Source organism: Mucilaginibacter metallidurans (assembly GCF_003286435.2).
Taxonomy (GTDB): domain Bacteria; phylum Bacteroidota; class Bacteroidia; order Sphingobacteriales; family Sphingobacteriaceae; genus Mucilaginibacter; species Mucilaginibacter gossypii.
Genome location: NZ_CP043449.1, coordinates 1,785,595 through 1,843,265, shown reverse-complemented (window position 1 = coordinate 1,843,265; position 57,671 = coordinate 1,785,595). Strand labels below are relative to the sequence as shown.

Below are 57,671 nucleotides of genomic sequence, written 5' to 3'. Positions count from 1 at the left end.
TTTCCAGAATGGGTTTTGGGTTAACAGATTGTTTTGAGCGATGAGCTTACGCGAAACAGGCCAGTATATCCCCTGCGAATTGATGAGTTTCATGAATGCCGGGTTGTTTTGCTTGATTTTATTATAGCGTACAAGGTCATACCAGCGATGTCCCTCTCCCATCAATTCGCGATGGCGCTCCTTAAATATCAAATCAATAATGTCCTGGTCGCTGTCTATCGTAAGATCTCCCATCCCCCGGCGGGTCATGATATTAAAAACTTCATTTTCAGCCCCGTTCACATCCCCTAAAACGGCCAGAGCCTCGGCCCGGAGTAATACGATATCCTCTATCCTTGTAAAGATCAAAGCACTGGTGAAGTATCGGAAGTTAGGATCAGAAACGCCCCCCAGTATCACTTTTATTTTACTAAAAATAGGGTACTTGCCATTGATATTGGTGAAGTACCTTTCGGTACGGGGCTGACCAAGCGTATCTATACTAAAGCGCTCATCCTTGGGCATGTCAAATATTTTCAGGATAGTATCTTTAGGCATGTAGATATCCGGCACTTTTTTATTCACCACGGGTTCGGCCAGGGTTAACTCTTCCAGGTGGCCTGTTACCGATCCGTCAATATGGCCCCAGTCAGAGTTAAAACCAAACATCTGGCTGGTGTTTTTATTGAAAAAGAACCCGTTTGATTTGGTCAGATCTTCGGTGCTTTGAAAATTGATGCCGCTTTTACCATAATTATCTTCAACAAACTTGGTATAGGTAGCTACATCGGTATAGTTACCTTGCCAGGCAGCCAAATGAGCCAGGACCGCATAGGCTGAGTTCTTTGTAGCTAATGCCCCGCCCCAGCGGGTTGCATCTTCATTATAATAATTGCCGGGCTGCTGCACGTCATTATTACTGTATACAAATGGCAGATCGGCTGCGGCCTTAAGCATTTCCTGCTGCGCCCATACTAATATTTTGCTGCCGCTTTCGCGGGGCTGATTTTCAAACTTGCCATCGTGGGATGAGGTAATGAATGGTACATCTCCCCAAATCCTTACCATATAGAAATAGGTAAAGGCCCTTAAAAAACGTACCTGGGCAACATCAACTATCAAATAGTTTTCTGTATAGCGCTTATCGGCGGCTTTTACATCGCCAATACGTTCAAGGAAAATATTCGCAGCATTAATTATGGCGTAAAATCTCGTCCAGTCGCTCAAGGCGTCAACAGTTGGGTATGAGGCGTTGAGCTGATTACTTGCAATTGCTTTCAGGTCCTGCCGGTTCGGGCTAATAAATTCGCCTGTACGTACATCGCCATAAAGCCAGTGACCATCGTTGTCAGATAAGGCTGCACGGGTAAGTGCATACACTCCTAATAAGCCTGCACGTGCATCTTCAAGCTTATTCCACATGTTTTTTTCGCCCACAACCCTTGTTGAATCAATATCCAGGGTTTTATTACAGCTTGTTATTGCCGCAGTAAACAGGATCAGGACGATACATAATGTCTTTTTCATTTTTACAACATGATTTTTGTGATCGTTTTTCATATCATAATTCCATTTTTACACCCAGGGTATATGTTCGTGGTATAGGCAGGCCGTAACCGGTATCATAGCCATCATAATTCACCAATTCAGGGTCCTGACCGGTATAAGGGGTTATGGTGAACACATTATTTGCGGTGGCATATACATAAAACCTGGTTAGCTTAATTTTCTTTAAGCGCATTGCTTTGGTTAGGTCATACCCAATGGAAACGGTTCTTAATTTCAGGAATGAAGCATTTTCAAGAAAAAGGTCCTGATCAACGCGATATGGGATAACAGTACTCCATGGGTTATACAGTGGGTATTTGCTATAGTCTCCGCGTTTTTCCCAAAATGTGATCTCTTTAACAGAGTTTACATCGCTGTTACCTTCCCGGTTAATAAAATCAAACCGGTTGGCCATTTCCTGGTGTATCAGGTCGCGCCCCAGGTTGAAATAGAGATTGACATTTAAATTCCAGTTGCCATATCTGAAATTATTATCATATCCACCTGAAATTTTTGGTAAAGCATGTCCCTTTAATACTTTATCGTTATTATCGATTACGTTGTCGCCATTGATATCACGCCATCTGGGATCACCGGCATGCAGAGCGATGCCATTGTACTTAAGTGGCTGCCCATTTACAACGGGTACTTCACTTTCCGCTTTATAAATGCCATCATTTACCAGTAACCAATACTGATCAACCGGGCTCCCTACCTTTAAAAGCCTGTTATCAATAATGATCTGATTTAAGCCCCTTGGCAATGCTTTGAGCTTATTGATGTTATGATTTAGATTCAAAGAAGATGTCCATCCAAATTTTGTGTTCCGGATGATATTGGCAGATACAGATACATCTATACCGGTATTGTTTACAGCCATACCGCTCTCAATCGACTGCCTATACCCATACTCCGCGAAAGCGGGAATACCTATCAGCAAATTCTTTTCCTGTTTCAGGTACCAATCAACCGAAAGGTGCAAACGGTTATTAAGGAAACCGGCATCTGTGCCTATATTAAGCTGATTAGAATATGACCATGGTATGCCATAACCGATCCAACCGGTAGAGTAAGGCCTGGTAAGCACACCAAAAGCGTTATAGCCAGGCACGGTTAAGTTACCTGTATACCCTACCGATGCTGTATACTGAGGCCCCTGCGCATAGTTGTCAAAGGCATTAAGACGGCCGATCCTCCCTGCGCTTGCACGCAAAATAAGGTCGTTTATAATAGTGCTATTGTCTAATAACTCCTTCTTAATGTTCCAGGCTGCAGATAATACCGGCGAATAGAACCACCTGCTGGTAGGCTGAGCATTTGACGATCCATCAGCACGTACCGTTGCGGACAGGAAGTATTTTTCTTTGAATGAATAATCCGTTTTTGCATAAAACGAAACCAGGTTATGCTTGATCTTATCCAGAAAACGATAGGTCAATTCGCGGGGGAAGGCTGTTGAATTGAGATAGTCAGTGTTATCAGACCCGTCCGGGTTTTTCGGGTTCGAATCCAGGAGATTTATCTTAATATAGTCATTCACTCCTTTGTATGCATAGGCGTTGCTATACTTATAAATGTCCCATTGCGTTGATTGCCCCAGTTCAAAATGAAAATCGTTCACTTTATTTACCGTCAGATCATAGGTTGCCCTGTTATCAGCCATTATCCTTTGGCTAAAGCCAAAATAATTGGAAGCATAGCTGTTGCCCTGCAAAAGCGTGCGCGCATAAAACACATCGCGGTAGCCTTCATTATAATCTAAATTGAAGGTGGTTACGAATTTAAATTTTCCGAGATCGATACCTATTTTGGCATAGCCGTCAACAATATTTGTTTTGTTGTTATCGAAGCCTTTTTTGTACTGCGCCAGGTAGTCGGCATAAAATTCTTTGTTTGGTGGTAGCGGGGCGCTGAGATCTGGAAAATAGTTGATCTGGGCAAATCTGTCGCGTAGATATCTGTTTCGTTGCCGCTCAATCCGGTTGGCATTTACCATAGCCGAAAAAAGAAGCCATTTAATAGGTTTCATATTAATATTGAACATGGCGCTATATCGGTTTAGCACTGTTCCATCAGCAACACCATTATTCTTCAGATCCCCCAATGAGAAACGGAAGTTAGCACGATCCGTGCCCCCGGAAATTCCAAAATTAATACCATAAACTGCAGCATTACGATAGTAAAGATCGCTCCAGTCTGATTTCCCGCTATAAACATTGTTTAATGAATCGCTCAGGTAGATGGGATAGTTCTCATCATCAGAGTATCTGCCATTGGTTGTATAAAGGTCGTAAAAACGCTGTCTGAAAGCATTTTCATACTTACCGTTTATAGTGGTTACATGCGGCCGCTGTGCCAAACCTATATACGAATCAAAAGTGATGCTTTTGGCAGCGATAGGAGTTTTAGAGGTTAATACAATAACTCCATTAACAGCGCGGGGCCCATAAACCGCCGTGGCCGACAGATCTTTTAACACTTCAACCGAGGCTATATTATTCATATCAATACCAGCAAATGGGTTGGTGGCTGTTCCCATCCTGTTATAGTTATATAGCTGTATATCATATGCAAACGGGTGTTCTGTTACAAGCGGAATACCATCCAGTACAACCAGTGGCTGCGATTGGTAAACATCCCTTGGAGAAAGAAGCGGCATGGGCGCCCCTCTCATAAACATATTTTGAACGGTACCGGGTTCGCCCGAAGGTTCCTGTATATACAGCCCTGCAAATTGCCCTTTTAACAATTGCTGCAGGGAAACAGCCGGGAATTTGGATAGATCATAAGGCTTTTTGGTAACACTATCTGCCAGCTTATTATAAATGGTATGCTTTATAATAATATTCATGCTGTCTTTTAATAATGAATCTTTTGCCGTTGTATCCCGACGGACGTAAGGCTTACTATAAAAAGGACGTTTTACTTTGCTTTTTCTGCCCTCATTCCCCTTAGCTAAGCCTGTAAGTGCATTTGTGGCAATTGCTGCGAAAACCACAAAGCACAGCCATAAGTATCGCATAATGAATGGATCTTTTAGATTGTAAAATAATTTTTGATTTAACGGGCCATGTGCTTTTATGCCTGCAAACGAGTTATGCAGATGACATGCACCTTTAGATTAAGTAGAATGTAATTCTTTTTCCATAGCGCTGATTTACAAGCGAAAAGAACAGAAATCAAAAATAACCGGCAGGAATATTTTTGACAGCGGCGCATAGCTATACACCCCCGGTTTGCCATCAAAAATGACCATACCCAAGCGTTCTTTTCACTTTTAGTGATTAGGTTAATTAATAAAATTCTTGATACCTAAAATCTCAGCAAGAGATTTTTTCGAAGGATCAACCCTGTCAGATGATGGGCTTCTGAAAGATGTGGTACAGGTAAATAATGTTTTTCATGTCAGTGATATTGGTTAATTTAATGATTACATAAATCTCAAAACAAGCAGTTCAGGTAGCTTAAACGATTAAGTAATAAAGTATTTTTCACAATTGGTTTTAACAAATATAATTAAGAAAAACGTTTTACCAAGTAATATCAAAAAAATAATAAACTTTTATTATTTCAAATAGTAACAATCGATCCCTATTGAAAAAATGATAAAAAAAGTAACAAAAATTTTAAGTTTTTTTATAGAATATCAATAATGCAGCCGGTAAAATCCTGATAAAATGTTAAAAAATCATGTTTCAACCAATTAAAATCAGCCATAAAATGTAAGAATTACATTTTTAGTTAGGTACTGCTACCCACACTTCATATTCTTGCCCCGGCAATCGGTCTTTTCCTTTCTTTATTTCCATGTTGCTTGTTCACTTTCTGCGAGTTAAGTCCATCAGGATATAAGCTGCACACCGCTTCCCGGCGTCGCCATCATTCACCTTTGGAAATATTAAACGTAGGGAGATTAGGCCGGACAGACGGACATCCACCGGTAAACCAATCAAGATTTCTGCATAGCCAGCATGAGTGTGTTGGTTTTATTAAGACGTGCCTGATTTTGGGCTTCGCGGAAATTACTCATAACTTAATTATAATGTTTGTAAAGGCTAATGGCCTTATGATCTGAATTGACGATTCGTATCCGGATTGTCGTTATCAGGCTTGAAATCTTTGACATATACTTCTTCCCCTTTAATCACTACGGCTAAGCGGGTTAACGACCGGGCGGAGGGCCGGCAAGTGCTTCGCCGGTAAAAGTGTTGAACAAGCCATTATGACAAGGGCATTCAATTTTTCCACTGCAGGGTTTATAAAAAACCGCGCAGGATAATGGGTGCATTTTCGTAAGCCCTGACCTCATCATTCTCCATGCGAATAAGGATATAAGGAATAGTGCTGCCATTGATCACAAACGAGCGGGCCTCTCCTACCGGAAGTTCGTGTTTCTTACAAACAAAGTGTTTCACCCACGGTCGTACCATGGGTGTTGATTATGGGTGATTGTTTTTGCAGGAATGTTAAGAGAGTTCATCCGTTTTTTGTATTCAGAAAAGAGCCTTTAAATATTTCAAAAACTTAAGTATAAAGGCATTGCTTTATTCTAACCTCAAAAGCAACAGAAAGGGAGAACAATCAATAATAGTTAAAATCTGTTTTAGAAAAAGCGGCTAAGATTGTCCGGAGTTTTTTATTTAAAGGTCATTGTAATGTTTTGGCATAATTAACCGTATTAGTAATCAAATTGTATTTTTTTTATTAAACCCAAAAAAAGGTTTTGAAATTTCAAAAAAAAGCCGATAATTGCCACCGAAATATCAGAAAACTCGAGCTATTGATTAAAGATTCGCATCTGGATACGATGCACCGGTCAATATTAACAGAAAGATATTTTAATATTACCATTTGGTTAATTTATTAGTTTCCTAAACCTTTCTTTTTGATGAGCATCCGTATAACTATCCGATCCTTATATATTTTAATTTTACTATCCTTCACTGCTGCATTAAAAGGCTATAGTCAAACCATACCAGTTGGAAGCTATGCTGAGGAGCTATTACGCAGGGAGCAGGTTGCAGGAAATACAGGCAATACGTTATCGCTTGTTATCAGGCCTTTAGCTTCAACGGTTGCTGATCCTGCGCTTCAGCCATTGATTTCGAGCCGTGAGTATTTAAAATTCAATTTCATGGGCATGCCATCGGGTTTACGCATCCTTCCGTTTAACTGGTTAAATGAATACAACGTGAACCGTCCCTTTGGCTACAACAATTCCTCATTGTATCCCAATGCAGGCTATCAAAGCATGCTTAGTGGCGGCTTTTGGTTGAAAGCCGGAATTCTCAACGTACAGATAAAACCTGAGCTGGTTTACGCGCAAAATAAAAACTTTTCAACTTTTGCAGATGTACAGGCCCGAAACAATTCGCCGGCACTCATGGGTGCTTATTTTGGCCAAATCAATGGTATTGATGCGCCCGAACGATTTGGTACATCTTCTTTAAAACATCTTTATCCCGGGCAATCAAAAATCACTTTGACCTATAAAAGCATTGAAGCGGGCGTATCTACAGAAAACTTGTGGTGGGGACCAGGAATAAGAAATTCAATCATGATGAGCAATTCGGCCCCTGGCTTTTTCCATTGGACCTTCAATTCAACCAAACCGGTTAAAACACTGGTTGGCTCATTTGAGTGGCAGATCATAGGAGGCAACCTAAAACAATCGGGCTTTGCACCAGACGACGTAAGCAAACTTATATACGGCAGCAATTTATATAGCCCCAAACCTAAAGTTACAAGGTATATTTCGGCCTACAGTGTCAATTGGCAGCCTAAATGGCTAAAGGGCTTATACCTTGGCGCTTCTGCTTATGACTATCTTGACAAAGACTCTCTTTATCATAGTAAAAACATTATCCGTAAAGTAATTCCGGTTATTACCGGTTCTTCACTAAAGGCGAATGACATCAACAACGGACAAAACGGCGACCAACAGGATTTTGCGTACGCGCTCAACATCAGGCAGCTGCTACCTTTATACAAAGCTGAAATTTACTTTGAATGGGCTCGTAATGACCGCACCGGAAGCATTTCTGACTTTTTACAGGAACCCGAGCATTCATCAGCATATACCTTTGGCGGACGCAAACTGTTTGAACTTAGCCGGGGCGGCTTTATACAAATTAAATCGGAAATAACACAGTTGCAAAGAGCGCCAACCTATTTGCTGCGTGACGAACCTTCATGGTATATCCATTCGCTAAGCCCGAGAGACGGTTATACCAATTATGGCAGATACATAGGTGCTGGAATTGGGCCGGGTGGAAACAGCTTTATTTTTGATATAAGTTACCTCAAAAATTACAACTCATACGGCCTTATGCTGGAAAGGCAGTTACATAACAATGATCTGTATTACCAGGCTTTTGCCGGCACGGGTACTTTTAACCTGCACTGGGTAGACCTTGCAGGTACGTTTTATGCTAATCATAAATTTAAAAACTACCTGCTCTCGGCCGAAGCTACCCCTGTTTACACGTTGAATTATGAATACAGAAATGGCTCGAGTTTCAATTTACATGCCAGGATTAACTTTACTTATTTTTTTAATTAATGAACAATTTTAGCCCATATTTTTAGTTTATCGATCAACATACCATTTATACTACAAATTAAAAAAATTACTTTAACCCCTAAAATGGGAAATTGGTTTACTTTTGCAGAAAATATTATCATTTATTGGAGTGTTATTTTATACTCTGATGACTTTCACATATGAACAGACTTCGCTTTCTTATATTTTTAATTGCTGTACTCAGTTTCGGAGCAGTTACTAATATTACCGCCCAAACTAACTTACAAAACATTTCCTCAATTAATGTCGACGATATTTCAGATCAGCAACTGATTCAGCTGTTACAGCAAGCTCAAAAATCAGGATTAACCGACGCTGAGTTACTACAGCAAGCCCAAAATCGGGGAATGTCAGCCGCGCAGGTTCAAAAGTTAGAACTTCGTATAAAAAAATTAAGGACCAAAAACAATGAATCATCCAATACCAAACCCGATTCGACACTTACACAGCAAGGCAGGCAACTTAATTATAAACCAGATACTACTGATACCCTTTACACCAATAAAGATTTATTTGAAAGCTTAAAGCCCAAAATTTTTGGCGCCGATATTTTTAAAAATAAAAACAGTTCATTTGAACCCAATCTTAAACTGGCTACCCCTCTAAATTATATTGTTGGGCCTAATGACCAGCTTAACATAAATGTTTACGGCAGCTCTTTGGTAAACTGGAAACTGGAAGTATCGCCCGAAGGAAATATAAACATTCCGGGGGTTGGAATTTTAAATGTTGGCAGTAAAACTATTGAACAAGCCACAGCTTTGATAAAAAGCAGGCTTGCAGCGAATAATTATGCGGTTGGCCGCGGTACAAGCGTACAGGTTACCCTTGGAAATATCCGTAGTATCCAGGTAATTATTATAGGGCAGGTAGCTAAACCGGGCACTTATACCCTACCCTCGCTCGCTACCGTTTTTAATGCATTATATATGGCAGGCGGCCCAAATGATAATGGTAGCTTGAGGCAGATAGAGGTTATCAGGAATAACCACATTATCAGGTACCTGGATGTTTATGATTTTTTGTTAAAAGGCGATCAGAAAAACAACATTACCCTGCAGGATCAGGACATTGTACGCGTACCAACGTACCGGACCAGGGTGCAGCTTATTGGTGAGATTAAAATACCTGCCTTGTTTGAAGTTTTACCGGGAGAAAGCCTGGATAACATCATAACTTATGCCGGTGGTTTTACCGATAGCGCATATACAGCGAGGATTAAAGTATCGCAGGTAAGTGATCAGCAGCGCAAAATAACGGATGTATTGGAAGCCGATTATAAAAACTACATTCCGTTAAGGGGCGATAAGTATACTATTGAACCCATTATATACAGGTTTGAAAACAGGGTAGTAATAAAAGGAGCGGTTTTCCGGCCTGGCGATTATGAACTGCAAAGTGGGCTAACACTGCTGCAATTAATTGATAAAGCCGCGGGATTAAAAGAAGACGCTTTTACCGAACGCGGTACGATTACCCGTTTAAAGCCAGATAATAGTACCGAAATAATAGGATTTAATGTTAAGGACGTTATCAACAAATCAGTAAATATCCCCTTGCAGCGTGAAGATATTGTTAACATCTCATCCATATTTGATTTAAGGGATAAATACACCGTTACTATTAACGGTAATGTAAGGAAACCAGGGAAGTTTGCTTTTTCAGAAAACATGAAAGTAGAAGACCTGATTTTAAAAGCCGGCGGTTTTGCTGAAGGCGCCAGTACAAACCGTATTGAAGTGGCCCGGAGAGTAACCGATGCCGATCCTTCATCTAAAAACAGTTCAGTATCGCAGGTTTTTAGCGTTAATATTGACGGTAAACTAAAACCGGCAGACGCTAACTTTGTGCTTACCCCCTTTGATATTGTTTCGGTATATAGCCTGCCCGGATATGAAAAGCAAAAAACAGTAAAGGTTGAGGGCGAAGTTTTATACCCTGGCTCCTACACCATCAAAAGTAAAAACGAAAAAATATCCGACCTGATTGCCAGGGCTGGCGGGCTTACCGCCTCGGCCGATGCAGCGGGCGGTTCGCTAAAACGCGATAATTTTGCAATACTGGGTATCGATAAAAACAAAGCAGATACTGCATCAGTAAATGCTGAACGCTCGGCCCGGATCAACAGGTTAAAACAATCATACAAAGATTCGACGAAAACCACCACCGATACCGTACAACAAAGAAACAATTATGTTGGTATTGAGTTGGATAAAATTTTAAAGTCTCCCGGATCAAAAACAGATTTGCTTTTGGAAAATGGCGATGTTATCAGGGTGCCAAAGCAACAACAGATTGTTCGTGTTAACGGCCAGGTACTTTACCCAAGCGCCGTGGTATTTGACAAATCAAAATCATTTAATGATTTTGTTTCAAATGCAGGCGGCTACGGGCCGGATGCACTGAGGCGCGGTGCCTATGTGGTTTACCCTAACGGAACGGTAAAAGGCACACGGAAGTTTCTTTTCTTTAATAACCATCCTTCTGTGAAACCGGGTAGCGAAATATATGTTCCTAAAAAATCGGAAAGTAAGGGCAATACTGCCCAAACAATTTTAGGATTTACTACCGGACTGGCTTCTTTGGGAGCAATTATTCTGGGGATATTAAGTTTGAACAAATAGAATTTAAGATCATTTTAAAGACATCATTATCCATAAAAATCGTCATATCGATTTATAAATCATTTTAATTGATATAAAATAGTTAAGTAATCAGAATAGATGGATAAAATAGCAGAGCCCAGCGAAGTTTCTCTTAAAGAAATTGTAACCAAAGTCAAAAAGGGGTTAACATATCTGATATCTCGGTGGAAACCAATTGTTGCGTTTGGAATAGTTGGGGCCGCCTTAGGACTTACATACGCGATAATAAAAAAACCTACTTACAAAGCGGTATGCACATTTGTGTTGGAGGACGGAAGTAAATCGGGTGGATTAGGGCAATACGCCGGGTTGGCATCCCTTGCCGGAATTGATTTGGGCAGTTCTGGAGGTGGGGGAATCTTTAAGGGAGATAATATCATTGAGTTATACAAATCACGATTGATGTTAGAAAAAACATTATTGAGTGAAGTCACCATAGCCGGGAAAAAGCAATTATTAATTGACCGGTATATTGAGTTTAATCAACTGAGAAAAGTATGGAAGCAAAAGGATCATATTGATACTATTTCATTCAGGGGCGCTACGGATAAGTTCACGAGATCTCAGGATAGTATAATTTCGACTATAGTAGAGGTTTTTAATAAGAAACTATTAACCGTAGATAAGCTTGATAAAAAATTAAGCATCATAGTTGTTCAGGTAGAAAGTGAAGATGAACTATTTGCGCAATCATTTAATTTAAAGCTTGTAGAAACGGTAAACAACTTCTATTCCGTAACCAAAACCAAAAAGAGCGATCAGAATGTAACTGTATTGCAACGGCAAGCGGACAGTGTAAAAGCTGTTTTGAATAATTCGATTAATGGGGTTGCATCTGCTATTGACGCAAATCCTAACGCAAATCCCCAGCTTTTGATATTAAAAGCCCCTTCTCAACGAAAACAGGTAGATGTACAGGCAAGTACAGCAATATATGCCGAAATAGTTAAGAATTTAGAGCTTTCAAAAATATCATTGAGGCAAGATGTTCCATTAATACAAATAATTGATGAACCGGTTTTGCCATTACTGAAGACCAAAGTTGGTAAGCTTAAGGGAATTATATTGGGAGGTCTGCTGGGTGCTTTTTTAAGCTCAACTTTTTTATTGACCCGTAAGATTTTCGATAAGATTTTATCATGAAATCTTACTGAAAATCTTCAATCAAAATCAAATTATTATTTCGCACGTGTACAATTTAAAGTTCTTTTTAACGGGGGACATCACATTTATAGCCAAACGTATTAATGAACTTTCGTAATATCTTTAAAATTTTAAAGTTAGAAAAATATACATCCAGCTTAATTTTTAAAAACATAGGTTGGCTCTTTTTCGATAAGTTTTGCAGGTTAGGCATAGGGCTTTTTGTTGGCGTATGGGTAGCAAAATATTTAGGCCCTGATAATTTCGGAAAATGGAATTATTCCATCGCAATAGTTGCTATTTTAAGTGCGCTGTCCACACTGGGACTTGACCAGGTGCTCGTAAAAAGCCTGATTGAACATGAAAACGACGAGGATTATTTAATGGGGACTGCCTTTTTTTTAAGGTTTTTTGGAGCCATCCTTGCTGTTATATTTGCTTGCATATACATATATTTTCAAAGCGGCACGGCGCTGCTATTGATTACTTTTATTACAGCCCTAAACTTAGTATTTCAATGTTTTGATGTTATCGATTTAAAATTACAATCAGTTTTAAAATCAAAAGTAAGCGTCATTATCAAGAATTCGGCATTTATTGCAGCGTCTGTTTTAAAACTATTAGTCATTCACAACAAAGGGGGATTATTGTTGTTTGTGATAATATCATTAATTGAAATTATGCTTGGAGCACTTGGATTAGCATTTAACTATGGCTTACCAAGAGTGATGAAGTGGCGTTTTAATATGATCTACGCCAAAAAACTTTTATTAGAATGTTGGCCATTGCTATTATCAGGGATAATCATATTGCTTTATATGCGTATTGACCAGGTAATGATTGGCAGTATGCTTAGCACTACAGATGTAGGCTTATACTCAGTTTCTGTAAAATTTAGCGAGTTATGGTACTTTATCCCTACTGTTTTTGCAAACTCGTTCTTCCCAAAACTAATTAAACTAAAAATAGATGTTGTGCAATACAAAAGGCTTTGTTCAAAACTATTAAAATTGCTTTTTTTAATCAGCTTTTTCATATCAGCAGCATTATCATTATGTGCCGGTAAACTGATAAGTACTTTATACGGTGCCTCTTATATAGCTTCTGCATTTGCATTACAAATAAGCATATGGACCTCTATTTTTGTTTTTTGGGGTGTTGGCGCAGCAAATATGTTATTGATAGAAGATTTAAATAAACACAATCTTTATAAATCTATTCAGGGGTTAGTGCTAAACGTAATCCTGAATTTGTTGCTAATACCACGTTTGGGAATCAATGGTGCTGCAATTGCAACTCTAATATCCCAATTTTACGCATCTTATTTATACTATTTATTTCCAAAATCAACCCGGCATATATTTGTTTTACAATCTAAATCGATATTGTTTTTCTTAAACTCATAATTTTAATATGATTATAGGGGCGCTTACGCATTAGATTTACATTTTAGGTTATGCTGTTAATTGTCAATTAACAGCATGATTTATAAAAATAGGTATACAGAAATATCATGGCTTTTAAAACACCAATACTTTTATTAATATTCACAAGATTAGATACTACAATTAAAGTATTTGAGCGTATTAAGGAAAAAAAACCTAAATACTTATTTATTGCGTCTGATGGCCCCAGAGCAGACAAACCTGAAGATGTCGTCAAAATTAATGTGGTTCAAGAATATATTTTAAGTAGAATAGATTGGGACTGCGAAATAAAAACATTGTTCAGGGAGCAAAATTTAGGATGCGGCCTAGCTGTATCCGGAGCTATAACCTGGTTTTTTGAACAGGTTGAGGAAGGAATAATTTTAGAAGACGATTGTTTACCGCACCCGGATTTCTTTTCTTTTTGTGAAGAAACATTAACGCGTTACAAAGCCGACAAACGTATTTGGGAAATTAGCGGCACAAATCTGCAAGGTGGTGTGAAAAGAGGCGATGGGTCATATTATTTTTCAAATTACGGAGGAATATGGGGCTGGGCCACCTGGGCGAGGGCCTGGAAACACTATGATTTTGATTTAAAGAATAATGACACATTTATAAAAGATAAGCATATACAAAGGGTTTTTCAGGACAAAAAGCAACAGCGTTTTTGGATGAACACTTTGAAAAATGCGAAAGATATCGACACATGGGATTATCAATGGCTCATGACTATCTGGACTAACAATGGTCTGAGCATTATTCCTAATGTAAACCTGATTGAAAACATAGGGTTCAGCGCCGCTGGGACTCATACGAAGGACGAACCCAAATGGTACAGGGCCCTAACCAAAGGGAACGGTAAACTTGGCGAAATGTCACATCCTGATACAATTACAGTAAATACCGAAGCAGATAACTTCTTTTATTATAATTGTTTTAAGGTTCCCGTTTTTAATGCCTTGGTTTCAAGGGTAAAATCAGGCATTAAAAGAAAACTCTTCAAAGCATAAATTTATGGGGAGAATCAAATCAATAATTATTTCATTTTTAAGGCTTACTAAAGTGCATCGGTTAATTAATGCGGCCAATGAAGCCGATGAACTTGATGCTTGCCAAAAAAGCGTAACAAATACCGGAGGTTTTTTTCTTAACGGCGCTCATGTGTATAATCTTTCAAATGATAAAACCAATATAAGTATAGGATTAGAAACTTATATAAATGGCGAGTTGAAGACATTGATTTATGGGGGCAAAATATCCATAGGTAAACACTCCTATGTGGGGCTAAACTCAAAAATATGGTCTGGTGAAATGATTACTATCGGTGACCATGTGTTGATTTCTCACAACGTTCATATTGTTGATACAAACTCACATGAAGTACAACATGATGAACGTGCTGAGTCATTTATGAAAACAGTTAAAAATGGCGGCAATTATTTAGTTAAAGGTTCTGTTCAGACGGCTCCTATAATTATTGAAGATCATGTTTGGATAAATTTCAATGTTATTATATTGAAAGGTGTAACCATTGGTACAGGGGCAATTATAGCAGCAGGCAGTGTGGTAACAAAAGATGTAGCTCCATTTACCTTAGTTGGAGGTAACCCCGCCAAGTTTATAAAATCATTAGATAACGTTAAGTCATAACATAATGTTAGCAGAGTTAATCAAAAGTTTAAAGAAATATAAGCATAAATTATATTTAAGATCGATAGACACTTTTATTGAAAAAGGCAATTCGCATTTACTGGAAAATTTCAGAATCATTTTGAACCAACCCAGGCATAATAAAATATATACAAAGGTAGGGAATGATACAGTGCTTGATTGCACAATCATTTTTGAGTCAGAAACCGGCGAAGTAAGTATTGGGGATAGGTCATTTATTGGCGCAAGTACCATTATTTGCAAATCAAAAATCGAATTTGGCGACGAAGTATTTGTTGCATGGGGCTCATATTTTTATGATCACGATTCACATTCCGTTGATTACCGGGAACGTGAAAACGACATAAAGACACAATTAGAGGATTACAGAGCGGGACGCAACTTTATTGAAAATAAAAACTGGACGGTTGTGAATACAAAACCAATAAAAATTTGTTCAAACGCCTGGATCGGTATGAATTGCACCATTCTGAAAGGGGTAACTATAGGTGAAGGTGCAATTGTAGGTGCAGGAAGTGTAGTTACAAAAGATGTTACTCCGTGGACAATTGTTGGCGGAAATCCGGCTAAAGTCATTAAAGAAATCCCCACTGATTTACGAAAATCTTAAAATGAAAAAAGTTTTAATAACGGGCGCATACGGTTTCCTGGGCCGAAATACAGCAAAAGCTTTTAAAGACAACGGCTACCATGTAAGTGGGATAGGTCATGGTAAATGGCATAAATACGAATACAATAAATGGGGTGTTGACGATTGGTTTGAATCCACTATCACGTTTGAAGCCTTAATGAATATCAACCAGGCTTTTGATGTCATAGTTCACTGCGGTGGCAGTGGATCTGTGGCGTTTTCTTATCAAAACCCATTCGAGGATTTTCAAAAGAGTGTTCAGAGCACCTTAGCCTTGTTGGAATATATAAGATTAAAAGGTAAGCCATGTCATTTTATTTACCCTTCAAGCCCTGCTGTTCAGGGAGATGTTGGAGATAAAATGATCAGTGAAGGTGATCCCTCCGACCCTGTTTCGCCTTATGGCTTTCATAAAAAAGCAGCTGAAGAGTTATGCTTTTCTTATAGCAAAAACTTTGGATTAAAAATTTCTATAATCCGCTACTTTTCTATTTACGGTGTGGGCTTACAAAAACAATTACTATGGGACGCCTGCATGAAAATAAAAAACTCAACCGGAGATGTTACATTTTTTGGCACCGGGGAGGAAACACGTGATTGGATACATGTTAATGATGCTGCATCATTGATATTGTCAATAGCAGCTAATGAGACAAAGCAAATCAATATAATAAACGGAGGCGCCGGTATGAGAACCACAGTAGCTGATACGATTGCCTTGTTAGTAAAGGCTTATAATAAACAGACCACTGTTAGGTTTAATCAAGAAGTTAAAATTGGAGACCCGCGATTTTACCATGCCGATATTTCAAAAGCTAAAGAGTTGGGATGGCGCCCGGAAGTAAGTGTAAACAATGGGATTGGGGAGTACGTAAATTATTTTAAAGAGTTACATAATGATTAGGGTTGCATTTTTGATAAATTTTTCGAAAGAGTATAAAGGCGGCATCAATTATATTAAGAACTTATTATACACAAATTCGGTAACAAAGTTCCCCGACCTGGAATTTTATGTTATTGTGCCTTCAAATATTGAGCAGGAATATGTGGATATGTTTTCGCCATATGCAAAGGTAGTTTACACTGATATATTTAAAAGCTATACCATTCCCTGGTTTTTGAACAAAGCATTCAACCGGACTTTTAAATATCAGCTGCCTTTATATTTGCTTTTCAAGAAACATAAAATCAATATTGTTTCGCACTCCTTTTTTTGGGGTAAGTACAAATCGCTAAAGCTCATCAATTGGATCCCCGATTTCCAGCGCCTGCATTTTCCGGAGCTTTGGACACAGAAACAATTGAATAACATTACGAACATTGACCAGAATATTGTTAACTATAGTGATATTGTTATTTTAAGTAGCTACGATGCATTGAATGACTATAAAAAGTTTGCCCCCTCAAAAATAGATAAAGCCAGGGTATTGCAGTTTGTATCACAACCAGGAGAAATTACCGGGATTGATGAATTATATCTCGAAATAAAAAAGAAGTACAATTTGTCAGATGGATTCTTTTACCTGCCTAATCAATTTTGGTCGCACAAAAACCATATAGTTGTCCTCAAGGCAATTAATTTACTTGTGAAAGAGGGATTAAACCCGGTAGTAGTTACAACCGGCGTAATGCATGATTTTAGAGGTAACAACAGAAATATTGAGCTAATTAAAGAATTCATTGCAGAAAACAGCCTTGAAAAAAATGTATTGCTTTTAGGTTTAATTCCGTACAACGAGGTTTTGGTGTTAATGCGTAAATGTAAAGCAGTAATTAACCCGTCATTTTTTGAAGGTTGGAGTTCAACAGTTGAGGAAGCAAAGAGCATCGGCAAAACAGTTGTTATTTCAGATATTCCTGTCCATCGTGAACAAAAACCACCCAAAGCATTTTATTTTCCACCCACTGATGAAAATCTGCTTTCCGGAATTTTGAAAAATATTTTAAATGACAAAACCCTGGACTCAACCGATGTGCCCCCACAATTGAAGGAGGCGCTCAAAAGTGATTTGCTAAAACGGACAATAGCTTTCTCTGAAAACTATTACAAAATTGTTAAGGATTTGATAGATAAAAATTAAAAGATTGGTAATGCCAAACAAGCCGTTGATATCTGTTATTACAGTAACCTATAATGCCGCTGCTTCAATTGAAGAAACGATAAAATCAGTTATCGAAAAACTGGGATCAGGAAATGAATTCATAATCATAGACGGAGGTTCTGTAGATCGCACAATTGAAATTATAAAAAAGTACAAAGAGCATATTAATTACTGGATTAGCGAGCCTGATAAAGGGATATATGATGCAATGAATAAAGCTATTAAAGTGGCAACGGGAGCCTATTTATACTTTATTAATGCGGGCGATTTGCTCCTCGGCTTACCTACTGATATTTTAACTAGTTACGAAGCTTCCGCGGCAAAACTTCTCGCTTTTCCGGTTTTGGATTCAAATCATAAACTAAGGTTGCCTGCTATCAATTCAAGCATAAAAATAAAAAACCTTTTACCGCATCAAGGTTGCTTTTATAAACGCGATTTAAATATTCAGTATAGCTTAAAATTCAAAGTTTTCTCTGACTTCGACCTTAACCAAAAGCTTTACAGTCAAAAATATCCGATTAAAGTATTTAATGAGCCCGTGGTAGCTACACATGAACTTACCGGAATTTCCCATGATAAACGTTACGGAAAAGAGATTTTCAAAGTGGTAGAAGGAAACTTCGGCCCTATTTACAAGTGCCTGTCCTTTGCTTATTTTAAAATGGATGGTTTGTACAACCGTATTAAAAATTTATAAGTGATGATTAATATATTGGTTGTAATTTATAATAAAAGCTTTTCTGAATCAAGGACATTGGTTGAAACTGAGGCGATTGCAAAAACCGGGCTCCTTAAAACTTTCAAACTACTGATATGGGATAATAGTCCTGTTAAAATAAACGAAATTGAGTTAGAGCAACTGAAAAGACATTTACATGATGTATCGGTAATTCATACCCCGAGAACCTCCCCCTATCCCAAATTTATAACAGGGTAATAGATAATCACATAAACCTTGATGATTATTTAATGTTATTGGATCATGACACTTTTGTAACTGAGAAATATTTCACTGAAATTATTGATAAGATTAATGGTGAAGATTTGCCAAATTTATTACTCCCTAAAATTTTGGTAAATGGTAAGATTGAAAGTCCGGCTCTTCAGTATGTTTTATTTGCCAAAAGATGGAAAGAGGATCTACCCGGCTGCTATGATACCAGGCATGTTACAGCAATTAACAGTGGTATGGTAATTTCTGCAAGATTCTTTTACAGTGGTTTTAGGTATGATGAGCGTTTACTTTTTTACGGAACCGATACCTATATGATGTATAAATATAGCGGAGATAATAAAAAGTTTTACTTACTCAATACAAGTTTAAAACATGATCTAAACTTATTGAGTAATCCATCTGTTACACAAAAAGCAAAGGTTTTTAGAGCTATTAAGCAGGCAAATTTAATTGTATATTCATCAAGCAGGTGGTATTCTGTTTTAACACGTATTAATAACTTGATTATAGCAGTAAAATACGCGGTTAAGTATAGGAGTTTAATCTTTTTTAAATGATAGAGTCGTTTGCTGATTTAGGTATAATCTGTTTGCAAACTTTTTTCATTTTTGCAATATCCTTTCTTATATACAGAAAGTATATCATATCTCTGTTTGATCCTTTATTTTTCTTTCTGATAACTCAGGCTTTTTCCGTTGAAATGGCTTTGCTTCAAATTACCTACACACCTTATCTTATCAATTTCTTACTATGTGTGGTTTGTTTGAATATTGGCTTTCTCTTAAACAGGCCCAGAGTTAAGGAAATTGACGATAGCAATTTTGTTTACTCCGATGATCTGTTAAAATTTGTAAATTACTTCAATCTATTTGCATTTATAATTATTGTAGCGGCTAACCTGATTTTGATTTCTCAAAAGGGCCTCGCCTTATTGAGCGATGATCCAAGTTTAGCAAAGTTTTCGAATTTTGATGAAGGCGGCGGATTTGGCGCCGTCAGAAGAATTAACTGGGGCCTACTAAACTTGGTGTTTGTGAGTTTACTTTTTACGTACATGCGCACAAACAGAAAAAGGAACCTCATCATGTTGTTCGTATTGTTCCTCATTTCAATGACATCCGGAGCCAAAGGGGTAGTTTTAACTTTTGTTTCGTTGATCAGTTTATTAGGAGTATTTAAGAAAACACAGGTAATGTCGTCTTTTAAAAAGATAAACAGGGCAAAGGTTCCGCTCCTGGTAGTGGGATTTATTTCTGCCATATTTATCTTAATTAAAGGAAGTGGGTATAATGCTTCCGTACAGGACGGATTAATTAAGCTGGGGATTAGGTTTCTATATTTCGGCGATGCCATAATCTATTACTATGAGCCTTCAACCGTTGCCCATTTTCAAAGCTATAACTTTATCGACTTTTTGAGCTATCATTTTAATTCTGTCTTAGGGTTTTTAAGAATAGTAGATTATAAACTTCCTTTAGGAAATGATCTGTTGCTGTATTACATTAAGAGCTCAGACGATACCGGCTTATCAATCGGGCCCAACACCCCCTATTATATAAGCGGGCATATTTTTTTCGGAGCCTTTGGTGCCTTAATTTATTCTTTTATTACGGGCATAATAGTCGGTTTTGTTCGAAGAAAGTTTTTTTCAATGGATAAAATGAACCTCAATTTTCTGGCTGCAATTGGTATCATATTTTTAACGCTTTTAATCACTTCGTTTCCGCAAGATGCACAGCTCATGATTTCTATGCTGTTTGATACCGTGGTTTTTGCCAGTTTGCCAATTATCCTATCCGTAATGTTTTGTTATTCTTCCTTTAATCAAAAAACAAAAACCGCCGAATAATATCCATATATGTTTAAAGTAGTCATTTCGGGAGTAAATCTTGTTGAGGGAGGTATATTGAGTATACTTCAGGATTCATTAAAATCAATATCAAAAATTAAAAGGCAACATGAGCTTGAGATCACTGTTTTGCTACATGATTTAAAGCTGCTTGACGAAGGGATAGATAAAAACTGTTTTACTTTTATTGAATACCCCGAAGTCAAATCCTCATGGCTTAAGCGTGTAAAATTTGAATATATTGAAAGTAAAGAATTATCAAACCAACTGAAACCTGACCTTTGGATCTCGTTGCATGACATTACACCTAATGTTAATTGCGAATTTCAGGTTGTTTATTGTCACAATCCTTCTGTTTTTTATAAACTGGATGTTAAGCGTTTTTTTTATGACATTAAGTTTTCATTGTTCTGCATCTTTTACCGGTATCTGTATCAGATAAACATTAAAAAAAATGCATATGTGATAGTTCAGCAAAATTGGATTAGGAAGGCTTTCCGTACCATGTATGGCGTTAATACCATAGTAGCCTATCCTATTCAAACAAAGCATATACCTGAACCAATGGTTTTAAATGATGAATTATTGGGTATTGATATGAATAAAAAGATCTTCTTTTTTCCGTCAATACCAAGGATATTTAAAAACTTTGAAGTTGTATGCAAAGCCGCCGAGCTTCTTGAAAAAAAGACTGCGACTTTTGAATTAGTTATCACATTAAATGGCACGGAGAATAAATACGCCAGTCATATTTTTGAAAAATATGGCCACGTAAAAAGTATAAAATTTATAGGCGTGCAGAAACGGGCCATTATTAACGAGCTATATGCAAAAACAGATTGCTTATTATTTCCGTCTAAATTGGAAACATGGGGATTGCCTCTTTCCGAGTTCCGGTCATTCAATAAGCTCATAATGGTATCCGACTTGCCATATGCCCATGAAAATATGGGCAATTATGAAAAAGTAAAATTCTTCGATCCCAATAATGCCGAAGAATTGGCAGAATATATGTTTTTATTTATGAAGAGCGAACTTATTTTTGATAAGCAATCAGTAATGGTTCCGGATCAGCCATTTTTTAATAATTGGGATAGCCTTTTATCTTTCCTGATAGGTAAAGCAAAAGACAAAGTTTCAGCACAAATGGGGCTAAAATCGTAAAGTAAAATGAAACTGAATATAAGTCTACTTATTCCTACTTTAAATGCCGGAGAAATATGGCCACAGGTTTTGCAAAGTGTAAACGATCAGAATATCGAACTCGCAGATAAAATTATTGTGGATTCTGGTTCAACAGATAACACGGTAGCTGTTGGCCAGCAATTTGGATTCAAAGTAATAAACATAAACAAATCCGAATTTAATCACGGAGGTACAAGGCAATTACTGGTTAACGCGGTGCCCAACGCGGACATTTGCATTTTTATAACCCAAGATGCAATTTTAGCTTCGCCTCAAAGCCTTACTAATATAGTTAACGTGTTTAACGATCCGGAAATAGGCATGGCATATGGCAGGCAACTGCCTCATAAAAATGCCCAAATATTGGAAAGCCACGCCCGTTTATACAATTACCCGGACGAGTCACATGTTCGGGCGCCTGATGATATAGTAAAAATGGGGTTCAAGGTATTTTTTTGTTCCAATTCATTTTCGGCCTACAGGCGTGATGCGCTACTGGCAATTGGTGGCTTCTCCTCAGATTCAATTATGGGCGAAGACGCAATTGTTGCGGCTAAAATGTTGATCGCCGGATATAAAAAGGCGTATGTTGCAGATGCAACAGCACACCATTCCCACACCTATACATTGCTGCAGGAATTCAGACGGTATTTTGATACGAGGGTATTCCACGAACAAAACAAATGGCTAATAGATGATTTTGGTAAACCAACCGGAGAGGGTATTAAGTTTATGAAAGCCGAATTAAGCTATGTTGTGAAACACAAGAAAAGCAGGATATTTAAATCGGTCTTTTCCCTGGGTGCAAAATGGTTAGGCTATAAAACCGGGAAATTTTATAAAAAACTTCCAACTCCGGTTTTAAAGAAATTGTCAATGCATTCATATTATTGGAAATAACAGATCAATTATTAATGGCTTGTGGCTTCGTTTCTCTAAGACTTGCCACTTGCGGTATTTAGAAATTGTTATTTAATTATAAAGAAATCAATTAATACACCCGTATCGTCCGCTCAATTCATTTAAAAATGAGTTGGTTATCTACATCAATTAAAAAATATAAAATAAAACAGAAAATAATTAATTCTTAACTGTAGCGTTATTAGTAGTGATCCCGTAATTAAGTTTAACAAACGTTGATTTTATTTAAAAACAATTCGTTTTAGTAAAATTATTATATTTGCAAAACTTAACCCTGATCGCAAATGCGCTATTCTAAACTACTTCAGCCGTTCACATTTTTTTGTGATTTAATATTATTAAATATTGCCCTGCAATGTGCTCATCTCTTTATATTTACATTCTACTCATCAGAAATACAATCAACTGATTTTTTATTATTAGTTAACCTAACCTGGATTACAATAGCTTCAGTAACTAAAAGCTATACTATAAAAAGGCCCCTTATATTAAGTGACAATTTAAGCAAATTCATGTCCTCTATCGTATACCACCTGGTAATGGTTCTGGGGATAGTATATTTCTTTAAGCTTTATGAGATAAGCAGAATGGTGATGTTTTGCACATATCTTTTGTTTTTTATCTTCATAGTTATTCAGCGCTCTCTAATCTTTTTTATACTCGATTATATTCGTAAAAAAGGTTATAACATTAAACATGTTATCGTAATTGGTAATGCTGATATCGTTAACCGGGTAAAAAAATCATTTTCAAGGCATCCGGAGTACGGGTATAATTTTATTACCACCATACCCGAAGAAATGATTGAAAGCCTGCCCCATGAAGTACTATTTGATAAAATCCTTGAGGCCAGGCCTGATGAAGCATTTATATGCTACAAGTTTATGGATCAGCTTTTATTGAATAAACTGGTTGACCTGGGCGACCAGCATTCCATTAAAATTAAACTGGTTTCAGATCTTGTACTCGATAACAGCTATGCCAGTATCGTAAATTATGAAAATCTTCCTGTAATACAGCTCTCCTCTTCTATTGAGCTTAGTCTGAAGATTATTTTTTTTAAGCGCTGTTTCGATATTCTTTTTTCCCTTTTTGTAATGATCCCGGGGCTTCCTGTGTTTATTGCGTTAGCTATAATAACTAAATTAACTTCAAGGGGCCCGGTTTTTTATCGTCAGGAAAGAATTGGCAGAAATCATAAACCCTTCAGAATGTATAAGTTCAGAAGCATGTATGTAAATTCAGAGCAAGCTGTGCCGATGCTGTCAAAAGATAAAGATCCCCGAATTACGAAATGGGGTGTATTTTTACGTAAATCCAGGCTGGATGAATTACCACAGTTTTGGAATGTTTTAAAGGGCGACATGTCTATCGTTGGTCCCAGACCAGAGCGGCAGTATTTTATTGAACAACTCATAGAAGAATCACCTAACTACAAAAAGTTATTTAAACTCAAGCCGGGTCTCACCTCTATAGGACAAGTAAATTACGGCTATGCCGAAAATGTTCAGGAAATGCGTCACCGGGTGCGTTACGATCTTATATATTTAAAAAACATCAACTTTAATAACGACTTGAGCATAATTTTCCAAACCATAAAAGTGATGGTTCAACTCAAGGGAAAGTAAACGTTATTCCCAAACTCGGTATAACGATCTCTCGAAAATATAATAAGTATTCAAAAAGACAGAGCAGGATGGTAATGAAACCATCCTGCTTTATTTTTATAAACCAATTTACCGGTTACCCTATACATTAAATTATGAGAGCACCATTTCTTATTGGATGTTTTTTATTTTCATGGCTCACTACTTCGGCACAAGTGGCTTTAAAAAATCTTTTAACCGAAAACCTGAAAAACCCAATTTGTATTGATGCACACAATCCGCGTTTTAGCTGGCAACTTGCAGAAAAAGACAATAGACCCGTCGGCCAACAAGCTTATGAAATACAAGTAGACTCAGCCTCGTTCAGCGAAAATAATACAACCCCGTTATGGTCGAGCGGAAAAATAACATCAAATCAGTCAGTGTACGTACCTTACCGCGGCAAAACACTGCTATCATGCCATAAATATTTTTGGCGGGTAAGGATTTGGGATACCAACGGATTACGTTCAGCTTGGAGTGATCAGTCATTTTGGAAAATGGGCCTGCTATCTGCTTCTGACTGGCATGCCCAATGGATTAGGCCTGCCTTAAATGATACAGTAAACGCCCCCGCTCCTTTGCTGAGAACTAATTTTTCATTAAACAAAAAAATACGGGAGGCTACAGCTTATATAACTTCGCATGGCTTTTATGAAGCACAACTAAACGGGCATAAAGTAGGCGACAGCTTCCTTACACCAGGATGGACAAGTTATAATAAAAGGTTACAATACCAGGCCTATGATGTTACAACTCTGTTAGCCCAGGGAGAAAATGCCATGGGTATTACACTTGGCAGCGGTTGGTATCGCAGCCCGCTGGGCCCTTATACACCCAGGGCCAATTTTTATGGTGATAAAACAGCAGTTTTAATGGAGATGAGGATCATCTTTACCGATGGCTCAGAGAAAATCATATCGTCAGATCAAAGCTGGAGATCATCTACGGGAGCTTTACAATTTGCCGAGATCTACAACGGTTGTATTATTGATACGAGGTTAGAAAAGTCAGGATGGGCAGGGCCCACTTTTGATGACCATAACTGGCATCCTGTAATCATAATGCCATACGCTAAAAACACCCTTATTGCTACATATAACGAACCCGTTAAGCAACATGAAACATTTAAGCCAATAAAGGTCATAACTACGCCACGCGGTGAAAAGGTGATTGATTTTGGTCAAAATCTGGTGGGTTGGGTAAAAGTTACACTGAAAGGCCATCCGGGAGACTCAATTAAAATTGCTCACGCAGAAGTGCTGGATAAAGCAGGCGAATTTTATACAGAAAACTTACGGGCGGCAAAGGCCGAAAACACTTATATATTAAAAGATACCGTTAAAAGTACCTTTGAGCCGCAATTTAGCTGGCAGGGTTTCAGGTACATTAAGGTTAGCGGTATAAAAGGCGCATTAAATCCAGATGACTTTACCGCTGTAGCTGTTTATTCGGATATGAAAGCTACCGGGAGCTTTTTATGCTCCAACCCCTTGCTTAATCAATTGCAACACAATATCCAATGGGGACAGAAAGGTAACTTTCTTGATGTACCAACAGATTGCCCGCAACGCGACGAGCGCTTAGGCTGGACAGGCGATGCGCAGGTATTTTCACGTACAGCAGCATTTAATATGGATGTTCACAATTTCTTTACCAAATGGCTCAGGGATGTAGCTGCCGATCAGTATCCAGGCGGTAGTATCCCCTTTGTGGTTCCGGATGTATTCAAAAATGGCACAAATGAGGTTGGCGGCAGTTCAGGATGGGGAGATGTGTCAACCATCATCCCATGGAATATGTATTTTGCATATGGAGACAAAAAGATTTTAGAAAACCAGTTTCAAAGCATGAAAGCCTGGGTTAATTATATCCAAAAGCAAACCAGGAACAATTTATGGGTAACGGGTAATCATTTTGGCGACTGGTTGTTTTATAGTGTGAATAACGACAGAGATGGTACATCTGCGATAACCAATAAATATCTTATCGCACAATGCTTCTATGCATATTCAACCCAAATACTGATCAACAGCGCCAAAGTTTTAAACAAAACAACCGACGAGCAATATTATTCAAAGTTGTTGCTCAAAATAAAACGGGCATTTGTGAACGAATATGTTACCGCTAATGGCCTGATCTCATCAGATACCCAAACAGCATACGTATTAGCTTTGGAATTTGATATGCTGCCGAAAAACTTGAGACAGCAGGCTGCAGCCCGCCTTATTAAGAACATCGGGCTATACCGGGATCACCTGACAACGGGTTTTTTAGGCACTCCTTATCTTTGTGATGCCCTCACCAGGTTCGGTTACGCCGACGTGGCGTACAAGTTATTATTGCAGGATACTTATCCTTCCTGGCTATACCCAATTAAACAGGGGGCTACTACTATCTGGGAAAGATGGGATGGTATCAGGACCGACGGCAGTTTTGAAGAGTCATCTATGAATTCTTATAATCATTACGCTTACGGGGCTATCGGCGATTGGATGTATCGCTATATTGCAGGTATTACGCCTGCCGCACCAGCCTATAAAAAAATAACAATCAAACCGGTAATTGGCGGCGGGCTATCATGGGCCGAAGGAAAATACGATTGCCCGTACGGAACCATCTATAGTAAATGGCAAATCACTGATAGGAAATTAGATATGAGGGTAACTGTTCCGCAAAATACAACAGCTGATATTTTTGTTCCCGATTTTTCAGGAAATAATTACAAAAAATTCACTGTGGGCCCCGGCAATTATCATTACAGCAGATGACAGCAATCTGTCTCTGAAAACCGGGTTCTCCCGCTACATAAATGATGAAACCCGGCAGGTTCAAGTATCTATAAAAATCATATATTCGGTTATAATCAAATAAAATTGAATTTATGGCTTTCGATATAGAAATACTGGTCAGGTTTTTACTGGCCCTGTTGTGGGGCGGACTTGTAGGCGCCGAAAGAGAATATCATGGTAAGGCGGCTGGCTTCCGTACCACCATCATGATATCTTTTGGCGCTTGTTTTTTCACACTCATGTCAACCGCCATTGGGGCGCCTGACAATGCAGACAGGATCGCATCAAACGTGGTTACGGGGATTGGGTTCCTTGGTGCCGGCGTTATTTTCAGAGGTGAAAACCGGGTTAATGGCATCACTACCGCAGCTACCATCTGGGCCGTTGCGGCAGTAGGCATGGGTATTGGAGCCGGTTACTACTTAGCTGCCGGGTTCGCCAGTATAATGATCCTGTTTATACTTTCCGTACTTCCTTTCTTTCAAAAGAAAATAGATTATTATAATCAATCCAAAACATTTTATATTAAATGCCCGGTCTCGGTAAATGGTATCATCTTGTGCGAAGATATGATGACAGCTCATAAACTGAAATTCAAGATGGTTAAGAGGGTGAAAGATGGCGACTATATGCTTTTAACATGGCAGCTTCACGGACCTTCAGTTAAAATGGATCTGTTCATCAACTCAGTTAGCGATATTCCAGTTATCGAACATTTTGAGTTTTCGTGATATCGACAACGTATTAATTATTATATCCACAAAGCAAATGCTTTTTATTCTCCCACAAGAATTCTGCTTGATCCGGGTTCTGTTTGATCGAATCGAAAAGTAGCGACTTTTTAGAATTAAAAAGGTTCACTCTTTTAAAGTGACCCTTTCAGAACTTAGACACAGTTCCTATATGGTGCACCTAACTGTACAGAATTCGAACCAATTTTTGAAGTATTTGGCTGTTTTATGCGAGTTATCAGCCATGCAATAGCTTTTTTTACACACCAAATATCCTCCGGAAAGTCAATATGGTTTATTTAGCTTTTTGAACCTTATATATCCCAATCCCCCTTCAACATAAGTCAGCTGGCTTTTGCTATGTTTAAGATCATCATTTTAAATAACAGGTTTTTAGGCATGATACGCCAGTGGCAGGAGCTGTTTAGCGGATCTTGAAAACCCAGCCGGATTCCGGCATTTTGATTGCGCCGAACGTTAATGTGTTGATGATTGACCTAAACAGCTTGTCCAATCAATATTTGATTGTTTAGGCGTTATGATTAATTTGTTCCGATCCTCTGTCCGTATCGCGGACTGCGGGTGTAATCAACATTAGGATTCAGAAATAATGTTGAATATGATATGGTCCATGAGGTTCAATTATTACAAATTTAACAAGAGGAATAAAACTCAATTGTAAATAATTAGCTTAATCGATTACCTCAAGAGAAGCAATTGGCTACCTGCAATTAATTCATAAAAAAGTTGCCAATAAAATTGACAACTTGCCTAAAATAGTACTAAAACCCGATGTACCCACAGACCTATTTTGGATGAACTGAACCGATTAGCCACTCTGTTTGATGGTCAGGCTGATTTCAAATATCTAACCCGTTTTCGATAGAACCGATTATTCAGGATTTATGCTTGACCATTCCTAACATATAATGGAGTTTTAATAGATATCATTCAGAGAGTTTATCTACTTATCACTATTTTCCGTATCATAGTATTGCCATCAGTTACGTATAAATTGCCGAAATTATCTGCGGCCACGTCAGTTGGGGTTTTAAATGTAGCTGTAGCGCCCGGGCCATTATTTGACCCAAACTCACCGGTACCGGCTACCGTGGTTACCACACCTTGAGGGGTCACCTTGCGTATTTTATTATTCAGACGATCCGCCACGTATATATTACCTGCGGCATCTATACCCAAACCAAACGGAGTATCAAATGAAGCTGCAGCACCCTTGCCATCAGCTGCACCCTTGGCGCCGCTTCCTGCAAGCGTACTTACCACGCCTCCCCGGTTAATCTTACGGATTAGGTTATTGTGGGAATCTGCCACATATAGGTTACCGATAGCATCTACTATCATATCAGAAGCACCATTAAATGACGCAGCAGTACCCTTGCCATCGGCCGAACCTGCTGCACCGCTACCTGCAAGGGTTGTTACTACGCCTTCCGGGCTTATCTTACGGACCAGGTTACTATGTACCACGTAAACATTACCGGAGGCATCTAAGGCCAAACCTCCCGGATTATAAAATGTAGCCGTAGCTCCCGGGCCATCGGCTGTTCCCTGGGCACCGCTACCTGCAAAGGTTGTTACCACGCCCTCCGGGCTTACTTTACAGATCCGATTGTTATGACTATCGGCTACATATATAGTACCTGAAGCATCTACCGCTATGCCGGACGGATACCAAAACACAGGGCCCCGGCCATCCATGTCAACCTTATCGTTGCCGGCAAGGGTTGTTACTACAGCCGCCGGGCTTATCTTACGGATCAAGCCGGTCCAATTATCTGTCACGTATATGTTACCGGCAACATCTGTTGCTATACCCACTGGGCTGTTGAATGAAGCCGATGTGCCGACACCATCAGATGCCCCTCCAATACTTTGACCGGCAAACGTGCTAACCGTTACTGTGGTGGGTTTGTGAAAGTCTTTAATACAGGATGCATTGCCTAACAGAAAGGCTAATCCTAAAACAACAGTTATTTGCGTTTTCATAATACAACGAGTAAAACTAAAATAAAGAGATCCTTGTTACTCCAGTGCTGAGTTCAACAACCTATATGATGATTTTTATTATATATGCCGAAAAAAGCAATACCCAAATTTGTATCCCAAAAGACACAATGCGCTTAATCTTATAATGGATAGTTCAGGTATGCCGGCCATTGGGCGGACTGCGAAATTTGTACTACCTCATACATCAATAGGCGATAGACAAATGCCGGGCAAACCGTTATTAACCAGGGAAGTCAAATATTTTTTTCTGTGTTACAAGTTGTAAAAACATAAGCAATAATAGGAAAAGGATCAGGTTTTCAGAATGATCGTCATCATCTATATAACTGACTGTCATCATCTACAACATGCATTTATCATCTTTTTATCAATTGAATTATAACATTGCTTTTGGCATCAATTAAAAAAGTTTGCGGGAATAGTAATTCATAATCTTTCTTAATTTATACAAAATTGTACTACATATTAAAATATAGCACATTATTGTATTATCTTTGAATCGTAAACTAAATGCTAATTTTCCTTAAATGTTAAAGTCAAATCCTATCAATAATATTATCCCTGACGAAAAATCTTCCGTAGCGATGATTTGCTCTGGGTTTTCTCGTTTAAGTGCAGCAGCCTATTTAGCCAAAGCCTGATATAGTGTCACTGTATAATGGTTTGCTGACCGGCACAGGCCTGGAAAACCTGGTAGTTTGGTATAACCCGGCACACATCATAGGTGTACGTATCTTGACCATTCCTGTAGAGGATGTTTTTTATGGGATGAATCCGATCTTGCTAAATGTAATGATCTATACAGGTTTAAACACAGGGTTTTATTTCCGGCTTAAAAATCAGCGAAGGGCAATAATATAGTAAACGCCATTTAACTTATACTAATACGACTTCATGATAAAAGACGAAACAGTTAACGACTTAACTTTAGCGCAGGTAGTAACTGATCTGGAACAAGATCATTATAACGCTGCTTTCGACACGCCACTCCGGCCTGATGCATTTGAACTGGACGACGATACCAAAATGGAACATATCGCCAAACATTTCGCCGCAATAATGGAAACCTTGGGAATGGACCTGGAAGATGACAGTTTGAGAGACACACCTAAGCGGGTAGCTAAAATGTATGTGAAGGAGATATTTAGCGGCCTTAACCCTGCTAACAAACCCAAACCCACTTTATTCAAGAATCCATTCAACTACAATCAAATGCTGGTGGAACGGAATATTGCTGTATTTAGTAACTGTGAGCACCATTTTGTACCTATTGTAGGTAAAGCCCACGTTGCCTATATCAGCAATGGGCAGGTAATCGGTTTATCAAAACTGAACAGGATTGTTCAGTACTGTTCGCAAAGACCACAGGTACAGGAAAGGCTGACCATGCAGATCGCCAATATGCTCAAAGAAGCGTTAGGTACGGAAGATGTAGCGGTAATTATAGACGCGCATCACCATTGCGTATCCAGCCGTGGTATCCGGGACGCCGGCAGTACCACGCTGACAGCTGAATACAGCGGGCAGTTTCTAAATATTGAAACCAAGAATGAATTTTTAAAGTATATCGGATAATGGACTTCAACGGAAAGAATATCCTGGTGGTCGGAGGCAGTTCCGGCATTGGCTTATCATTAGTTCAACTGCTTCATCGGCAGAACGCCAATATTTATACGGTATCAAGATCGGCATCAGCCGAGTGGCCGGAAGATTTACATTTTTTAAAAGCAGACGTTTTAGAAAGTTTGGATGCGGTGGAACTGTTCCTTCCTGAGCAACTGCACGGGTTGGTTTACTCGGTTGGAAGCATTACGCTGAAACCGTTCGGCAGGTTAACTGATGAAGATTTTTTGAAAGATTTCCAGCTGAACGTTTTAGGTGCAGCACATATGATCCGGCAGGCTATGAAACCAATTAAAAATGCCGGAGGTTCATCCATTGTTCTGATCAGTTCGGTCGCCGCCAAAACCGGCATGCCTTACCATGCCAGTATAGCAGCTGCCAAAGGCGCAGTTGAAGGCATGGCGCTTTCTTTGGCAGCCGAGCTTGCTATACAGCATGTCAGGGTTAACGTGGTAGCCCCCTCATTAACAGACACACCACTCGCTCAGGGCTTGTTGAGTACACCTGAAAAACGGGAAGCCTCTGGTAAACGTCATCCTTTAGGAAAAATAGGACAACCCGAAGATATCAGTCGGCTTATCGCCTATTTATTATCGGATGACAGTACCTGGATGACGGGGCAGGTTATCGGCATGGATGGCGGCTTAGGTAAATTAAAAACAAGTTAAGATGCAGGATATAAAAAGCGAAAACATCTATCAGCTGGAAAAGCAATACAGGACAAGCCTGATCAACAGTTTGATAGGCTACCGGGCTTTGAATCTTTTGGGAACAACCAGTAATGACGGTGTCACTAACTTGTGTATCATTAGTTCTGTTTTCCATTTGGGTGCGAACCCGCCGCTTATCGGAATGGTGATCCGACCCGAACGTGAGCACAATGATACGCTGCGTAACATCAGATCAACAGGACAATATACCCTCAATAACGTGTTACCAGAATGGTACATGCAGGCGCACCAAACCAGTGCAAGTTATCCTTCCGGCTTTTCTGAATTTGACACCTGTCATTTCAAAAAGTATTATACAAATGGCTTTAAGGCACCCTTTGTGAAAGCATCCAACGTACGCATAGGGCTGGAATTACGTGAGATGATTGATATGGAGGTTAACGGAACAACAATTGTTATAGGTGAAATAGTCCATATCCTAACAGAAGATGGATTGATCGGGGCAGATGGAACAGTTGATCACGGTAAAGCTGGAACCATGACCGTGGCCGGTTTGGATACCTACTATCTACCCCAACCCGTTGGACAACTCGCCTATGCCAAGCCTGGAGTTGAACCACATTTATTAAATACAAATACCAGCTTCAATACATAAGCCATGAAAAAAGACGCGGAAGTGATTGTTGTAGGTGCAGGCATAGCCGGTTTAACAGCGGCCAAAATATTAAAGGCTGCCAAAAAATCGGTCTTGGTTTTGGAGCACTCCGATGGAGTAGGTGGTAGAGTGCGAACCGATGAGGTGGATGGCTACCTGCTCGACCGGGGTTTCCAGGTTTTTTTAACAGCTTATCCGGAGGCCAGAAACCTATTGGATTATGAGGCGCTGGACCTTTGTAAATTCGATCCCGGCGCAATTATTTTGAACAAAAAAGGCGCTAATATTTTAGGCGATCCGATCAGGCAGCCAGGTTCAACAATGAGCACTTTGCTGTCTTCAGCTGCTACATTTACTGATAAATTACGCATGCTCCGATTAAAGCTAAAATTGGCCGGTAAGAGTATCGACAAGATTTTTTCAGAACCAGAGATCACCACCACAGAATACCTAAAAAAAGAAGGTTTCAGCGGAACCATCGTAAACCAGTTCTTCAGGCCCTTTATGACGGGGGTATTCCTCGAAGACCGCTTAAGTACCTCCAGCAGAATGTTTGAGTTTGTTTTTAAAATGTTCAGCGAGGGTGATGCCGCTATCCCTGCCCAAGGAATGGGCATGATACCTAAACAACTGGCTGAATGCCTTGCTCCGCAGGAACTCTTATTCCATCAAAATGTATCCGCAGTTAATGGAGGCTCAGTAACAACAACAGATGGGCTTAGCTATCACGCTAACTTTGTTTTGATCGCTACCGATCCTTTGCGTTCTCCCATAAGCAACAGAAATTCGAACATTGAGCATCATTCTGTAAGCAATATGTATTTCACAGCCAGGAAACGCCCCTTTGAAAAGCCCCTGATAGCTTTAAATACGTTACCTGGAAAAATTGTAAATAACATTGCCGTATTGGATCGTATTTCTAACAGGTATTCTGAAAGCGGCGATACTTTAATTTCATTATCGTTAATAGGCGACTATTCAAATGCGAACCAAAATAAACTACAGGAAAATGTGGTTAGCGAATTGAAATTCTGGTATCCCGAAGCCGTTAGCTGGAAACACCTAAAAACCTACCATATTGATTATGCGCTGCCGAATGACGACCACGTGACTAATGAACCTGGTTATACAACCATACGGGTAAATAACCAATGCTTTGTTTGCGGGGATTATTTGATGAATGGCTCAATTAATGCAGCGATGAAAAGCGGCAGGCTGGCTGCAGAGGGCATTATAAATACCATGCGCTAATGATCAACCATAATTTATATAGCAATGAACTTTTAAACCGCAAGCGGCTGTTAGGTGATAAACGGGCGGATGAGTTTATACATTATGTTTTTAGCGATCCGGTAAAGAAGAAGCAATTACAGGACTGGATGGGTGGCCAATCAGGTGCCGACCATTTGAAATTACTACAGCATTTATTCCCGAAAATTGACTTTATTGATAAAGCTACAGAACTGCCAATATGGGCGCAACCACTACTGATGAGAAACGGCGCTATTTTCTATGCCCGGCATTCGGAGATAATTATGAGTTTACTCGGGTTGTTATCATTACCCTATTGTTATAATGCAGCCAATGGCGCGATGGTGCTATACTTGTCCGAACTGATCCGTAAACAAACTACCAAAAGGCTTTATGATACCGCTGTGTTTGTTTGGGAGGTTATGGGGCCGGATGCTTTCGGTAAAAACGGAAACGCTTATGAAGAAATTTTAAAAGTGCGGATCATGCACGCGGCCGTTCGTTACTACACGCTGCAAAGCGGCAAATGGGATGATAGCTGGGGATTACCGATCAACCAGGAAGACATGGCCGGAACAAACCTGTCATTTTCACTGATCGTTATTCGCGGGCTACGAATGCTCGGCTACAGCGTAAGCCAGGATGACCAGGCCGCGTTTATGCACATATGGGGAGTAGTAGGTTATCTGTCGGGATTAGATGAAGATCTGATCCCCGAAAACTCTAAAATGGCGCAGCAACTTGATAACATTATTAAACGAAGGCAGTTCGCTGTTTCTACACATGGACAGGAATTAACCAGATCGCTGACCGCTCATATCCTTTCCGTTAATAAAAGTAAGGCCACGGCCAACGATATACTGGGCTTGATGCGTTACCTGCTTGGAAAAGAAATGGCCGATATGCTGGCGATCGACGCCCCCGAACTGCCTGCTTATAAACTAACCCTGATCAAAACGTTGAACCTGTTTAAAAGCTTTAAGCCGCAGGGAGATGCCAAGAAAAATTACCAGATTGCCTATGCTACCTTCAAGACGCAAAACCCAGCACTCGTTAAAAGAAACTAATTTTGAAAATTGCCGGCATGCTTAATTTATAAAAACATGAAATCATACCAACTCATTCATCAACTGATCGATCTTGTAGATGAACTGGAAAAAGAAAACCAGGGACGGGAAGTGTCTTTGCAGGATTTTATAGGTTTTCTTTTGAATAAAGTTGGCGATCCCGCCGTTAATAATCATAGCAGTGAAGTTAGGTTTGGTGATAATGACAGCGCCGCTTTGGATATTGCTTATCAGTTGGATAATAACATCGGGCGCCTGTTTGTTTTCATGAGTCGTTACGCCAAATCATATATTAAAAAAGCACTGGAGGGTACGCCCTTGCAAACCGCCGAGGATTTTACGGCACTGGCTATTTTATTAACGCACCCGCACTTATCAAAAAGTGAACTTATCAGCCATAATCTACAGGAAAAAACTTCTGGTACGGAAGTGATCAGGCGTTTGGTTGTGTCAGGGTTGGTTAGGCAGTGGGACGATGAAAAGGATAAAAGAAGTAAGCATATTGCCATTACTGACGAAGGCAAGAAATTATTGTTCCAGGTATTTGAACATACCAACTATGTGGGACAGATCATCACCGGCAGGTTGACCTTTGCCGAAAAATTCACGCTGCAATATCTTTTACAAAAATTGGAAAACTTTCATTTGGAACACTACGAAAAGAAAACCATCCTCAGCAAAGAAGACCTTAAAAAAGTAGCGACCGGAATCACACCGCATAATGGACGTACCTCTGATCCAGAGTAACATTGATACTGAAGTCATTATTGAAATGCCGTATAAAGCCAGGACCTCTTCGTTGCGATCAGGCTGTAATTAGATGACATCGACCATCAAGATCGAACTCATGAGCAGAATGAATTATGCATTTTTAAATTTTGCCGTCAACTTGTAAAGGGAGGTCGAACGAAACACACTGCGCTCGGTAAAAGAAGTTATCCAGTTTAAATGAAATACTCAAAAAACTAAAAATCAGCAACACGATTTGTGAAAAGAAAATGATTAAACAGGCTTTATATAAATCAAATTTTGAATCAGGTAATTGGTAGAACGTTATCGCTTGCTGAACCAATACAAAAATTCATCCTAACACGATAACAATAAGAGGTAAGTTTACGGCTTTAAGAAAACACAAAGCGTACTCTTGTAAAATAAAATCATGGCTACGGTGGAAAAACCATGATCTTCAGGTAATCGTTTTTCAGAAACACTGCCGTGTATTCCTTATCCGTTTTTTCATCAGATATTTTTTCGACAACCGGGTGGGGATAAACAACACCGCTACTGCCCTGGTAAACCCCTTTCTCCAGAAACATCGGATTTTTTTCCGGTTGTCCGATCCCATAGGTCGGGATGGTCACTTGTTCCGCCCAAGCTTTTACTTCCGTATCGGGTATATTATAATTGTAGTTTAAAATTAATTAGATGGTACCAGTTTAAGCATTCTTGCATCTGCTGCAGGTACGCTGGTAGAAAAAGTTTCTTGTCCGCTTTCGATCTTGCCTACTGTTTGATCCGTCAGAAAATCTTTTATAAGGTAACTGGTGTTCGTAAGACCCAGCTCCTTCTTTTTCCAAATTTGGTCATAGCCGGCGGAATTGCTGAAGTTGAACTGTGAGATCAAGACTTCTTTACCCGGCAGAAAAAATGCCATCTGCTGGTCGAGTGACTCACCGTCAGCTACCTTTACTGGTGTAAAAGCCTTTGGTGCGCTAAAGAAAGCGCACAGGTATTTGTTGTTCAGGTAAACTGCTGCGCGATCAGCCGCGAGTTTATTCCGGTAATCCGAGCCGTCCCCAAGTATACTGCCCATGCTCATCATAGCATACAGGCGTACCTGGATATCTTTTTCAGTCAGATCAGGATTTTTCTGGAAATTCTTCATGACGGCCACATCCAGGTTGGTATATGGCCAGAGTGTTCCCTGTACCCACCAGAGATGAGACCCGCTGGCAAGGGATGCCTCTGTACTACCATAATGCGGGAAACCCGGCCGATCATCCCTAAAATGGGAGTAGACATCCGTAGAAACAAAACGGCCATGGGCATACTGGCTGGGGAACATGGGAGAAATTGCCTCAGTTATAAAAACGTCTTTGCCCAGAATGGAATCCGCCAGTGATTTCAACATGTTCATACCGTAATTGTAAGCCTGAAGACCGGAACGAACGGACGAGTTGTACCGACGGGTAGATTCAAGTGCGCCGGCAGTTAAGAAATCGATCTTCAAAAATTTAGCACCGATCTCTTTAGCTTTTTTGAGCTGGTAGATCACGTACTGCCGAACGGCAGGGTGTGTAGGATCCATCGCCAGGCACCCCCAGTCGCCTTCCTTATACCAGATCGGGTTGCCGTGATCGTCTGAGAGCAGCGCGTCTGAAAGGTTATAATCTGATCCCTGAATTTTAGTATTTGCAGTATTGTTCCGCCAGGTCCACATGGCGAAGGGTATAAAGTAGAAGCCAAGGTCCTGTTTTTTCTTGTCAATGTATTTACCGAACGATGCCAGCAAACTCGTGGTATATATCCCCTGATCATAAGAATCGATACTCATAACCGGTCTTGAATATTTATTGAACTGATCAAGCGTTGCAATAAAATCTGAAATCTTGGGAATATCACGCGGCATCATTTTCCCCTCATAACCCAGCACGCCTTCCACACCAAAACTATTCCAATAAAAAGGTGCTGCGCCTTTCCAGTCCAGCCGGCCGTTTAGTAAAGCGTTGGCATTGCCGTAGTCAATAAAAATTTTGCGGACATCTCCCGCAGCAAGGAAAATCACGGACGAATGAACTGACGGCCCCTTAGCGGTACCATGCACTGCATGATCGTGGGTTCCGTCGTTGCCCCCATACTCTGGTCTTAATGCAGAATTATCGGGGGTTGCTACGCCGTCGGTAACAGATAGTGAATCGACCTGACCCGTAGTCTTACCTGAATGATATGCAATACCGGTTTTCCAGAAGTCGTGGCTCAGACTGCCAAAGACGATACCTGAAAAACTATTATTGTCGTAAACTGAAGAAAACTCGTAGGTTATGCCGTTGAATGCAGGTTTCCCGGGGTCCCAGCGTCGTTCCAGAATATGCGTCCAGTTATCGTTGTCAAACGGAACGTCGAGCAAACGCGGCTCGGCGCCCGGCTGCACAAGCAGGGCCTTTTCTTTTGGTAAAACAGCCAACGCGCAGATCTCACGGGTTTCCATTTCTTCATCCGTACCGTCTCCTTTAATGGCAGTAAGATTAGCAAAAATGTAAGGGTGATCGGTATAGATCAGCAACTGCTGCAACAAGGTAATTCGGGCCGCATTTCCCGAGTGTCGTATCGTCAGCCGTATACCTTTGCCGGCGGCATTGCTGAACGTATCGGTGCTTGCCTGATGCAACTGGCAGTCAGTCGTCGCCAAATATCCGGAAGATAATTCCCTTACATAGGCAATGGCGTTATCAATCGTAACGCCATTGCCAAATTTAAAATCCAAACGCCCTGTTTTTTGGTTGACAGTGATGGCGGATCCTTCGCTTCTAACCATTAGCGCGTCACCCGACCGATCTACTTGCTGTGCGAGCGATGCGAATGGGAAGCAGTAAAGAACTGAAGCCAGGGTAAACAGCCACAGATATTTGAATTTGCTCATATATAAATCAATTTGATTAGTAACCAGGATTTTGTGCTTTTAATCCCAGTGCAGCATTATTTTGCAATTCGCTCAGAGGAATAGGATACAACAAATTTTTGGAAGAAATCTCCTGCGTTGGATGCGGATCGGTAGACGAGTTATTTTTCTTCATAAAGTCACGTTTTGGATCGTCGTAACGTTTCACCCGCGAGATCAATGTGCCCGTACGCTTCAGGTCGAACCAGCGCCAGCCTTCAGCGCCCAATTCCCGGGTACGCTCATCCAGTATGATCTCTCGCATCGAGACCTGATCGGTCAAAGCGTAATTTACCGAACTATTTCCAAAAGCGCGTTCACGTATTTTATTGAGCGGTACCAGTGCTGCCTGAGTTTGACCCAATTCGTTCAAAGTTTCTGCATACATCAGGAATACGTCTGCTGCGCGCAGATAATATAAGTTTTTGCCAGAGTGATAAACATCAATGTCGCTGGAAGAGATATCATACTTTTTCACGGTTGGTAACCCCGGGTCTGCCCACCAGCTCATGGTGTTACCGTTACTGTCATAACGATCGTGACTGATAGAGGCTTTGTAACGTGCATCATACTGATATGCCCATGAGTAAGGTTTCGCAAAAACGGTATCAGCGTAAAACGCTGTGGAAGTTATCACCGTACCGCCATAGCCTGGAGTATGCTGATTGAATTGTTGAAAAGGCACCGGAGGACCAGCGTAGGAACCGTAAAGATTCTGCAATCCCTGAGTGTTATTGTTGTTATCTGTAGAATACTGGATCTCAAAAAGTGATTCTGTATTATTTTCATGCTGACCATCAAAGAGATCAGCATAATTTGCCAGCAACGTCAGTTTATTACCATTGATCAGTTCCTCAAACGTTGTTTTAGCATTCTGGTAGTCATGCAAGGTCAGGTACACTTTTCCTAACAAGGCTTTTGCCGCTTCCATATTGGCCCGGCCGGCGGCACTTGCTCCAAGTTGACTTTTAGCCCAGCAATTGGTCGAAGCAAACTTAAGATCGGAAATGATCTGGTTATAAACGGTAGCCTGCGGCGTACGTGGTACGCCGTTGTCGAAAGCCGTATTTTCAAGCGGCATAGGCACATCGCCGAATAATTGAACCAGGTAGAAGTAATAAACCGCGCGCAGGAATCGGGCTTCGCCAACCAAACGGTTTTGCAACGAAGCGTCTCCGAAATTCTTGATCTGCGGAATATTAAGAACTGCTGCATTTGCATTGGCAATCCCTTTATAACAAACGCCCCAAAAGCCGCTGATGTCAGCGTTCTGACTGTTGAAGGTAAGGTCATAAACGTCAATACCCACTACTCCAGCCCAATAAGAACCATAACCCTGCGCCTGGTAAGCGCAGCGTGCCTCATCGGTGCCAATTACGCCAATAAGCTGATAGTCAGATTTTTTAAGCGTCTGCAATTGCTGATAGATACCGGTTACTCCTGCTATAGCCCCAGCCTGGTCCTTATAGAGGCTTTGGGCCGAAACAAATACTTCCGGAGTATAGTCAAGTTCCTTACGGCAACCGGCGATGACAAACAACAGCATGATGGCTGTGATACCGATTGCTTTGAATTTTATACGTTGAAAAGTTTTCATGTCTAGTTTGGTCTTAATGTTACAGGGAAAGTCTTGCGCCTAAAATGAAAGTACGGTAACGAGGATAAATTTCGTTAGATGCATAATTACCGGCGATATCGGGGTCAATTCCTTTGTAGCTGGTGAAGACAAATGGATTCAGCGCCTGCGCATAGATATTCAAAGTGTTGACTTTTATCTTTTTCAGTAGCGAAGAAGGTAAATCATAACCTAACGTAATATGCTGGATTCTCAGGTAGCTGGCATTCTGGATGGAATAGCTTGATCCCTGAGAGATACCACCAGGCAATGTTTTAAGCGAAGTACCGAAAGAGTTTGGTCTTGGAATTACTGTATTTGTATTCGTTGGGGTCCAGTAGTCACCCCCCTGAACGGTGACGTTGCCCTGGCTACCAAATGCCGAATTGTAATAAGTCAGGTTGGTAAAAGTCAGGTTGTTCAACTTCTGACCATATGCAAACGTACTGTTCACAGTCAGTGAGATCGCCTTGTAACGGAAGTAATTCCAGAAATTGCCCGAACCTTTTGGAATGCTTGAACCTACCACCACCTGATCCAGCGGTGTAATCTTTCCGTCACCATTAACGTCGCGTATCTTGATGTCGCCAGGTTTGCCATTTGGATTTAACTTGAAGTTATCTCCCTGCTGGTACAGGCCGTCGAAAATGTAGTTTACGAAAGTGCCCGCTGGCGGCAAGCCAACGCGAAGGTAAAGGTTAACGGAATCCCTGCCCGGGAATAGCTTGGTTACCTTGCTGTCATACTTCGACCAGTTGATCTGCGCCTGCCAGGTAAAGCTGGCCGTCTTCACGGGAGTTGTTTTCAGTGCCACGTCAATGCCGCGCGTTCTCATGGCCGCAACGTTCACGTATTCTGTTTGAAAACCAGATGATGGCGCCAAAGGAAGTGGCATCAGCAGGCTGCTGATATTTTTATTATATACGTCAAGTGATAATTGAATGCGGTTATCGAACATGGCAATGTCGGTACCTGCATTGAACTGGTGCTGCACTTCCCATTGCAGAGAGTTGTTTCCGAATACGCCGTTCGTGCCCCCCGCCAGGTAGCCACTGGTTACACTCGTACCGTTAAACGGATAAGTGGTTGGGTCATACCGGGTATAAATTGCGTCATAAGGCAAGTTCTGATTACCTACCAAGCCGTAGCTGGCGCGGAGTTTAAAGTCGCTCAGCCAAGTTTTCAGCTTGAAGCCGATCCATGGCTCATCGATCACCCGCCAGGCGCCGCTCACTGTGGGGAATACACCGAATTTATTGTTACCCCCAAAGCGGCTGGATCCGTCCTGACGGATCGTGCCGTTCAAGATGTAACGTCCTTTAAATTTATAGACAGCCCTGCCGAAGAATGAGCGTACTGCCCAACCATCATAATTGCTATTGTCCTGCAATTTCTGACCGGCACTGCCGATGGCTTTATAACTCAGCAAGTCCGTTGGAAACTGGCTTCCCTGCATATCAGTCGCCGTATTTTCGTGACGTTCAAAAGTGAAACCGCCCAGTAAACTCAGGTCGTGGTTGCCTTTCGTCAGGTTATAGGTTGCAGTATTTTCCCATAGTACGTCCGTAGCGCGGGTATTATAAATCTCACCTAAGCCATTTGTCGGCGCATAACCCGGTCCTGTCGTTCTTGGCCAATACTTATCTTCTTCGGCTTGATAGATATCAGCGCCGATACTGGAACGGAACATCAGGTTTTTTACCGGTGTAAACTCGACGAATAGGTTTGCATTGGTCCGGTTGGTGGTGTATAAGTCGATGGCGTTTAAGGCCAGTGTTACAGGATTGAAAATAGTCGGTACCCCCGTGGAGTTATCCACAGTGATCAACGGCTGACCGCTGCTGTCATAGATCGGCTGCAACGGGCTTTGTGTCAGCGATTGCTGATACTCGTTCGGCATCGCATTGTGCGTAATGTCATGAGTAAAATTCATGCTGCCACCCAATTTCAAAAATGATCTGATCGCTGTTTCGTCGCTCAGGTAGCCGGAATATTTTTTATAGCCGGTGTTAATAAGTATGCCGTCCTGGTTCTGGTATTGCCCACTGAAATATACCTTGTTAGAACCGGTTCCATTAGCCACAGAAAGTGTATAGTTCTGAGTGAGTGCATTATTATGCAGGATTGCTTTTTGCCAGTCATAACCGGTATAGCCATCAGCTATGCTCTGTGATTCGTTAGCGTTAAATATCTTGGCGTCAGCGGTCGTCGTACCCGGCTGACCGAAGGTCCCCGGATCCGCATCCTGATAAGCCAATCGTTTAAGTGTAGCATAATCATGCGCCCCGAGCATCTGGTAAGCCGGATTATTATGCTGGATGCCCGCATACATATCAAAATTCACATTAGTCGCCCCTGCTTTTGGCTTTTTTGTAGTGATCAGAATCACACCTTCTGCCGCACGGGAGCCATAGATACCGGCCGCGGCGGCATCTTTCAGAATTTCAACAGACTCGATATCATTGGGATTAATGTTGCGGATATCACCGACTAAGGCGACACCGTCAACAATATAAAGCGGGCCTTGTAGCTGGGAAATCGAGTTGAGACCCCGGACATTAACCGAAGCACCTGAGCCTGGCTGTGTACTGGTTGCGTGCACTTCCAGTCCCGGAGCACGCGAGCCGAGTGCCGTTGCAAGGTTGGTGGACGGAGCTTCACTGAGTTGCTGCGCCGTAACGGTAGTTACCGCACTGGTCAGATCTTTACGCTTTTCACGACCATAAGCGATCACAACAACCTCGGAAAGATTGGTATTGCTTTTAAGTGAAACGGTAAGATCAGAGCTTGCCGCCAGCGTAATCCGGGCCGGTTCGTAGCCAGCGAAAGATACCTGGATAATCATACCCGTTTCTGCGTCAACCGAGAACTTACCGGCCTGATCGGCCGCAGATTTGCTAATAGTCTTTCCGTTAGAGATGATGGAAATGGTGGCGAAAGGCAAGGTTTGCCCGGATTGTGAATCCTTAACCGTGCCGGTGATCTTCCGCTGCTGAGCGTAAGCGCTGATCAGACCGGCCGAAAACAGCACAACGAATAGTAGTAGTTTTCTCATTGAATTGGGTTTAAAAAAATTAGTTCTGCGCCAGAGAGATGGACAATAGAAATCAGGGCCAGGCTTTTACCTGGTATCAATAAAAAAACGAATAATCAAGATTTTTCGAAATTTAGTTTCCTACTGAAAGCCCTTCAGGCGAATAATATATTTACATATTGGTTTTATACATCAAACTTACAACCTTTCGACCATGCTAAAAATGACATATTTTGTGATTGTGATGGATTTTTACAAACAATGAAATATTTTTATACACTTTTGCCGATATCTTTATTCAGCATTAAATGTCCAAAGACAAATCATTACGCAAGAGAGATGGGTTTGACGGTCAAAGACTGATTGTGATCCCCAAAAAAATTGTTTCGGATTTTTTGATCGATGACCCGATCACCAGGCAGGTTTACATCACTGATATCGGCTATTATCCCAGGGCACTATTCCACTACGCGCAGCGGTCGCAAGGCATCAATCAGCATATAATAATCTATTGCACAGATGGTTATGGATGGATTGATATTAACAAAAAACGAATTCAAATAGCTCCTTCACAATTTATCGCAATACCAGCAAATACGCCGCACGCTTACGGCGCTGACGAAAAAAATCCATGGTCGATCTATTGGGCACATTTCAAGGGAGAAAATGCGCGATTCATCACTGACCTGATCGTAGAAAAGCAAGAATCTTTTAAGCCGCAGTTAACCTACAGCGCTGAACGTATTAAGATCTTTGACGATATCTACTACAACCTTGAAAAAGGTTACGGAGAAGATACGCTGCGTTATGCGAACATGAGTTTTTATCATTTTTTGTCCTCCATGATCTACACGGAACAATTTAACTGGGAGAAGAAAGAGCCGAGTACGGATACCGTAGAATCGGTCATTAATTTCATGCAAGACAACATTGAAAAGATTGTCACCTTGAAAGAAATGGCTGATCATTCCCAAATGTCAGTCACCTATTTTTGTAAAATATTCAAGAAAAAAACAGGACATACGCCTATGGAATATTTTAATTACCTGAAGATACAAAAAGCCTGTCAGTACCTTTCATTCACGGCCATGTCTGTCAAAGAACTTGCTTTTCGCATCGGCATCCATGACCAATATTATTTTTCCCGGATGTTCAGCCGGTTAATGGGCACATCCCCGTCTGATTACCGAAAAAGGCTTTCGGAAAGTAACAACTTGGTAAATACCCCAATAGCTGCCAATATGGAAGATCCATCGGATAGCCATCTAAAAAACAGTGCTTATCGACCCATGATTGCTAAGCTTAAACGGTCTCCACAGTCCTGATGTGCAAGCCAACCGTTAAATACTATACATGAATCTGGCGTATCAGGCTGTTAGTGGTTATAAATAAAGATGACAACTTCACCTCATCCTTCACACAATAAAAATCGCCTGGCCGCCAATCTTGAATCTGTGGAAATATGTTGTTTTTTGACAGTTCTTCAGCAACAGCAGATACTAAAAGCCCGATTCACCAGCAATTCCAACGCAAAATCTAATTGCATTAAACATGTCTACGGCTCATCATCATAATCGATCCTATTTCACAGCGAAAATTTCTAAGTTCAACAAGCTTTCCGTATTGCCGTATGAGTTGTTTACTCCATGAACAACCTGACATATTTCTTAAAAAGGATTTCTTTTGGATCCTACTGTTCAAATATTTTCAATGTTTTTGGAACTGTACTTCACGAAAAACTGGAACAGGTCCTGGATTATTTAAGTCTTTCCAAGCCTTTTATCGCCTGCAACCACCAGTTTCAAAAACATGGTAAAGGTTAAAACACAGGAAGTTGTGGTGAAGAAAAGCCAGTTGAAGGAACTACAGGCTAAAATTGACCAGTTGGAGGAACTGATCAACGAGGAAATTGAAGTGGAAACCTACCTGAAATATTATAAAAGTTTCAGGCTGAAAGGGCCCGGCTGAGTGAGGAAATTAGTTATAATCAAAAGCTGGGGGACGACAGCCTGCATCAACAAACGATCTTATTAACTTCGCTGACCTCATTACCGGGCGTTTATAAAAAAGCGAACCTCAATCAAAAACATCCTTTATTAAAGGGGCGTTCGAACATAGTCTCATGTTTAGAGAGGGGGCATATCGAACACCCTACATCAATCCGGCGTGCGAGCATAACTTGCTGAAAAGAAACAAAAAAGGGCTGCTCTTTTTGGAGCAACCCTCTCGGAATTTCGACAGAATCCTATGTGGTGCGGAAGAAGGGACTCGAACCCCCACGCCGTGAAGCGCCAGATCCTAAGTCTGGTGCGGCTACCAATTACGCCACTTCCGCGTTTCTGATTTAACAGGCTGCAAAGATAGCGTTTAAAATTATACTTAAAAACATAATTTTCATTTTTTTGCTATCATGCTCATTTAGTAGGAATTAATTTTTCAAAAGCCCATTCGTCAGTTGTTTGAAGTATACGGGTGCGTATAAAAGCCTGCTGCCATACCATGAAAACATTTCACCATCTACCAAAACTATCTTTGCATTTGGTAAAAGCGCCCTAAACTCCTCTATATGTTTTTTAGCGAATGGATATGGCTCTGATGATAGAAAAAGAAGATCCGGATTAGCCGCGGCTAAAGCATCTGCATCAATCTCCGGGTAACGCTCCCCCTCTGTTACATTGTTTAGTCCACATGTTTGCAGCATACTATCAATGAAAGTTCCCCTGCCGGCAAGCATATAGGGTTTACGCCAGATGAGATAGGCAACTCTCAGCTCTGTTACAGGAAACTTAATACCCTTAAAACGACCATTAATTTCCGTGCAAAGTACGTTTGCCCGCCCGGGCTTACCTATCATATTACCAATGCAAACAATCATTTGCAAAGCCGATTCCAGATCAAAAATATCACTGATCCAAACCGGGCATATATTCATTAACTCTTCTACCTGAAGATGGTCGTTCTCCTCTTTATTGGCGATAATTAAATCCGGGTTCAGCAATCGGATTTTTTCGATATCAAGCTGTTTAGTCCCTCCTACTTTCGTTGTTGAATTAAACCTATCTGCCGGATGGATACAAAATTTAGTAATGCCTATCACCTCAACGTTTAAGCCAAGGTAAAAAAGCAATTCTGTTTGTGAAGGGACAATGGATATGATCCGCTTAGGGATTCCGGAAAGTTCAACCTTTCGGCTTAGCTGATCCCGGAATACCGGCATATTAAAACGCGTTCTTTTCGCCCCTAAACACGTTCCATACCGTTAGGAAGATAATCTTCATATCCAGCAGGAACGACCAGTTTTCAAGATACCAAACGTCGGCCTCCACACGCTCAAGCATAGCCTGTGTGGTTTGAGTTTCGCCCCTCAGGCCTGACACCTGGGCCCAACCCGTAATACCAGGTTTAAGAAAATGCCTTACCATGAAAGTATCAATAAGCTGCGAATATTGTTGAGTGTGGCTTATCATGTGCGGCCTCGGGCCTACTACAGACATATTGCCTAATATTACGTTAAAGAACTGTGGCAATTCGTCGATACTTGTTTTACGGATAAATGCCCCGGATTTGGTTATACGTGAATCGCCGCGTGTAGCTTGTTTTTTATCCGAATCGTGATTTACCCGCATGCTACGGAATTTATAGCATTTAAACGGCTTATTGTCCCTGCCTGAGCGCTCCTGCACAAAGAATATCGGCCCTTTTGACTCAAGCTTTATAATGATGGCCAAAATGGGGAATAACCAGCTAAAAATAAACAGGATCACAAATATAGAAAAACAGATATCAAACAAGCGTTTGATGGAGCGGTTCAGCATGTTCTCCAAAGGTTCTGGCCTTACGGATATAACCGGGATATGGCCAAAGCTTTGTATAAAAGTTGGCTTTTTAGCGTAGTCGTAATATTCTGGCACAAATTTAAACCTGATCAGATTTTTATCCGCATCAAGCATCAACTGCTCTATTTTCTCAGCTTCAGAGTTTGGTAGGGTACAAAATATTTCATCAACTTTATTGTTGAGCACATAGCTTATACAATCATTAGTACCGCCTAAATAAAGGCTTTGATCAAGTACGCTGTCTGATGCATCATCAAAAAAGCCAACAAGCTTATACCCACGTTCGGGGTTTTGTTTAAAAAAGCTATGCAGGTCTGACCCGATGCGGCCCCCACCTATAATGATAACAGTACGTATATCAATAAGCGTTGCGCGGTCGCTTTTACGAATACTCAGGAATATTAACTTCCATAAACCAAGCAGGAAACCGAATAACGCCAGTGAATAAAAAAGATACTCGCGTGTTATAAAATACGCTTTGGTGCCTATCAATATAATGATAGTGAAGCAAATAAAGCTTACAAACAGCAGATAAGTTTTAATTACACCGCGATAGGTTTTAATTGAATCTTTATTAAGAACATGTTCATAAAGCCCGGTGATATTAGCTGATAGCAGCCAAATTAGATTAAAAACCAATACAATAGGCAGGTACTGCCTGTTGTTAATCCAAAAAATATATGACCGGTCTTCGATGAAGTAAGAAATTACCATGCTCATATTAAGTATAATATAATCAATGGTAAGGTTCACTGCTTTAATAAAAGTAGCGTATCTGTGAATCATGTATATGTGCTTATGTAGTATGCAACCCTGCTAAAATTACTATAATTATTTACTAATAACAATGTCATAATTAAATGAAGACACGGTTACGAATGTATTATTTTCACAGCCACAAAATTAAAAATTAAGAAATTTATTCAAAATGAATTCTCTGTTAACAGTGAGAAAAAAATGATTTTCTATGTGAAAAAATAATTGTAAAACCAACACTTACAACCGTCCGCTTACAACACCCTTGTTTAAAATACCTTTTATATCATAAATTACCGATGATGGTTTATGTTTTAAGCTTGCATAGTCTAAATCATAAAACTCGCGATGTGCCACAGCCATAACAATAGCATCGTAAGCGCCGCTTAGTTGCTGGTAATTTTTCAATGTAGAGATACCATATTCTCTTTTTACTTCATCCGGGTCGGCCCATGGGTCATATATTTCACAGGTTGCGTCAAAACCATCAAATCCCTTAATAATATCAATTACCCTGGTGTTGCGAACATCCGGGCAGTTTTCCTTGAAAGTAAAACCGAGCACCAGGATCTTTGAGTTTTTTACCGAAATATCATTCTTCACCATCAGTTTAATGACTTCAAGGGCAACGTACGTACCCATACCATCATTAAGCCTTCGCCCGGCAAGGATAATTTCGGGATGATAACCCATTTGCTGGGCTTTTGCTGCAAGGTAATACGGATCAACTCCTGTGCAGTGGCCGCCTACAAGACCTGGTTTAAAATTCAGGAAATTCCACTTGGTACCTGCCGCTGCCAAAACCGCATGGGTATCAATATCCATGATGTTGAATATTTTGGCAAGTTCGTTTACAAAAGCGATATTGATATCCCGCTGTGAATTTTCGATCACCTTACAGGCTTCCGCAACTTTAATGGCGGGGGCTTTATGCGTTCCTGCTTTTACTATTGACCGGTATAAGTTGTCAATAAAATCAGCAGCCTCGGGCGTTGAGCCCGATGTTACTTTTAAAATATTGGTCAGCGTATGAACTTTATCCCCCGGATTTATACGCTCGGGCGAGTATCCTGCAAAAAAATCCCTGTTATAATGCAAACCTGATTCTTTTTGTAAAACAGGCACACAAACATCCTCAGTTACGCCGGGATAAACTGTTGATTCATAAATAACTACATCCTCCCTCTTCAATACACCTGCTATTGATTTACTTGCCCGAATAAGCAGGCTCAAATCGGGCCGGTTGTGCTGGTCGGTAGGTGTTGGTACCGAAACAATATAAACGTTACAGGAAGCAATGTCTGTTATCTGCGATGTGAAAGTGAGTCCCTTGCTTTCATCCTTTAAATTTAAAACTGCCGATAGTTCGTCGCTCCTGGTTTCAAGGGTACGGTCAAACGCGTTATTCAGCTCATCTACCCGGCTTTGTTTAATATCGAAACCTTTTACAGGATATTTTTTGGCAAATTCAACAGCAAGGGGCAATCCCACATAGCCAAGACCTATTATTGCAATATGAATATTTGCAGGAGCCTGAAATTTATTAGTGATCGAATTTGATTGATCAGACATTTAATTTAACACGGTAGAATATGATAGATACCGGTAAAGATAATCAAATATTACCAAAATTAGCTGCCTCCCGATCCAAAGAATGCGCGGCTTAGGCTAATCAAAAGTGTTTCAGGCCGTATATATCTGGTAAACACCTGTTATTGACCGGTTTTGTGCAGAACCCACCAGTAAGGTGGTGATCTTTTTTTCAAGCATTAACTGCTCGGCATAGCCAACAAATTCATGCTCATCAATAATAACCGGGTTAACGGTCATAATTTCAGCTATCGTTAAGGTTGAGGTATCGGGATGTTTAAGCAAGGCCCTGCGAAGGTCACCATCTGTAACCACCCCCTTAATCCGGGACGCGTCGCCTACTATAACCATACCTAACCTGCCTTCGGACATGCGCAGTAACAGGTCCATAAATGAAGCTTCCTCATTAATAAAAGGAAGCTTATCGGTACGCATGAGGTCTTTAACTTTTACCAGCAGTTTGCGCCCAAGGCTACCGCCCGGATGAAAACGTGCAAAATCATGCTGCTGAAAGTTTCGCGACTCCATTAATGCTATAGCCAGGGCATCGCCCATAACCAACGCCGCCGTAGTTGACGAGGTTGGCGCCAGTTCAAGCGGGCAAGCCTCCCTTTCAACTTTTATATTAAGGTGATAACTGCAGTTTTTGGCAACAGTTGATATAGGATTACCTGTTATGCCAATCATTACATTCTTATTCCATTTTAAATAAGGGATAAGCTTCAGTACCTCGTCGGTTTCGCCCGAATAGGATATCAATAAAACAATATCATTAGGGCCTACCATGCCTAAATCGCCGTGAAAAGCCTCTCCCGGATGCAAAAAAAAGCTCGGCGTACCTGTACTGGCCAATGTGGCAGCTATCTTTTTACCGATAAGCCCCGATTTACCAATGCCAATAACAACCAGCTTTCCTGTTGATTTTAGTATGGCATCAACAACCCTTGCAAACTCATCATCAATTGAGCCGGCTACCTGCTGCAGCGACTCTATTTCAATATCAAAAACCCTTTTTGCAATATCTTTCATGGATCCGGACATTCAGAACAAAAACTTACCCTACTAATGGTGCTAAAACCTTATCCAGTTCGTGCAGCTTAACCATGTTAGGGCCGTCGCTCAGGGCATTATCAGGGTCGGGATGCGTTTCCAAAAAATAGCCATCGGCTCCAAAAGCTTTTGCTGCCAGTGCCATCATAGGGACAAAAGTACGGTCGCCGCCGGTTTTTCCTCCTGCTCCGCCCGGGCGCTGAACCGAATGGGTGCAATCCATACAAACCGGGTGGCCAAAAGCTTTCATATCGTAAATATTCCTAAAATCGACAGCTAAATTATTATAGCCATACATATTGCCCCGCTCGGTTAATATTACCTGGTTATTACCGGCTTCAATAACTTTTTGAGCCGGATAAAACATATCATGTCCCGAAAGGAACTGGGCTTTTTTTACGTTGACAATTTTACCGGTTTGGGCAGCCGCAACCAGCAGATCTGTTTGACGGCATAAAAAAGCGGGGATCTGCAATATATCGGCAACCTCGGCTACAATAGCTGCCTGGAACGGCTCATGAATATCTGTAGTAACAGGTAAACCAAAACGCTGCTTAACATTCATCAGCATTTCCATGCCTTTCTCTAATCCCGGGCCGCGGTATGAATGAATAGATGTGCGGTTGGCTTTATCAAATGACGATTTAAAGATCACCGGAACGTTATACTTCTGCCCCGCTTCGGCGACTTTTTCGGCAACGGTATATAGCAATTCCTGGTTTTCCATTACACAGGGACCAAGAATAAAGAACGGCTTTTGGTTTATTTGTTCAAACAGCATATTGTTAGGGTCTATTTATCAGCCACAAAGATGATGATTTTTTTGAGAATCATACAGAAGGGCTATTTCACTCCCGGGCAAACGCCCATAAATAGGGTTAACAGGGTTAACACTTTTTTAAAATATTACTTACAAGATATTCATAATCAAATATTTATTTTTTAGTGGGGTTACACTACGCTAATGTTTTTGAGCGCTTAGGCAAGTCCGGATATTTAAATGTTGGCCCTGCACTTCTCCCCTTCTTTATTTACAAATAAAAATATTCAAAAAATTTGCGTAAGTGATTGCTTACATATAAATTTGTAAGCAATCACTTACATATTATATTTGATTTAGATGAGACGAGATGTTTTCCAGGCCATTGCCGATCCAACCCGCAGGGATATCATTAACCTGATAGCCTTTAAACCCATGAACCTGAATGCCATAGCGGATAACTTTGATGTAAGTCGTCCCGCTATATCCCAGCATATAAAAATCCTGACCGAATGCGGTCTTATAACCATTAAGAAACAAGGGCGGGAACGGTATTGCGAACCCCGCCTGAAACAGCTTGAAGAGGTTGCTCAATGGATTGAGCGTTACCGCAAGAGTTGGGATGAAAAATTTGACGCGCTCGACAGCCTGCTCGAAGAATTAAAAAACAATGATAAACCTTTAAAATAATCAATTATGACGAAGCAATTCTGGATCAATCTGCCTGTAAAAAATGTTAATGTATCAAAGGAGTTTTTCAGCAAACTCGGCTTCCGGTTTAACTCGCAATTTGGTAACGGCCCGAATTCTGCAGCCATGCAGGTTGGCGAAAAGGATGTTACAGTAATGCTTTTTGACGAAAGCACCTTTAAAGGCTTTGTTGAAAACTGCGGTCTTGCGGATACGGCAAAGGGAGTTGAAGTTCTGCTGTCTATCGACGCGGAAAGCAAGGAAGAGGTTGATGAACTGGCTCAAAAGGCTATCGAAGCCGGTGGCAAAAGCAATCACAAGCCCCGGGAAATGGATGGCTGGATGTACGGCTGCCTGTTTACCGATCCTGATGGCCATAGCTGGAATGTGCTGCACATGGATATGAGCAAAATGCCAGGGAGATAAAAAATCATTTTGTCGCTAATGCCCCCTTATCTCGTCGTTTTTGGACACTATTAGCCCTTGTCAGGGCAGGTAACTTTGAGATATCGAAAGCAACAAATTTTTAATTAATAAAAAACAGAAACCATGGCAACATTTAAAGCAACCCAGAAAGTAACCCCTTTTTTATGGTTTAACGGCAACCTTGAAGAAGCATTGAAATTTTATACCTCGGTATTCAAAAACTCCGAAAGCGAAGTAAGCTCACTTACCGATCCGGGCAATGGCCGCAAAATGTTAGTTGGAACATTCAGAATAGAAGATCAGCAGTTTTTAGCTTTAGATGGCGGACCAATGTTCAATTTTTCGCCTGCTACATCATTTTACATCAACTGCAAAACCCAGGAAGAAATTGATTACCTGTGGGAAGCACTACCTGCAGGCGGCGGCAAAACCAATCAGTGCGGCTGGCTCGACGATAAATTCGGCGTTACATGGCAAATTGTTCCTGAAGTTATGAGCGAGTTACTTTATAATAACGAAAATCCTGAAAAAGCCAAAAAAGTTATGGCTGCCATGATGAAGATGACCAAAATGGATATCAAGCTTTTGCAGGAAGCTAACGATAACGATTAATCAATCACCTAAATAAAAACACCATGATCACCACCAAAAATCAAACAGAAATTAAGGCCGAACCCGGCAAACAGGAGCTTTTCATAACCCGCGAATTTGAAGCACCGCGTGAGCTGGTTTTCCGAGCCTTTACCGATCCTGAACTTATTGTTAGATGGCTGGGTCCACGCGAACTTAAAATGCGCATAGATCAATTTGACTGCCGTAGCGGAGGCGCTTACCGCTACATTCATACCGACCCTGCCGGTAATGATTATGGCTTTCATGGTGTTATCCATGATGTAACCGCGCCTGAACGTATCATCCAAACATTTGAGTTTGAAGGATTGCCCGAAAGTGGTCATGTAACGCTTGAAACCACCAGGTTTGAAGCACTACCAGGGAACCGTACAAAAGTGACTGTACAATCTGTTTTCCAATCGGTGGCCGATCGTGACGGCATGCTGCAATCGGGTATGGAACGCGGTGTAAATGATTCGCACTGGCGTTTGGATGAGCTTTTTGAAGCAGGAGAAATAAAATAGATGCAAAAGGCTGAACGCAGAAAGCCAAAAGCTTTTAATTATCAGCACCGGGCTTGTACTATTACTTACCTTTCCTGATTGCTTCAAGTATCGTTTTCATTTTTTCCTGAGCTGCGGTTGAACTGATCTCATGCTTTATTACCATCAGGCATTTACGGCAAAGGCAATCAGGATAGGTTAAGCGGATATAATCGCGCTCCCGGTCGGTAAAGCTGATGCCCTGGCACTGGCACAACAGGATGCTGCCTACTTTGCATTCAAACGGCTCTTTACACCGGGGGCAGTATTTATTTTCATGCTTTGTCATACTAAGTATATAAAACTGCTGTGCACCTGGTACGGTACACAGCAGTAATCATTTTTAAGCAGTTACATTGCTGATAACATTTTCGCGGACAGCTTTCGCGGCTTCAACCATCTCTGTTAAGGCCTTTTGGGTTTCATCCCATCCCCGTGTTTTTAAGCCACAATCGGGATTTACCCAAAGCTGAGCATCGGGTATTACCGCCTGGGCTCGTTTAAGCAAACGGATCATCTCCTCTCTGTTGGGCACGCGGGGCGAATGGATATCATATACACCGGGGCCAATTTCATTAGGATACTTAAAATCGGCAAAAACATCCAGCAGCTCCATTTGCGAGCGCGATGTTTCTATCGTGATCACATCGGCATCCATATCGGCTATGCTTTTAATGATGTCATTAAACTCCGAATAACACATATGCGTGTGGATCTGTGTACTGTCCTGAACGCCGCTTGCCGAAATCCTGAAAGCTTTAACTGCCCAGTCGAGATAATTTGCCCTGTCATCCCTGCGAAGCGGTAATCCTTCGCGAATGGCAGGTTCATCTATCTGGATGACTTTGATACCTGCGCTTTCCAGGTCACAAACTTCATCACGAATGGCCAATGCTATCTGCGTACAGGTTTCGGAACGGGGCTGGTCATTGCGCACAAACGACCATTGCAAAATAGTTACCGGGCCGGTTAACATACCCTTCATCCATTTTGAGGTTAACGATTGCGCATAAGCCGACCATTTTACCGTCATAGGTTGTGGCCTTGATACATCGCCATAAATAACGGGTGGTTTAACACAGCGGCTGCCATAGCTTTGCACCCAGCCATTTTGTGTAAAGGTAAAACCGGCCAGCTGTTCGCCAAAGTACTCAACCATATCATTACGTTCAAACTCGCCATGTACCAGCACATCCAACCCTATTTCTTCCTGCCATTTTATAGCTTTTTCAGTTTCGGCAGCTATCAGTTTATTATACTCCCCCAGGGTTATCGCGCCTTTTTTTAATTGGGCCCGCCAGCTTCGTACTTCGGCTGTTTGCGGGAACGAACCAATAGTTGTGGTAGCAAAAAGCGGCAGGTTAAGCAGTTGCTGCTGTTGCTCTTTCCGTGCAGGAAAAGCACTTATACGCTTTGCATCATTTTCGGTAATGGCGCTTACCCGTTGTTTAACCGCCGGGTTACGGATCAGTGCAGATGTTCGGCGGGCCTCGTTTGCCTGCCGGTTTTTTTCCAGCTGATGCAGGCTGCTATCGCTAACCACATCTTCCGATAATTTGCTGAGCAATGCCACTTCGTTTATTTTTTGGCGCGCAAAAGCCAGCCACTGCTTAATTTCGGGAGTAAGCACTTCATCGTTGGTTTCATTTTGCAAATCGCATGGCGAATGGATCAATGAGCATGAAGGGGCTATCCAAACGCGGTCGGTACCTAACTTGTCCTTCGCGCTCTTTATAATGACCAGCGAGTTATCAAAATCATTTTTCCAGATATTGCGCCCGTCAACAACACCTAAAGAAAGGATAGTTTTTTGGGGCAGATGCTCAATCACTTCATTCAATTGCTGGGGCGCCCGTACTAAATCGATATGTAAAACGTCAACAGGTAAAGTTGCCGCTAATTGAGTGTTATCACCCAGGCGTTCAAAATAAGTTGCCAAAACTATCTTTAGGAAAGGGAATTCTTTCCTCAATTGCTTATAGGTATCTTTAAATACCTCCTGTTGTTTTTCGCTTAAATCAAGCGCTAAAAACGGTTCATCAAACTGGACCCATTCGGCACCCAAAGCTTTAAGCTTATTTAGGATGTCAAAATAAACAGGCAGCAGATTTTTGATCAGGTCTATCCTATCGAAACCAGCCTCTTTCTCTTTGCCTAACAACAGGTACGATACAGGGCCAAGCAATACCGGCTTGCTAACGATGCCCAACTGTTTAGCCTCATAAAACTCATCGATAACTTTGGTGGAGAAAAGTTTAAACTGCTGGTCTTTATAAAACTCGGGTACTATGTAATGGTAATTGGTATCAAACCATTTAGTCATTTCCATAGCTACCACATCCAATCCATCTTTTTGATAGCCGCGGGCCATAGCAAAATACAGATCGAGCTCGGTATTGCCTTTTTGACTGATCACTTCATGATAGCGTTTAGGAATAGCGCCAAACATCAGTGAATGATCAAGCACCTGGTCATAAAATGAAAAATCATTTGATGGGATGAGGTCGATCCCGGCTTCCTTTTGCAGCAGCCAGTTTTCTTCCCTTATGTATTTACCCACGGTAAGCACATTTTTTAAGCCCGTTTTGCCTGCCCAGTAGTTTTCGCAGACTTTTTTCAATTCGCGCCGGCTACCAATACGCGGGTAACCTAAATTTTGCGTTAGCATTCTTTTAATTGATTAAATGAATAAATCGGTTAAAAGCCCTTTCAGCTAAGCTTCGTAATGTTTTGTGATATGAAAATATGGAGAGAATATATGGGCACAGCCTGTCATAACGGGCCATGGACCCATACAGGCAAGTAATCATAACCCAGACCAAGCTTCATACCGCGAAAGCATTGTCAATTCAGTATTAGGCAGGTCTCCTGACTTGTAACATTTTTGCCGCCCTTCCCATCCCTTTCATCAGGACAGTGGACATTACTGGCAAAAACCTTTGTGTTACTTACAGTTGCGCGACAGTTCGTGATTTACACACGATTCCCTATTAATCTACAATTAAGTAAAACCTATACCGGTTGATGAAGTAAAGTAAAGAACTTATCGGGGCAAATATAAGGATATGCCGGCTTAATATTCAGGTTATTTCATTGATGAAATTATAGACTATACCTTATGTATCGTTGTAAAACAGGTGAAGCCGATAATTAATTACCGGCTTCACCTGTTATTTAAAGCAATATCATTCAGCTTATACCGCTACCTCAGCATTTAAAATAACAGCCGCTTCTTCTTGTTTTTGGTGCGAAGCCCTCGCTTTGACGAAAAGCACCAGGGTAATAACAGCCAGTATCGCGAACGATAGATAAGCGGTTCCTAATAACTGCTGATTTTTTATGGCCATAATATTTACAATGCCATAGCTAAAAAATGAAGTGATAATATAAAGCGAGCCGCCGGTCACGCCGCTTGCAATACCCGCATTTTTTGAAAACCGGCCTAAACAGTAGGCAAATATATTATTGAATATAAAGCCAGATAACAGGTGGACCAATGCTGTAAAGGCCATCAGCGTAAATAAATTTGTTTTAATCCCTGCTGTAAACACCATTAAAGCGGCAAAGCCTAATTGCAGTGCAAGCGCTATAGATACTTTTTTGATAAGCGGTTTCCTGATGAGGGTTTTTGAAATAATACCGCCCGCCATCAATGATACCCCCGAAAGCAGCGAACAATAACCGGTTACCACAGGCGACAAATGAAATACATGCTCAATTATAAAAGGGCTGCTCATACCATACACTACCAGCATGGCATAGCTCAGGGAGATCAGGATGAGGCCCAGGGAAAAATCACGGGTTTTAATGGTAGCCAGGTAAACCTGCAGAATACTTTTAGCTTTGAACGGGTGATAATTTTTTAATGATTCGCCACCGTATACCAGCTCTAAAACAAGTAGGGAAAGAGTGGCTATTCCCAGGAAAAGGAAATTGGATTCCCAGCCAAAGGCAGCTTCAAGGTAACCTCCGATAAAAGGCGCTACAATAGGC

The 57,671-nt window shown here is 40.8% G+C and carries 46 protein-coding genes, 1 tRNA gene, 1 pseudogene and 1 riboswitch (2 of these 49 only partly in view); of the genes and pseudogenes, 31 read left to right on the top strand and 17 right to left on the bottom strand.

Features of this window, described 5'->3' with window-relative positions; all coding sequences use genetic code 11:
* From DIU38_RS08040 to DIU38_RS32960, 3 genes are all read right to left on the bottom strand, one after another.
* Positions 1-1,506, bottom strand: partial view of a RagB/SusD family nutrient uptake outer membrane protein gene (locus tag DIU38_RS08040; RefSeq protein WP_112652993.1) — the 5' portion only. Its footprint begins 3 nt before the window's first position; only the first 1,506 of its 1,509 coding nucleotides appear in the window; its start codon is at positions 1,504-1,506; the stop codon falls past the left edge of the window.
* A 34-nt stretch (positions 1,507-1,540) separates the two neighbouring features.
* Entirely contained in the window at positions 1,541-4,549 is a 3,009-nt protein-coding gene (locus DIU38_RS08035) for a SusC/RagA family TonB-linked outer membrane protein (protein WP_243770786.1), read from the bottom strand.
* Between the two features lie 1,234 nt (positions 4,550-5,783).
* On the bottom strand, positions 5,784-5,957 hold the full coding sequence (locus tag DIU38_RS32960) for a Rieske (2Fe-2S) protein (protein WP_167516111.1): 174 nt from the start codon (positions 5,955-5,957) through the stop codon (positions 5,784-5,786).
* Positions 5,958-6,415: 458 nt separating this feature from the next.
* On the opposite strand from DIU38_RS32960, the gene DIU38_RS08030 reads away from it, so the two are divergent.
* The 18 genes and pseudogenes from DIU38_RS08030 (at position 6,416) to DIU38_RS34815 (ending at position 28,252) form a co-directional block, all read left to right on the top strand.
* A complete protein-coding gene (locus DIU38_RS08030; RefSeq protein ID WP_112652953.1) occupies positions 6,416-8,089 on the top strand; it encodes a capsule assembly Wzi family protein in 1,674 nt (557 codons plus the stop codon).
* Positions 8,090-8,250: 161 nt separating this feature from the next.
* The gene (locus DIU38_RS08025; RefSeq protein ID WP_112652954.1) at positions 8,251-10,734 is read left to right on the top strand and encodes an SLBB domain-containing protein; all 2,484 of its coding nucleotides are present in this window, start codon (positions 8,251-8,253) and stop codon (positions 10,732-10,734) included.
* Between the two features lie 99 nt (positions 10,735-10,833).
* Positions 10,834-11,898, top strand: coding sequence for a GumC domain-containing protein (locus DIU38_RS08020; protein ID WP_112652955.1), 1,065 nt, complete (start codon positions 10,834-10,836; stop codon positions 11,896-11,898).
* Between the two features lie 104 nt (positions 11,899-12,002).
* Complete coding sequence (locus DIU38_RS08015; RefSeq protein WP_112652956.1) at positions 12,003-13,304, top strand: flippase; 1,302 nt, start codon at positions 12,003-12,005, stop codon at positions 13,302-13,304.
* Positions 13,305-13,411: 107 nt separating this feature from the next.
* Positions 13,412-14,338, top strand: coding sequence for a nucleotide-diphospho-sugar transferase (locus DIU38_RS08010; protein WP_112652957.1), 927 nt, complete (start codon positions 13,412-13,414; stop codon positions 14,336-14,338).
* Between the two features lie 493 nt (positions 14,339-14,831).
* Positions 14,832-14,951, top strand: a pseudogene (locus tag DIU38_RS34820) (acyltransferase); the annotation flags it as partial.
* Positions 14,952-14,982: 31 nt separating this feature from the next.
* Positions 14,983-15,609 carry an acyltransferase gene (locus DIU38_RS34635; protein WP_112652959.1) on the top strand — a complete coding sequence of 209 codons (627 nt, stop codon included), beginning with the start codon at positions 14,983-14,985 and terminating at the stop codon, positions 15,607-15,609.
* 1 nt (position 15,610) lies between these two features.
* Positions 15,611-16,534 carry an NAD-dependent epimerase/dehydratase family protein gene (locus DIU38_RS07995; RefSeq protein WP_167516110.1) on the top strand — a complete coding sequence of 308 codons (924 nt, stop codon included), beginning with the start codon at positions 15,611-15,613 and terminating at the stop codon, positions 16,532-16,534.
* On the top strand, positions 16,527-17,711 hold the full coding sequence (locus tag DIU38_RS07990) for a glycosyltransferase (protein ID WP_112652961.1): 1,185 nt from the start codon (positions 16,527-16,529) through the stop codon (positions 17,709-17,711). Before DIU38_RS07995 ends, DIU38_RS07990 begins: the two co-directional genes overlap by 8 nt.
* A gap of 10 nt (positions 17,712-17,721) precedes the next feature.
* Positions 17,722-18,432 (top strand): glycosyltransferase, encoded by a 711-nt coding sequence (locus DIU38_RS07985; protein ID WP_112652962.1) that lies wholly within the window; start codon positions 17,722-17,724, stop codon positions 18,430-18,432.
* Between the two features lie 272 nt (positions 18,433-18,704).
* Positions 18,705-19,247 carry a hypothetical protein gene (locus DIU38_RS07980; protein WP_149354057.1) on the top strand — a complete coding sequence of 181 codons (543 nt, stop codon included), beginning with the start codon at positions 18,705-18,707 and terminating at the stop codon, positions 19,245-19,247.
* A 497-nt stretch (positions 19,248-19,744) separates the two neighbouring features.
* On the top strand, positions 19,745-20,539 hold the full coding sequence (locus DIU38_RS07975) for a hypothetical protein (RefSeq protein WP_146750402.1): 795 nt from the start codon (positions 19,745-19,747) through the stop codon (positions 20,537-20,539).
* Between the two features lie 9 nt (positions 20,540-20,548).
* On the top strand, positions 20,549-21,703 hold the full coding sequence (locus DIU38_RS07970; protein ID WP_112652965.1) for a glycosyltransferase: 1,155 nt from the start codon (positions 20,549-20,551) through the stop codon (positions 21,701-21,703).
* A gap of 6 nt (positions 21,704-21,709) precedes the next feature.
* Positions 21,710-22,624, top strand: coding sequence for a glycosyltransferase (locus tag DIU38_RS07965; protein WP_243770787.1), 915 nt, complete (start codon positions 21,710-21,712; stop codon positions 22,622-22,624).
* 305 nt (positions 22,625-22,929) lie between these two features.
* Positions 22,930-24,273, top strand: a complete 1,344-nt coding sequence (locus DIU38_RS07960) for a sugar transferase (protein ID WP_112652966.1) — start codon at positions 22,930-22,932, stop codon at positions 24,271-24,273.
* Between the two features lie 134 nt (positions 24,274-24,407).
* Positions 24,408-27,062 (top strand): glycoside hydrolase family 78 protein, encoded by a 2,655-nt coding sequence (locus DIU38_RS07955; RefSeq protein ID WP_112652967.1) that lies wholly within the window; start codon positions 24,408-24,410, stop codon positions 27,060-27,062.
* Positions 27,063-27,175: 113 nt separating this feature from the next.
* Positions 27,176-27,814, top strand: coding sequence for an MgtC/SapB family protein (locus DIU38_RS07950; protein WP_091162781.1), 639 nt, complete (start codon positions 27,176-27,178; stop codon positions 27,812-27,814).
* Between the two features lie 360 nt (positions 27,815-28,174).
* Entirely contained in the window at positions 28,175-28,252 is a 78-nt protein-coding gene (locus DIU38_RS34815) for a thiamine pyrophosphate-dependent enzyme (RefSeq protein ID WP_375339186.1), read from the top strand.
* 522 nt (positions 28,253-28,774) lie between these two features.
* Here the strand turns inward: DIU38_RS34815 and DIU38_RS07945 are convergent.
* On the bottom strand, positions 28,775-29,821 hold the full coding sequence (locus tag DIU38_RS07945) for an NHL repeat-containing protein (protein ID WP_112652968.1): 1,047 nt from the start codon (positions 29,819-29,821) through the stop codon (positions 28,775-28,777).
* 666 nt (positions 29,822-30,487) lie between these two features.
* On the opposite strand from DIU38_RS07945, the gene DIU38_RS07940 reads away from it, so the two are divergent.
* Genes DIU38_RS07940 through DIU38_RS07910 form a run of 7 tightly spaced genes read left to right on the top strand, consistent with a single transcriptional unit; the run spans position 30,488 to position 35,856 of the window.
* Positions 30,488-30,703, top strand: a complete 216-nt coding sequence (locus DIU38_RS07940) for a lycopene cyclase domain-containing protein (protein WP_208057556.1) — start codon at positions 30,488-30,490, stop codon at positions 30,701-30,703.
* Positions 30,704-30,736: 33 nt separating this feature from the next.
* A complete protein-coding gene (folE, locus tag DIU38_RS07935) occupies positions 30,737-31,417 on the top strand; it encodes a GTP cyclohydrolase I FolE (RefSeq protein ID WP_112652969.1) in 681 nt (226 codons plus the stop codon).
* Positions 31,417-32,133, top strand: coding sequence for an SDR family NAD(P)-dependent oxidoreductase (locus tag DIU38_RS07930; protein WP_112652970.1), 717 nt, complete (start codon positions 31,417-31,419; stop codon positions 32,131-32,133). The genes folE and DIU38_RS07930 overlap by 1 nt, the downstream gene beginning before the upstream one ends.
* A 1-nt stretch (position 32,134) precedes the next feature.
* Positions 32,135-32,791, top strand: coding sequence for a flavin reductase family protein (locus tag DIU38_RS07925; RefSeq protein WP_091162777.1), 657 nt, complete (start codon positions 32,135-32,137; stop codon positions 32,789-32,791).
* 3 nt (positions 32,792-32,794) lie between these two features.
* Complete coding sequence (locus tag DIU38_RS07920) at positions 32,795-34,042, top strand: FAD-dependent oxidoreductase (RefSeq protein ID WP_112652971.1); 1,248 nt, start codon at positions 32,795-32,797, stop codon at positions 34,040-34,042.
* Positions 34,042-35,109 carry an oxygenase MpaB family protein gene (locus DIU38_RS07915; RefSeq protein WP_112652972.1) on the top strand — a complete coding sequence of 356 codons (1,068 nt, stop codon included), beginning with the start codon at positions 34,042-34,044 and terminating at the stop codon, positions 35,107-35,109. Before DIU38_RS07920 ends, DIU38_RS07915 begins: the two co-directional genes overlap by 1 nt.
* Before the next feature lie 36 nt (positions 35,110-35,145).
* On the top strand, positions 35,146-35,856 hold the full coding sequence (locus DIU38_RS07910; RefSeq protein WP_112652973.1) for a MarR family winged helix-turn-helix transcriptional regulator: 711 nt from the start codon (positions 35,146-35,148) through the stop codon (positions 35,854-35,856).
* A gap of 416 nt (positions 35,857-36,272) precedes the next feature.
* Here DIU38_RS07910 and DIU38_RS33860 read toward each other — a convergent pair whose 3' ends face one another.
* The 4 genes from DIU38_RS33860 to DIU38_RS07890 form a co-directional block, all read right to left on the bottom strand.
* On the bottom strand, positions 36,273-36,425 hold the full coding sequence (locus DIU38_RS33860; RefSeq protein WP_208057557.1) for a hypothetical protein: 153 nt from the start codon (positions 36,423-36,425) through the stop codon (positions 36,273-36,275).
* Between the two features lie 101 nt (positions 36,426-36,526).
* The gene (locus DIU38_RS07900; RefSeq protein ID WP_208809221.1) at positions 36,527-38,749 is read right to left on the bottom strand and encodes an alpha-amylase family protein; all 2,223 of its coding nucleotides are present in this window, start codon (positions 38,747-38,749) and stop codon (positions 36,527-36,529) included.
* A gap of 16 nt (positions 38,750-38,765) precedes the next feature.
* Positions 38,766-40,364: a RagB/SusD family nutrient uptake outer membrane protein gene (locus DIU38_RS07895; RefSeq protein ID WP_112652974.1), complete on the bottom strand. Its 1,599-nt coding sequence runs from the start codon at positions 40,362-40,364 to the stop codon at positions 38,766-38,768.
* Positions 40,365-40,383: 19 nt separating this feature from the next.
* Positions 40,384-43,437: a SusC/RagA family TonB-linked outer membrane protein gene (locus DIU38_RS07890; RefSeq protein ID WP_112652975.1), complete on the bottom strand. Its 3,054-nt coding sequence runs from the start codon at positions 43,435-43,437 to the stop codon at positions 40,384-40,386.
* A 287-nt stretch (positions 43,438-43,724) separates the two neighbouring features.
* Here DIU38_RS07890 and DIU38_RS07885 point away from each other — a divergent pair, with 287 nt between their 5' ends.
* Together DIU38_RS07885 and DIU38_RS32955 are read left to right on the top strand one after the other, a co-directional pair.
* Positions 43,725-44,741, top strand: a complete 1,017-nt coding sequence (locus DIU38_RS07885) for an AraC family transcriptional regulator (RefSeq protein WP_112652976.1) — start codon at positions 43,725-43,727, stop codon at positions 44,739-44,741.
* A gap of 484 nt (positions 44,742-45,225) precedes the next feature.
* Complete coding sequence (locus DIU38_RS32955; RefSeq protein WP_167516109.1) at positions 45,226-45,384, top strand: hypothetical protein; 159 nt, start codon at positions 45,226-45,228, stop codon at positions 45,382-45,384.
* Positions 45,385-45,666: 282 nt separating this feature from the next.
* Here DIU38_RS32955 and DIU38_RS07880 read toward each other — a convergent pair.
* The 6 genes from DIU38_RS07880 to kdsA form a co-directional block, all read right to left on the bottom strand.
* A tRNA-Leu gene (locus tag DIU38_RS07880) sits at positions 45,667-45,751 on the bottom strand.
* 93 nt (positions 45,752-45,844) lie between these two features.
* Positions 45,845-46,633: a helical backbone metal receptor gene (locus tag DIU38_RS07875; protein ID WP_112652977.1), complete on the bottom strand. Its 789-nt coding sequence runs from the start codon at positions 46,631-46,633 to the stop codon at positions 45,845-45,847.
* Between the two features lies 1 nt (position 46,634).
* Positions 46,635-48,038, bottom strand: coding sequence for an undecaprenyl-phosphate glucose phosphotransferase (locus tag DIU38_RS07870; protein WP_090527329.1), 1,404 nt, complete (start codon positions 48,036-48,038; stop codon positions 46,635-46,637).
* A 210-nt stretch (positions 48,039-48,248) separates the two neighbouring features.
* Positions 48,249-49,580, bottom strand: a complete 1,332-nt coding sequence (locus DIU38_RS07865; protein ID WP_112652978.1) for a nucleotide sugar dehydrogenase — start codon at positions 49,578-49,580, stop codon at positions 48,249-48,251.
* 111 nt (positions 49,581-49,691) lie between these two features.
* Positions 49,692-50,627 (bottom strand): KpsF/GutQ family sugar-phosphate isomerase, encoded by a 936-nt coding sequence (locus DIU38_RS07860; RefSeq protein WP_112652979.1) that lies wholly within the window; start codon positions 50,625-50,627, stop codon positions 49,692-49,694.
* A gap of 25 nt (positions 50,628-50,652) precedes the next feature.
* Positions 50,653-51,429, bottom strand: coding sequence for a 3-deoxy-8-phosphooctulonate synthase (kdsA, locus tag DIU38_RS07855; protein ID WP_112652980.1), 777 nt, complete (start codon positions 51,427-51,429; stop codon positions 50,653-50,655).
* 339 nt (positions 51,430-51,768) lie between these two features.
* Between kdsA and DIU38_RS07850 the strand changes: the two genes are divergently transcribed.
* The 4 genes from DIU38_RS07850 to DIU38_RS07835 all read left to right on the top strand — a co-directional run bounded on the left by DIU38_RS07850 (position 51,769) and on the right by DIU38_RS07835 (position 53,660).
* A complete protein-coding gene (locus tag DIU38_RS07850) occupies positions 51,769-52,098 on the top strand; it encodes an ArsR/SmtB family transcription factor (RefSeq protein WP_112652981.1) in 330 nt (109 codons plus the stop codon).
* Positions 52,099-52,104: 6 nt separating this feature from the next.
* Positions 52,105-52,524: a VOC family protein gene (locus DIU38_RS07845; RefSeq protein WP_090527313.1), complete on the top strand. Its 420-nt coding sequence runs from the start codon at positions 52,105-52,107 to the stop codon at positions 52,522-52,524.
* A gap of 123 nt (positions 52,525-52,647) precedes the next feature.
* Positions 52,648-53,136: a VOC family protein gene (locus tag DIU38_RS07840; protein ID WP_112652982.1), complete on the top strand. Its 489-nt coding sequence runs from the start codon at positions 52,648-52,650 to the stop codon at positions 53,134-53,136.
* A 23-nt stretch (positions 53,137-53,159) separates the two neighbouring features.
* Positions 53,160-53,660: an SRPBCC family protein gene (locus tag DIU38_RS07835; RefSeq protein ID WP_112652983.1), complete on the top strand. Its 501-nt coding sequence runs from the start codon at positions 53,160-53,162 to the stop codon at positions 53,658-53,660.
* A gap of 61 nt (positions 53,661-53,721) precedes the next feature.
* Here the strand turns inward: DIU38_RS07835 and DIU38_RS07830 are convergent, their stop codons facing one another.
* The 3 genes from DIU38_RS07830 to DIU38_RS07820 all read right to left on the bottom strand — a co-directional run.
* On the bottom strand, positions 53,722-53,967 hold the full coding sequence (locus tag DIU38_RS07830; RefSeq protein WP_112652984.1) for a cysteine-rich CWC family protein: 246 nt from the start codon (positions 53,965-53,967) through the stop codon (positions 53,722-53,724).
* 54 nt (positions 53,968-54,021) lie between these two features.
* Positions 54,022-56,346 carry a 5-methyltetrahydropteroyltriglutamate--homocysteine S-methyltransferase gene (metE, locus tag DIU38_RS07825; protein WP_112652985.1) on the bottom strand — a complete coding sequence of 775 codons (2,325 nt, stop codon included), beginning with the start codon at positions 56,344-56,346 and terminating at the stop codon, positions 54,022-54,024.
* Between the two features lie 172 nt (positions 56,347-56,518).
* Positions 56,519-56,709, bottom strand: a riboswitch (cobalamin riboswitch).
* A gap of 163 nt (positions 56,710-56,872) precedes the next feature.
* Positions 56,873-57,671: the 3' portion of an MFS transporter gene (locus tag DIU38_RS07820; RefSeq protein WP_112652986.1), read on the bottom strand. It continues 440 nt past the right edge of the window; only the last 799 of its 1,239 coding nucleotides appear in the window; its start codon lies off the right edge, out of view; it ends in the stop codon at positions 56,873-56,875.

Excerpts from the sequence above, each read along its gene's own strand:
- DIU38_RS08035 (WP_243770786.1), bottom strand. The coding sequence starts at position 4,549 with ATGCGATACTTATGGCTGTGCTTTGTGGTTTTCGCAGCAATTGCCACA.
- DIU38_RS32960 (WP_167516111.1), bottom strand. The coding sequence starts at position 5,957 with ATGGTACGACCGTGGGTGAAACACTTTGTTTGTAAGAAACACGAACTT.
- DIU38_RS08030 (WP_112652953.1), top strand. The coding sequence starts at position 6,416 with ATGAGCATCCGTATAACTATCCGATCCTTATATATTTTAATTTTACTA.
- DIU38_RS08025 (WP_112652954.1), top strand. The coding sequence starts at position 8,251 with ATGAACAGACTTCGCTTTCTTATATTTTTAATTGCTGTACTCAGTTTC.
- DIU38_RS08020 (WP_112652955.1), top strand. The coding sequence starts at position 10,834 with ATGGATAAAATAGCAGAGCCCAGCGAAGTTTCTCTTAAAGAAATTGTA.
- DIU38_RS08015 (WP_112652956.1), top strand. The coding sequence starts at position 12,003 with ATGAACTTTCGTAATATCTTTAAAATTTTAAAGTTAGAAAAATATACA.
- DIU38_RS08010 (WP_112652957.1), top strand. The coding sequence starts at position 13,412 with ATGGCTTTTAAAACACCAATACTTTTATTAATATTCACAAGATTAGAT.
- DIU38_RS34635 (WP_112652959.1), top strand. The coding sequence starts at position 14,983 with ATGTTAGCAGAGTTAATCAAAAGTTTAAAGAAATATAAGCATAAATTA.
- DIU38_RS07995 (WP_167516110.1), top strand. The coding sequence starts at position 15,611 with ATGAAAAAAGTTTTAATAACGGGCGCATACGGTTTCCTGGGCCGAAAT.
- DIU38_RS07990 (WP_112652961.1), top strand. The coding sequence starts at position 16,527 with ATGATTAGGGTTGCATTTTTGATAAATTTTTCGAAAGAGTATAAAGGC.
- DIU38_RS07985 (WP_112652962.1), top strand. The coding sequence starts at position 17,722 with ATGCCAAACAAGCCGTTGATATCTGTTATTACAGTAACCTATAATGCC.
- DIU38_RS07980 (WP_149354057.1), top strand. The coding sequence starts at position 18,705 with ATGTTATTGGATCATGACACTTTTGTAACTGAGAAATATTTCACTGAA.
- DIU38_RS07975 (WP_146750402.1), top strand. The coding sequence starts at position 19,745 with ATGCGCACAAACAGAAAAAGGAACCTCATCATGTTGTTCGTATTGTTC.
- DIU38_RS07970 (WP_112652965.1), top strand. The coding sequence starts at position 20,549 with ATGTTTAAAGTAGTCATTTCGGGAGTAAATCTTGTTGAGGGAGGTATA.
- DIU38_RS07965 (WP_243770787.1), top strand. The coding sequence starts at position 21,710 with ATGAAACTGAATATAAGTCTACTTATTCCTACTTTAAATGCCGGAGAA.
- DIU38_RS07960 (WP_112652966.1), top strand. The coding sequence starts at position 22,930 with ATGCGCTATTCTAAACTACTTCAGCCGTTCACATTTTTTTGTGATTTA.
- DIU38_RS07955 (WP_112652967.1), top strand. The coding sequence starts at position 24,408 with ATGAGAGCACCATTTCTTATTGGATGTTTTTTATTTTCATGGCTCACT.
- DIU38_RS07950 (WP_091162781.1), top strand. The coding sequence starts at position 27,176 with ATGGCTTTCGATATAGAAATACTGGTCAGGTTTTTACTGGCCCTGTTG.
- DIU38_RS34815 (WP_375339186.1), top strand. The coding sequence starts at position 28,175 with ATGTTTAAGATCATCATTTTAAATAACAGGTTTTTAGGCATGATACGC.
- DIU38_RS07945 (WP_112652968.1), bottom strand. The coding sequence starts at position 29,821 with ATGAAAACGCAAATAACTGTTGTTTTAGGATTAGCCTTTCTGTTAGGC.
- folE (WP_112652969.1), top strand. The coding sequence starts at position 30,737 with ATGATAAAAGACGAAACAGTTAACGACTTAACTTTAGCGCAGGTAGTA.
- DIU38_RS07930 (WP_112652970.1), top strand. The coding sequence starts at position 31,417 with ATGGACTTCAACGGAAAGAATATCCTGGTGGTCGGAGGCAGTTCCGGC.
- DIU38_RS07925 (WP_091162777.1), top strand. The coding sequence starts at position 32,135 with ATGCAGGATATAAAAAGCGAAAACATCTATCAGCTGGAAAAGCAATAC.
- DIU38_RS07920 (WP_112652971.1), top strand. The coding sequence starts at position 32,795 with ATGAAAAAAGACGCGGAAGTGATTGTTGTAGGTGCAGGCATAGCCGGT.
- DIU38_RS07915 (WP_112652972.1), top strand. The coding sequence starts at position 34,042 with ATGATCAACCATAATTTATATAGCAATGAACTTTTAAACCGCAAGCGG.
- DIU38_RS07910 (WP_112652973.1), top strand. The coding sequence starts at position 35,146 with ATGAAATCATACCAACTCATTCATCAACTGATCGATCTTGTAGATGAA.
- DIU38_RS33860 (WP_208057557.1), bottom strand. The coding sequence starts at position 36,425 with ATGTTTCTGGAGAAAGGGGTTTACCAGGGCAGTAGCGGTGTTGTTTAT.
- DIU38_RS07900 (WP_208809221.1), bottom strand. The coding sequence starts at position 38,749 with ATGAGCAAATTCAAATATCTGTGGCTGTTTACCCTGGCTTCAGTTCTT.
- DIU38_RS07895 (WP_112652974.1), bottom strand. The coding sequence starts at position 40,364 with ATGAAAACTTTTCAACGTATAAAATTCAAAGCAATCGGTATCACAGCC.
- DIU38_RS07890 (WP_112652975.1), bottom strand. The coding sequence starts at position 43,437 with ATGAGAAAACTACTACTATTCGTTGTGCTGTTTTCGGCCGGTCTGATC.
- DIU38_RS07885 (WP_112652976.1), top strand. The coding sequence starts at position 43,725 with ATGTCCAAAGACAAATCATTACGCAAGAGAGATGGGTTTGACGGTCAA.
- DIU38_RS32955 (WP_167516109.1), top strand. The coding sequence starts at position 45,226 with ATGGTAAAGGTTAAAACACAGGAAGTTGTGGTGAAGAAAAGCCAGTTG.
- DIU38_RS07875 (WP_112652977.1), bottom strand. The coding sequence starts at position 46,633 with ATGCCGGTATTCCGGGATCAGCTAAGCCGAAAGGTTGAACTTTCCGGA.
- DIU38_RS07870 (WP_090527329.1), bottom strand. The coding sequence starts at position 48,038 with ATGATTCACAGATACGCTACTTTTATTAAAGCAGTGAACCTTACCATT.
- DIU38_RS07865 (WP_112652978.1), bottom strand. The coding sequence starts at position 49,580 with ATGTCTGATCAATCAAATTCGATCACTAATAAATTTCAGGCTCCTGCA.
- DIU38_RS07860 (WP_112652979.1), bottom strand. The coding sequence starts at position 50,627 with ATGAAAGATATTGCAAAAAGGGTTTTTGATATTGAAATAGAGTCGCTG.
- kdsA (WP_112652980.1), bottom strand. The coding sequence starts at position 51,429 with ATGCTGTTTGAACAAATAAACCAAAAGCCGTTCTTTATTCTTGGTCCC.
- DIU38_RS07850 (WP_112652981.1), top strand. The coding sequence starts at position 51,769 with ATGAGACGAGATGTTTTCCAGGCCATTGCCGATCCAACCCGCAGGGAT.
- DIU38_RS07845 (WP_090527313.1), top strand. The coding sequence starts at position 52,105 with ATGACGAAGCAATTCTGGATCAATCTGCCTGTAAAAAATGTTAATGTA.
- DIU38_RS07840 (WP_112652982.1), top strand. The coding sequence starts at position 52,648 with ATGGCAACATTTAAAGCAACCCAGAAAGTAACCCCTTTTTTATGGTTT.
- DIU38_RS07835 (WP_112652983.1), top strand. The coding sequence starts at position 53,160 with ATGATCACCACCAAAAATCAAACAGAAATTAAGGCCGAACCCGGCAAA.
- DIU38_RS07830 (WP_112652984.1), bottom strand. The coding sequence starts at position 53,967 with ATGACAAAGCATGAAAATAAATACTGCCCCCGGTGTAAAGAGCCGTTT.
- metE (WP_112652985.1), bottom strand. The coding sequence starts at position 56,346 with ATGCTAACGCAAAATTTAGGTTACCCGCGTATTGGTAGCCGGCGCGAA.